The following is a 51,033-nucleotide window of genomic DNA, read 5'->3' as shown; positions in this document are numbered from 1 at the left end:
CGCCCCCCCCCCGCGCCCCCCCCCCCCCCCCGACCCTCCCCACAAGGGGGAGGGTAAAGAAGCCCGCATCGCGGTCGATGAAGTCCGCGCCACGCTTGACGTGCCGCTAGGTCCCGAGATCGGCCAGTGCTGCGGCGGGCGCGTCGAAGTCTTGATCCGTATCGTCGATGCCGCGCTTGCTGCCGAGCTGATCGCGGCCGCAGAAGCCGAGGAAGCCCACCTGCCGCATGTCTATATCTTCGGCGGCGGCCATGTCGGCCAGGCGCTGGCCTCGACCGTTGCACTTCTTCCCGTGCGTGGTGTCGTCATCGAGACGCGGGCCGAAGCGCTGGAAGGCATGTCGGAAACCGTCGAGACGCTGCTGACGCCGATGCCCGAGGCCGAGGTGCGAAACGCCCCCGCCGGCACCGCCTTCGCCATCCTCACCCACGACCATGCGCTGGATTTCCTCATCGTCGCCGAGGCGCTGAAGCGCGACGACGCGGCCTATGTCGGCATGATCGGCTCGAAAACCAAGAGAGCGACGTTCAGGAACTGGTTCCTGAAATCGGCGGATGGCACGGAGGCTGAGTTGGCCCGCCTCGTCTCCCCGATCGGCGGCGACGCCGTCAGGGACAAGCGCCCGCCGGTGATCGCGGCGCTCGCGGCAGCCGAGATCATGACGGCACTGGTCGTTCACAACACCGCGCCGAATGCCGACCATCAAGTCCAGCATAAGATGATGGCCGGCTAAGCTTCGGCGCGGCTAAGCAGGCCGCTTCAGGCCGAGATGATCTCGCAAGGTGCTGCCTTCGTATTCCCGACGGAACAGTCCGCGCCGCTGCAGTTCCGGCACCACCAGCGTGGCAAAGGCATCGAGCTCGCCGGGGAAGTATGACGGCATGACGTTGAAGCCGTCCGCGCCGCCGCCCTCGAACCGCGCCTGCAATTCGTCAGCGATCTGCGCCGGCGTGCCGACGATACGCCAATGGCCACGTGCGCCGGCGAAATGGCGCGCAAGCTGGCGGATCGACAGGCCGTCGCGGCGCGATTGTTCGATGACCAGCGCCTGGCGGCTTTTCATTCCCTCGGTCTCCGGCAGCTCGGGCATCGGTCCGTCGATCGGATAGCTCCCGAGATCGGAGATGCTGAGATAGCTGGACAGTAGCGCCACGCCGACATCGTCGGGGATCAGCGCCTGGAATTCCTCCTGTTTCTCCCGCGCTTCGGCCTCGGTGTCTGCCACCACCGGGGAGACGCCGGGCATGATCTTGATGTCGTCGGGTTCCCGCCCATAGGCAGCCATACGGCCCTTGAGGTTGTCGTAAAAGCCCTTGGCTTCCTCGAGGGTCTGCGCCGCCGTGAACACGACGTCGGCGGTGCGGGCGGCAAGGTCGCGGCCGACATCCGAGGCGCCGGCCTGCACCATCACCGGCGCGCCCTGCGGCGAGCGCGGCAGGTCGAGCGGGTCGCGCACCGAAAAGCTCTGGCCGTTGTGATCGTGAAAGCCACTGCCTTGCCAAAGTCCTGATACCACCTCGGCGAATTCGCGCGCCCGCTCGTAGCGGTCGGCATGCGGTTTCAGGCCCGTCGCGCCGAAATTGGCGGCTTCGATGGGGCTGGCCGACGTCACCAGGTTCCAGCCAGTCCGGCCACCACTCAGATGATCGAGCGACAGAAAGGTGCGCGCCAGGCCGTAGGGCTCGTTGTAGCTGGTCGACGCCGTCGAAACGAGGCCGATGCGGCTGGTCTGCACGGCGAGCGCGGACAGCAGGCTGATCGGCTCGAAGCCGATCGAGCGTGAGGTCTGGCTGGCGATGCCGACATTGGCTTCGCGCAGACCGGCGGCGTCCTCGCAGAACACCATGTCGAACTTCGCCGCTTCCGCCGTGCGCGCCAGCTGGATGTAATGATCGATGTCGATGCCTGCCGTGACATGCGCCTTGGGGTGACGCCAGGCGGCGATGTGGTGGCCCGTCGCCCACAGGAAGGCGCCAAGCTTCATCTGGCGGGTCATTGCGCTCCTCCGGCAAGTCTGAGATGAGAGCGCAAGGTGGTGCCGGGATAATCCGGGCGGACGAGGCCGCGGCGCTGCAATTCCGGCAGCACGCGGCCGATGAAACCGTCAATCGCCGCAGGCGGTATTGCGATGTTGAACCCGTCGCAGCTTTGCGAGCTGAACCATGTTTCGAGCGCGTTGGCAGCGACATCTGCGCCAACGTTCAGCAGCAGCTTGACCGCACCCGGATCGCGTCCGCAGGCCACAACGCGGCGCTTGAGATCGTCATGGCGCGCCTTGGGGTCCTTTGTGGGTCTGTCCAGCAGGACGACATCGGCAGTGCGGGCGGCCATATCCAGGTCGGCCTCGGACAGGCCGGACAGCACCAGCACCGGCGTATCCTGCGGCGAGCGCGCGACGTTCAGCGGCCCGCGCACGGAGAAAAATTCGCCCTTGTGGTCGAGCAGGTGCATTTTTTCGGGATCGTGGAAGCGGCCGCCGATCTTGTCGAACAGCAGCGCGTCGGCATCCCAGCCCTGCCACAGGCGCTGAACGATGCCGATGTATTCCTGCGTGCGGCGGCGGAACACATCGTCGGAAAATCCATCCGGCCGGCTGAAATTGGCGGCTTCCCGTGGCGCCTGCGCCATGGTCGCGTGCCAGCCGGCGCGGCCATGGCTGATGATGTCGAGCGAAGCAAGACGGCGCGCCAGATTGTACGGCTGGTGAGCCACCGTCGAGGCTGCAGCGACAAGGCCGATCCGACTTGTCACCGTCGCCAGCGCCGCCAGCAAGGTCGTCGCTTCGAAAGAACTCGACCCGGCGCTGTTCGGCGCGGAATCATCGAGGACAATCATGTCCAGCCCCGCCGCTTCCGCTTGCTTGGCAAAACCGGCCAGGTCGCTGAACCCGAGCGGCTGCCCGGAAGTAATGTTGAGCGAAACGGCAAGATGCATTGTGGCTTGCTGGTCAGTCGGCATGGGACCATCGATCATAGGGCGGCGTATGCGAACCTAAGGTCACCTGCTTGTAAGACAACCCTGGCGACTGGGCCAACAGCCCCTCACTTGCCGGCCAGCAAATCCTTGATCAGCCGCTGGCAACGCTCGGCCATGAAGTCGAGCAACAGCCGCACCTTTGGATCCTGCAGCTTCTTGTGCGGATAGACGGCGGCGAACTGCACCGGCGTTGGCGGCGTGCTGGCCAGGATGACCTGCAGCCGCCGGTCGCGGATGAAAGGTTCCACTTCGAAGCGCGGCTTGTTGATGATGCCGCGGCCCGACAGCGCCCAGCCGGTCAGCACATCGCCATCGTCGGTGTCGTAGGGGCCGTGCACCTCGAATTTCTGCGGGCCGGACGGCGTCTGCAGCGTCCAGACATATTCGCGCGCCCCGGAATAGCGCAGCATCAGGCAGTCGTGCTTCTTGCCGATCAGCTCCTGTGGCTCCACCGGCTCGCCGCGCGCTTCGAGATATTTCGGTGCCGCCACCAGCACGCGTTCACATTCCATGATGCCGCGCATCCGCAGGCTGGAATCCTCGATGATGCCGAGCTTGAAGGCGACGTCGATGCCTTCCTTCATGATGTCGATATTGTGGTCGGAGAGCCTCAGCCGCACCTCGATATCGGGGTATTTGTCGTGGAAATCCGGAATACCCGACGCCACCAGCCGCCGTCCAAGGCCGAGCGGGGCGGTCACCTTGATGGTGCCGCGCGGCTGGCCGGAAAGAGCCGAGACCGCGGCTTCCGCCTCGGTGATCGCCTCCAGCACCTGCTTGGCGCCGGAGTAGAACACCGTGCCATGCTCCGTCGGCATCAATTGCCGTGTGGTGCGGTTGAACAGCCGCACGCCGAGGTGTTTTTCCAGCTCCTTGATGCGGTTGGAGGCGACCGCCGGCGAAATGCGCATGTCGCGGCCCGCCGCCGAGAGATTACCAAGCTCGACGACGCGGACGAAGACGGCGATGTTGTCGAGATAGGCCATTCGTGGCTCTTTATGTGGCGGCGTACGTGGTCAGCCTAGTATTTTCCATCTTTTTTTGAAAGTCATCGTACACCTCGCCTCTTTTCGTTTGCGCCCCACACCGTAAAGTCAGCCGATCGGCAGGGACGATTTCACATGATGGATTTCGCGATTTTCTGGGACTGGCTGAGTTTCGCCGTGCGCTGGCTGCACGTCGTCACCGGCATCGCCTGGATCGGCTCGTCCTTCTATTTCGTCGCGCTCGACCTTGGCCTGCGCCAGCGCCCCGGCATGCCGGTCGGCGCATTCGGCGAGGAATGGCAGGTGCATGGCGGCGGCTTCTACCACGTCCAGAAATATCTGGTGGCGCCGGCCGAAATGCCGGAACACCTGACCTGGTTCAAGTGGGAATCCTACGCCACCTGGCTGTCCGGCTTCGCCATCCTGTGCGTGGTCTACTATGCCGGCGCCGACCTGTTCCTGATCGACCCCAATGTGCTGTCCATGTCGGTTCCCGTGGGCATCCTGCTGTCGATGGCGACGATCGGCGTCGGCTGGGTTGTCTACGATCTGCTCTGCCGGTCGCGGCTCGGCAAAAGTGACACCGGACTGATGCTGGTGCTCTATGGCGTGCTGGTGTTCATCGCCTGGGGGCTGACGCATCTGTTCACCGGCCGCGCCGCTTTCCTGCATCTCGGCGCCATCACCGCCACTATCATGTCGGCCAATGTCTTCATGGTGATTATTCCAAACCAGAAGATCGTCGTCGCCGACCTGATTGCCGGCCGCAAGCCCGACCCGAAATACGGCAAGATCGCCAAGCAGCGCTCGCTGCACAACAACTACCTGACGCTGCCCGTGCTGTTCCTGATGCTGTCGAACCACTATCCGCTGGCGTTTGCGACCGAGTTCAACTGGGTCATCGCCTCGCTGGTGTTCATCATCGGCGTCTTGATCCGGCACTATTTCAACACCGTGCATAAGCGTGCCGGCAACCCCCACTGGACCTGGATGGCGGCTGCGGTGCTGTTCGTCATCATCATGTGGCTGTCGACAGCGCCGAAAATACTGACCGGCGAGCCCAAGGCATCCGCCGCGGCCGAAGTCTATATCGCCTCGTCGCATTTCCCGGCGGTGCGCGACACTGTGCTTGGCCGCTGCTCGATGTGCCATACGGCCGAGCCGGTCTATGAAGGCATCTACCATGCGCCGAAGGGCGTGATGCTCGACACCGACGCCGGCATTGCCGAGCATGCGCGTGAAATCTATTTGCAGGCCGGGCGCAGCCACGCCATGCCGCCCGCCAACGTCACCCAGATCAGCGACAAGGAACGGGCGCTGCTGGTCGCCTGGTTCGAAGGCGCAGGGAAATAGGGATGACCTCCACACTTCTGCGCGGCCGCACCCTAAGTTTTTTGCGCTGGCCCGAAGCCATCGACGACCATGCCGCCTGGCGCTATGAGGAGGATGGCGGCCTGCTGATCCGCGACGGCCGGATCGTTTCCGTAGGCAGCTACACGGAAGTCGAAAAGCAAGCGGGCGACGGTGCGAAAAAGATCGATCATCAGCCGCATCTGCTGCTGCCCGGCTTCATCGATGCGCATGCGCATTTTCCGCAGATGCAGGTCATTGCCTCCTACGGCGCCGAACTGCTCGACTGGCTGAACACCTACACCTTTCCCGAAGAGACCAAATTCGCCAACGCTCAGCATGGCCGCCGCATCGCCCGGCTGTTCCTGGACGAGATGGTGCGCCACGGCACGACGACGGTCGCCGCCTACTGCTCGGTGCACAAGGCGTCTGCCGAAGCGTTCTTTGCCGAATCGCATGCGCGCGGCATGCTCAACATTGCCGGCAAGGTGATGATGGACCGCAATGCGCCGGCAGGCGTGCTCGACACGCCGCAATCCGGCTATGACGATACGAAGGCGCTGATTGCGGAATGGCACGGCAAGGGCCGCCAGCTTTATGCGATCACGCCGCGCTTCGCCATCACCTCCTCGCCCGAGCAGCTGGAGATGGCCGGCACGCTCTGCCGCGAAAACCCCGACCTGCACATGCAGACGCATCTGTCGGAAAACCACGCCGAAATCGCCTTCACGCAAAAACTCTATCCGCAGGCGCGCGACTACACCGATGTCTACGAGCAGTATGGCCTGCTGGGGCCAAAGAGCCTGTTCGGCCACTGCATCCATCTCTCGGAACGCGAGGCCGATGCGCTGTCGGACAGCGGCTCGGTGGCGGTGTTCTGCCCGACCTCGAACCTGTTCCTCGGCTCCGGCCTGTTCGATTACCAGCGCTTTCGGCGCCGCGACAAGCCGCTCAGGATCGCTGCCGCCACCGATGTCGGCGGCGGCACCAACTATTCGATGCTGCGCACCATGGACGAGGGCTACAAGGTGATTGCGCTGAATGGCGAAAAGCTGAACCCGTTCCAGTCCTTCTGGCAGATAACGCGTGGCAATGCCGAGGCGCTGTCTGTGGCGGACAAGGTCGGCACGCTGGATGAAGGCACCGACGCGGATATCACCGTGCTCGACGCCCGCGCCACACCGGCGATGCGGCTGAGGATGGAGACTGTGGAGACGCTGGCGGAGGAGCTGTTCCTGCTGCAGACGCTGGGCGACGACCGCGCGGTGCGCGAGGTCTATGTCGCGGGGCGGCCGGCCAAGAGTGATATGATCGCCGGTTAGGACCCATCATCCGCGCGGGACAAGATGATGATTGCGCCTGGTTGCCAAGTGGTTCCCCCACTCCGTCGCCGCTTCGCGGCGCCACCTATCCCCCTCCGAGGGTGAGGAAGGGAGCCTTTGCTTCGGAGGACGGGCGCCGGTTCGGACAGCTTGGCGCCCTTCCTCTACCCCGTCGATCGGGGTCGATCGGGGGAGAGGTGTCGAGAGAAGCTCGACGGAGTGGGGGGCGACCCTGGCGGGGCAAGACCACCACCGCGACGAGACCTTGACCGGGCGGAGCTTGTCGTACACACGATTTGTAACGATTTCGGAGAACAAAAATGGCCGCCGCGGACGACATCGCTCTGATCCAGAAACAGGAAGAGATGCTGGTCTTCCCGGCCTTCGACGAGGCTGTCGCTTTCAAGGTTGGCTGGGCGATCCGCGAGCGGGCGCTGGCCGAAAAGCTGCCCATCATCATCGACATCAGGCTGTGGGATCGCCCGCTGTTCTATGCCGCGCTGCCGGGTTCGAACGCCTCCAACCCCGACTGGGCTCGACGCAAGATCAATGTGGTGAAGCGCTATCTCAAAAGCACTTATCGCCTGGTGCTTGAGCAGCAGCGTCCGGACCGCACCTTCAAGGTCGGCGAGGGGCTGGATATTGCTGATTACGTACTAGCCGGCGGCGGGTTTCCGGTGACTGTAAAGGGCGTCGGCGTCATCGGCGTCATCGCCGTCTCCGGCCTGCCGGAACGCCAGGATCATGGCGTCGTCGTCGATGCACTGTGCGATCATCTCGGCGTCGATCGGACACAATTGGCGCTGCCGCCGGAAGATAAATCGTGACGCTACCGCTGCCCCTCATCCGCCTGCCGGCACCCTCTCCCCGTATAGTGACGGGGAGAAGAGAAGCACCCCAACGCCGGCGAACCCCTCTCCCCGTCTCTATACGGGGAGAGGGTAAGGGTGAGGGGCGGCGCCGGCTTTTCGGAAGCTCGCAAACCGCGGATGGCGGCCAATTATGACCGTGCTCGACCCAAAATCCTTTCTCATCTCGATCTTCGATGCCGCCGTTGCCGCTGCCGATCCTGAACGGACCATCCGGGATCATCTGCCGGCCAGGCCGAAGGGGCGGACCATTGTCATTGGCGCCGGCAAGGGATCGGCGCAGATGGCGGCGGCATTCGAGAAGGTGTGGGATGGCCCGATCGAAGGGCTGGTCGTCACCCGCTACGGCTATGGCGCCAGATGCGAGCGCATCGAAATCATCGAGGCGGCACATCCGGTACCGGACGCTGCCGGTCTTGAGGCGTCGCGGCGCCTGCTCGAAAAGGTGCAAGGGCTGACTGCGGACGACTTGGTAGTGGCGCTGATATCGGGCGGAGGATCGGCGCTGCTGCCGTCGCCTGCCCCCGGCCTGACGCTCGCCTACGAAATCGCCGTCAACGAGGCGCTGCTTGCCTCCGGCGCGCCGATTGCGGCGATGAACACAATCCGCAAGCATCTCTCGACCATCAAGGGCGGCCGGCTGGCAGCTGCCGCCTGGCCGGCCAAACTGGTATCACTGGTTGTCTCTGACATTCCCGGCGACAACCCGGCCCTGGTGGCCTCCGGCCCGACCGTGCCCGACTCCGGCAACCGCGCCGATGCGCTGGCCTCGATAGCGGCCTACGGCATGAAACTGCCCGACGCCGTCATGGCGCACATCAACTCGCCAGAGGCCGATGCGCCAGATCCGGATGACCAGCGCTTTTCACGCAATGAAGTGCACCTGATCGCCTCGGCTGGCGTGTCGCTGGAAGCGGCAGCCGCTGAGGCAAAACGGCAGGGCATCGAAGCCGTCATCCTCTCCGATTCCATCGAGGGCGAGGCGCGCGAGGTCGGTGGCGTGCATGCAGCCATTGCGCGCGAAGTGGCGACGCGCAACCGGCCGTTCAAAAAGCCGGTGCTGATCCTGTCCGGCGGCGAGACGACCGTGACCTTGCGGGCCCCTGTTGACGGAAAAAGGGGCAAGGGCGGCCGCAACTCCGAATTCCTGCTCGCCTTTGCCATCGGTATCAGCGGCGCGGAAGGTATTCATGCATTGGCCGCCGATACCGACGGCATCGATGGCTCTGAAGACAATGCCGGCGCCTTTGCCGATGGCTCAACTGTCTCGCGCATGCGTGCCGCCGGCATCGACGCCAAGGCGATGCTGGCCGGCAACAATGCCTGGACGGCGTTCAACGCGATCGGCGATCTGTTCGTGCCAGGGCCGACGGGTACGAATGTGAATGATCTGAGGGCAATCCTAATCAGTTAATTCGGCCGTGGCGGCCGAAGTTTCCAACGTTGGATTCACGACCGTAGGTGATTGGCTGAAGCCACTCAGCTTCGTCATCCCTGGGCGAAGCAGGAGCGAAGCTCCGTCGCGAAGCCCCGGGTCCATTCCGTGATGTTAGCCGTCGAGCGCAGCGGAGCAGAATTCTGCACCGTAGCAGCGTCCAAACGTCGCGGCATGAATCCTCGGGTCTGCGCTGCGTCGCTTCACTCCTTGCTCCGCCCGCGGATGACGATGTCGCTGAGGCTTTCGCTCATCTCACGACCCCATCAGCCGCTTCACCTCTCTCATATCCCTGAGAAACCGCTCGCGCTCTGCCTCCTTGTCCGCGGGCTCATGAATACGCAGAATAAAGGAGGGGTGGATGGTGATGAACACGCGCAAGCCATCCTCGCGTTCGATCAACTGGCCGCGCATTTTCGTCACGGCAATGGCCTTGCCCAGCAGCGACAACGCCGCCGTTGCCCCAAGCGCCACGGCGAGGTCCGGCTTGATCAGCTCAAGCTCCCGGCCGATCCACCAGCGGCAGGCCTGGACTTCGCCGGTATTTGGCTTCGAGTGGATGCGGCGCTTGCCGCGCGGCTCGAACTTGAAGTGCTTGACGGCGTTGGTGACGTAGACTTTTTGCCGGTCGACGCCTGCGTCATCGAGAATCGCATCGAACACTTTGCCCGCTGGCCCGACAAAAGGTTTGCCGGCGAGATCTTCCTGATCGCCAGGTTGTTCGCCGACGAAGACCACTTTGGCGTCATCCGGCCCCTCGCCGAACACGGTCTGTGTCGCGTCGCGCCAGAGCGGGCAGCGACGACAACCCTTTGCAGCCTCGCGCAAATCGGAAATCGTCTTGGCATCGTCTTCATCCGGCGCCTCGGCCGGCCCGGGCTTCGGCCAATGTCTTGCCTGCAGCTTGGCGTGGTGCGGCGCCGGCGTTGTCGGCAGTCTGGCAATCATATCCCTGGCGGCCTCGTCCGCTCCTGCGATCAGATCTGGAATGAGCGAGGCCTCGGGAAGGTTCCGCCAATATTTCTTCGGCATCTCCTTCTGCATCGCCGTCACCTTGAGCCGCGCCGGGTTGAAGATGTTTTCGAAATAGGTCAGCCACAACGCCTCGGTGTCGTCCTGATCGGGTGCATCGCCCTTGGCCGCACCCGGCCCGATCGCCAGCCTTTCGCCGTTCCAGTCGGCGGAGGCATAGGGCGTCAGGATGGTCCAGCGCATGCCGGTGAACCGCCGGACGAAGAAATCCGCGTTGCGCTCGACAATGAAATGCTCCGGCTCGAACCAGGCGACGTAGCGCTCGTTCTCGCCGTCGCCGATCTTCCGGAAGCGTACGAAGGCATGCATCTTATGGCTGTCGCGCCGCACCGCCTTTTCCATGGCTTCGAGCCGCCTGGTGTCGGGATCGGATGCGATCGCCAGCAGTTTCGGCTCGGTGCGCAGGCGCCAAAGCATCCGGTAGAGAAAGGCAAACCGGCCGGGTCGGAGTGGCAGAAGGCGGTTTCTGCATGGGCGATGAACTCGCGCGGGACGGTAAGCTGCGCGCCCTCTGGCACCGCCGGCAAGGCATCTTGAGGATCATTGGCGTCGGACCCGACACCCCAACTAATATCCTCAGGCCGGACCTCATTCAGCGCCAGACGCCGTGCCGCATCGCGCCAACCGGCGAAATCGGTCTGGCTCGCTAGCCGGACGGTGTATCGGGCAAGGTCGAGCTGGGCCGGCTGCATGGTCAAAACAGCGACAGTTGTTCGCAGGACTTTACGATCGTATCGCGCAGGCCTGTCTTGTCGGTGAGTCCGCCCGGCGACCAGCCTTCGGCGATGATGAAGGGCCTCAGCTTGGCGATCGAATGGCAGATCCGTCCGACATCTTCCAGCCGCATACGTCGGTGGCGGCGGGTTTCAAGGATCTTCGCGACCACCTTGGTGCCGACCCGGAACCCGCAGCAGCGCTTCCCGATCGGCGCGGTTGATGTCGACGGGAAACCTCGCCCGATTGCGCAAAGCCCAGGCGAGCTTGGGGTCAATGGCGAGATCGAGCATGCCGTCGCTGCTGCCGGCGAGGATTTCCGGCTGCGAAAAGCCGTAGAAACGCATCAGCCAGTCGGCCTGATAGAGCCGGTGCTCGCGCATCAGCGGCGGTTTTTGCAGCGGCAGCGACGATGACGAATCCGGGATTGGGCTGAAGGCGGAATAATAGACGCGCCGCAGGTGATAGCTGCCATAGAGCCGCGCGCTGGTGTGCAAAATGCCGTCGTCGGATGTTTTGTCGGCGCCGACAATCATCTGCGTCGACTGACCTCCGGGCGCAAAGCGTTCGCGCTTCTTGGTCCTCAGCGTCGGCTCGGCTTTTTCCTCCATCTTCCGGCGCAGGTTCGCCATGGAAAGCCGGATCGTTTCCGGCTTCTTCTCCGGCGCCAGTTTCTTGACGCCCTCATCGGTCGGCAGTTCGACGTTGATAGACAGCCGATCGGCGTAGAGCCCGGCCTGCTCGACCAGTTCGGCCGAGCTTTCCGGAATGGTCTTCAGATGAATATAGCCGGAGAATTTTTCGTCCAGCCGCAGCCGCCGCGCCACTTCCACCATTTCGGCCATGGTCTCGTCGGGCGAACGGATGACGCCGGAGGACAGGAACAGGCCTTCGATGTAGTTGCGCCGATAAAAGTCCATGGTCAGCTTCACCACCTCGTCGATGCTAAAGCGGGCGCGGCGCACATTCGATGACGAGCGGTTGATGCAGTAGCTGCAATCGTAAATGCAGAAATTGGTGAGCAGGATTTTCAGGAGCGAAATGCAGCGGCCATCCGGCGCGTAGGAATGGCAGATGCCCATGCCTTCTGTGGAGCCGATACCGCCGGATTGGAGCGAATCCTTCTTCGCCGAGCCGGACGAAGCACAGTCATATTTGGCGGCGTCAGACAGGATTGCCAGCTTTTCACGGACGGTGGGCGCGCTCATCCGTTCATGATATGTTCTTGAAGGCTGCAGCGCCACCTCATTTGATGCAGGCGGCGAAAAAGTGATCGCCGCCCGCCGTCAGGACAATCAGAGACCGTTTCGAAATTCGCTCTGGCGAGTCATATGGTGGTGGTTTCGAGAACCGAAGCGCAGCGGACATTTGGTCCGTGAGCATCGGAAGCGCAGAAACCACCATCGATGGCCGCCGGAGTAGAATTTCGAAACGGTCTCTCAGACCTCGTGCAGGTAGAGGTGGTAGTCCAGCTCGCTCACCGTACGGGCGACGCGCAGATACTCCGACTGCTTGATCGCCACGAAGGTGCGATGCAGATCCTCGCCAAGCGCCTCTTTCAGGAAGCTCGATGCCCGCGCCGCCTCGATCGCAGCGCGCCAGTCGACCGGCATGGTCGTGCGCGTGATGGCGGCTTCATAGCCATTCCCAGTGGTTTCGGGGCCGGGGTCGAGGCCTTCGTCCAGACCCTTGATGATGCCGGCCAGAACGGTCGCTGCGATCAGGTAGGGATTGGCGTCGACGCCCGACGGCCGGTGCTCGATGCGCCGGTTCTTGGCGTCGCCCGCCGGGATGCGCAGCGCAACCGAACGATTGTTGACGCCCCAGGTCGGCGCCACCGGCGCATAGGACTGCGAGACGAAGCGCCGCCAGGAATTGGCGTGCGGCGCAAACACCAGCATCGATTCGGCCATGGTCTGGATCAGCCCGCCGAGCCCCTGCAGCAGCGGCAGCGACCAGCTTTCGCCGCCAGCCTCGGCAAAAACGTTGCGGCCGTTCTTGTCCTGCAACGAAACATGGAAATGCATGCCGGAGCCGGCGTATTTTTCGATCGGCTTGGCCATGAAGCAGGCGGTGACACCATGGCGGCGCGCCTGCGCCCGCACCAGCCGCTTCAACATGACGAGGTCGTCGGCCGCCCGCATGACATCCTTGCGGTAATTCAGCGTCAGCTCGTACTGGCCGGGCGCGTATTCGGAAATCACCGTTTCGGCCGGAATGCCTTGCGCCTTGGCCGCGGCATAGATGTCGGAAAACAGCGGCTCCATGCCGTGCAGATGGTCGACGGAATAGACTTCCGTCTTGGCCGAGCGGCGGCCGTCGAGCACGGCGTCCGCCGGTTTCACCTTGCCATCGGCATCGCGCTCATTGGCCAGCAGGAAAAATTCGAGTTCGAAGGCGCCGGCGGGATAGAGACCCTTGGCGGCCAATATGTCGACCTGCCTGGCCAGCGCCAAGCGCGGGTCCGACGACATTGGCTGTCCCTCGAGATGGTACATCGCCATCAGCAGCTGGCCGCGCGGCGGGTTGGTGCCGTAAAGCGGCACCAGGGTGCCGGGGATGGGCCAGGCCCTGAGGTCGCCATCGCCTGTCGTCCAGATCAGCCCGGTTTCGTGAACATCCTCGCCGGTGATGTCGAGGCCGAGGATAGAGATCGGCATGTGGCGGCCGCCCTCGAAAATGCTTTTCAGCTCATGCCGGCGCACGATCTTGCCGCGGCCGACCCCGTTGGCGTCGGTCAAGACGATATCGAAGGCTTCGATTTCCGGATGAGCATCGAGAAAGGCTTGCGCCTCGGCGGGCGTCGAGCCCGAAGGTGAAGTCATGATTACTCTACTCAAGGTTGGCTTTGGCGCCTGTTTGTTGATCGACCGCTTGTTGGCTGCTTGTCTCATGCCGTCAGCCTTGCCGCAACCGTGGCGAAGGCGGTGATCAGCCGGTTGACCTGGGCGCCGGTGGTGGCCGGCGAGATCAGCATCATGTTGTGGAAAGGCGCGATCAGCACGCCTTGGTTGACCAGCGCGACATGGATAGCCGCCTCAAGCTCCGGCGCATGCGCAGTCTCGGCTTCGGCGCCGTTCCTGAGCGGGCCGGGTGCGCAGATGAACTCGACGCGGGCGCCGACGCGGGCGACATGCCAGGGCAGATTGTAGCGATCGATGACGCCGGTCAGCCCTGCATCGAGCCGCAGGGCCAGGCGATCCGCCCGGGCATAATTCTCCTGCGTCATCACCTCTTCGAGCGTTGCGCGCATGGCTGCGAACTGCAGCGGGTTCGCCGACAGCGTCGTGCCCATGCCGGAATAGCCCGGCTCCTTGGTTCGATTGTAGTCGGCATAGCGCGAGGCGACCTCGTCGCTCATGCCCCACACGCTTGCCGGCACGCCGCCGGCGATCGGCTTGCCCAGCACGAACAGGTCGGGCTGCAGTCCGAATTTCCTGGTGTAGCCGCCGGGTCCAGTCGAAATGGTGTGCGTCTCGTCGATCAGAAGCAGCGTTCCTGCCGCGCGCGTCAGTTTGCGCAACGCGTCGTGAAAACCCGGATCGGGCAGCACCATGCAGGAATTTGTCAGCACCGGCTCAGCAATGACGCAGGCGACATCCGTGTCCTTGAGCGCTGCTTGCAGCGCGGCGACATCGTTGAACTCGATGACCTTCGCCATCTTGGTCAGGTCGCGAAACTCACCCGCCAGCCCCGGCCGATTCACGGGATTGCCGTCGACCATCCGGACCATCGTCTCGTCGACCGAGCCGTGATAGCAGCCGTTGAAGACCAGGATCTTTTCGCGGCCGGTGACGGCGCGGGCGACGCGCAGCGCGAAGCGGTTGGCGTCGGTGGCGGTGGTGGCGATCTGCCAGAACGGCAGACCGAAACGCTCTTGCAGCAGCGGCCCGATGGCCAGAGCATCTTCCGAAGGCAGCATATAGGTCAGGCCGCGCCGGGCCTGGCGGCGGATGGCGCGCGCCACCGGCGGCGGCGAATGGCCGAACATCGAGCCGGTGTCACCGAGGCAGAAATCGTCGAGCCGGTTGCCGTCGATATCCGTGATGGTGGCGCCCTTGGCGCTGTCGACCAGGATCGGGAATGGCGTCGGCCAGTCGTTCATCCAGTGCATCGGCACGCCGCCGAAGAAGCCTGGCAGGCCGTTACCGACCTTGGCCTGCGATTTCGGCCGCGCCTTGCGGAAGGTGTTCGCCTCGCTATCGCGCAATGCAGCGATGCGGTCACGGCTGATACCGCCGATGGACGCCTTTGAACTGTTCGTGCTGTGCATGAAATCCCTCTCGGCCGGCACACTACCCAATTGGCGACGGCAACCGCAATTGGCCGTGTTGGTGCGCTGCATTGGGTCAGCAGCAAGTTCGGCAGACTTGACCTTCCGGCGCAGTCGGGCGCCAATGCGATCGGGTCTGTGGTTTGGGGAGAAAAATGCGGACGATCATCTGCGCTATTGCGCTACTCTTGTCGGCCGCTGCGGCTTCCGCATCGGGCGGCGTCTGGTGTTCCGTCGATGACAAAGCGGTGCAATTCGAGGTCGGCGCCGGGGTCACCAGAGGTATGGGCGGCCCGACCTTCAATTTTCGCGGCGATCTCGAGATACTTGGCCGGCCGGAAGGCGACAGTCTGCGCAAGACCGTCTTCGAGGATTCCGACCTCACCCAGTACTGGCTGGACGACAAGGAGTTGCGGCTGAACGTCTACCACGAGCATCAGCTCGGAGATAAATTCAACTCTGTCGAACTGACGATCCTGACCAAGACCAGTGACGAGGGCGTCTATGACGGCCGGTACACGCTTGCCGTCTACGACAACGCCGCCGACACGGAACAGGACGGCAAGCCGAAAGAATTGACCGGCAAGGTGTCGTGCGGAGCCGAATAGGTCACGCCGAGATATCGATGACGCCGCAGTCGCCGGCGGCACTGCCGAAGGCGACCCGGCGCTCTTCCTTATCCCACATCATCGCGGTGATGGCGCCCTTGCCCGGGCGGCGCAACAGCACCTCTTTGGCATCGGTAAAGCGCACCGCCATGACCATGCCGTCATCATAGCCGACGGCGACGACATCCTGGCTCGGATGGCAGGCAACCGATGTCACCATGGCGTTGCCGCGCGTGCCGAGCTCCAGCGGCGCCTTGCCCATCGGGCCGTCCTTGCCCGAAAACGGCCAGACGATCGCCGCCGGCGCGCCGGAACTCGCCAGCCATTTGCCCTTCACGCTCCACGACAGGCTCTTGACCTTGCCGGGATAGCCGGTCATGCGCATGTGCTTGCCGTCGGCGAGCTTCCAGCCATGCAGCGCGTTTTCCTGCATGGTGGTGACGAGGAAGGCGCCATCCGGCGAGAAGGTGACGCCGGTATGGGCACCGGCCCATTCCAGCTCCACCGGCTTGCCCTCGGCGGCCGGGAAATGCAGCGTCGCGCCATTGTAGCGGGCGACGCCGAAGCGTATGCCCTTGGGGGAGAAGGCCAGCCCCTCGACCGAACGCGGATGGGCAAACTCTTTGGTCTTGCCGTCGGCAAAGCGCACGAACGCAGTCTTGCCTGTGGCATAGGCGATAGCGCCTTGCGGCCCGGCGGCGACGCTGGTGATCCACTTCTTGCCGGCGCTGGCGAGTTCGCTGACATTGCCGCCGGCGGCAACGGCAAAAATCTTGCCGTCCTCGCCGCCGGTGATCAGGCGGTCGTTGGCGGCGTCATGGAACGTGGAGAGCAGGCCGTCATTGGCCTGAATTGTCTTGTGGCCGTTGTCGAGCCTATGAACTGTCCCATCGGCCAGCGCAAAATGCGGCACGTTGTCGAGGAAGACGGCGGCAAGGCAGTGACCTTCCAGGTCGAGGGGAGCAACTGTGGGCATCAGGACCATTCCAATGAAGCTGTCACCACTCCCGGGAAGCCATTGAGGCGGCCAGGCCTGGCGTCAACCTTCCCCTTTGTGGGAGAAGGTGGATCGGCGCGCAGCGCCGAGACGGATGAGGGGTGTTGGACGGATCGCCGTCGGTGCCGAGCTGGAGCACCCCTCATCCGACCTCGCTTCGCGAGGCCACCTACTCCCACAAGGGGAGAAGGAAGAGCGGGCAGCGCTAGCGCCATAGAGTCCGGAAATCAAGCCGCCTGGCAGGCGTCAAAGCTCTTCTTCAGCCGTTCGGCGTCAAGCTCGCGGCCGATGAACACCAGCCGGCTCTCATGCTTTTCGCCGTCTTTCCAGGCGCGCTGGTGGTCGCCTTCGATGATCATGTGCACGCCCTGGATGACATAGCGCTCGTCGTCGCCCTCGAGCGCGATGATGCCTTTCAGCCGCAGGATGTTGGGACCTTCCATCTGAGTGATCTTCTCGATCCACGGGAAGAATTTCTTCGGGTCCATCTCGCCGCCGCGCAGCGACACCGACTGCACGGTCACGTCATGGATGTCGGAGGGATGCGCGTGATCGTGATGATGATGGTCGTTATCATGGTCGTGGTGATCGTGGTCGTGATCATGGTGGTCGTGATCATGATCGTGCGCCTCGAGAAAATGCGGATCGTTTTCCAATGCGCGCGACAGGTCGAAGGCGCCGCGGTCGAGCACTTCCGACAGCGCCACGCCGGCGCGCGTGGTGCGGTGGATCCTGGCCGCCGGGTTGATGGCGCGGATGGTGGCTTCGACCTTGGCCAGCTCTTCGGGCGTCACCAGATCGGTCTTGTTCAGCACGACAACATCGGCGAAGGCGATCTGGTCCTCGGCTTCCTTGGAATCCTTCAACCTGAGCGGCAGGTGCTTGGCGTCGACCAGGGCCACGACAGCGTCGAGTTTGGTCTTGGAGCGCACGTCGTCGTCCATGAAGAAGGTCTGCGCCACCGGCACAGGATCGGCGAGGCCGGTGGTCTCGACGACGATGGCGTCGAAGCGGCCGGGACGGCGCATCAGGCCTTCGACGACGCGGATCAGGTCGCCGCGCACCGTGCAGCAGACGCAGCCATTGTTCATTTCGTAGATTTCCTCGTCGGATTCCACGATCAAATCATTGTCGATGCCGATCTCGCCGAATTCATTGACGATGACGGCATAACGCTTGCCATGGTTTTCCGACAGGATGCGGTTGAGCAGCGTCGTCTTGCCGGCGCCGAGATAGCCGGTGAGAACGGTCACGGGGATTTGCGTCTGTGCTTCGCTCATATCTTGCCTCGAAATGGCTGGGCCACGGAATTGCGGGCCGCAAGAAGGGATTGTTGGCCTGATATAGGATGTGTGCCGGCCTTTTGCACGAGGCAAACCGCCTGGGTGTTTGACCCAGGATTGACGAAGCGGATGGGTAGACCCGAGAGGCCGAGTGCGAGGGATGCCGACCATCAACGTGTCGCCGGAAACGCCTCTTCGTTGACCTGTGCTGAGCCGCGCCGCGTCAAACCGTTGCAATCGCCTTGGCGGAAACTCGTTTGTCATCTAACTGAAATAAACATCTGGCATCACCATTTCGAGCACCACAAATGCTTGCCGGCAAAGCTGTTTCGAAAGCCGGAATCTTTTGGATCGTCGATTGCCAACCGGCCGGCTGCGTCTATGCTGCACGCACCGGTACGGCCGAAGAGGGATCACCATGGCCAAGGCGGACAAGACTGCAACGATGAGCCGGCTGCATTCGGCGGCAAGGCTGGCAAGGACCGCGCTGGCGGCGCGGCTTCTGGCGCACGGCTTCTATGCCGGCCAGGACCAGATCATGCTGACGCTCGACCGCGAGGACGGCCAGACGCCCGGCAATCTCGCCGGCCGCCTCGGCGTGCGCCCGCCGACCATCACCAAGACCATCAACCGGCTGCAGGCCCAGGGCTTTTTGGAAAAGCGCGCCTCTTCCGCGGATGCACGCCAGGCGCATATCTTTCTCACCGACACCGGCCGCGAGATCATCCACGCCATCGAGAAGTCGGTGAAGAAGACCGAAAAGCAGGCCTTGAAGGGCCTCGACAAGAAAGAACAGAAGACGCTGTTCAAGCTGCTCGCCCGCATCGAGGCCAATTTGTCGAACGAGGAGCTGGTGCTCGTCGACGACGACGCCGACATCGACGACTGACCGGCACGGCGGCCGCGTGTCTTGAGCTAGGCCGCCACCGAAGGGCCGCGCACCAGCGCCGACCAGCGGCCGGGCGTCAGGCCGAATGCTTTCTTGAAATGCCTGTTGAAATGACTCTGGTCGCTGAAGCCGGCGCCAACGGCAATCTCGGCCAGCGGCTCGCCCACCTCGATCATCCGTCTTGCCTTTTGCAGCCGGCGCATCAGCAGGAACCGATGCGGGCTGGTGGAATAGGTCGCGCGAAAATGGCGTGACAGCGCATAGCGGTCGAGCCCGGTGACGGCTTCCAGCTCATCGGAACGAACGGACCGCTCGGCATTCTCCTCGAGATAGCCGCGCGCCAGCGCTGCCGCACGCGAGGCCGACTTCCCCATCGGCTTTGCTTTCTGTCCCGCATGACGCCCCAGATGCTGCGCCAGCTCCGCAACGAAATCGGCGACGAACAGCTCGTCCAGTTCCTCATAGAGCGGCGACAGGGCCGAAAGCAGCGTGCCACGCAAGGCAGGATCGCTGACCACAGCATCCCTGACGAAAGGCAGCGGCGCGCCGTCGAGGCAGTCGAGCAGCAGTGAGGGTTCCAGATAGAGGATCCGGTAGCGCAGACCATCCTCGGTCCCGGCGCCGCCATCGTGCACTTCGTCGGGATGCAGCACGATAACCTGGCCGGGCAGGCTGTGGTTGACAGTGCCCCTGTAGTGGAAGCGCTGCACACCGGAAAGCGTCACGCCGACGGCAAGCGTATCATGACGGTGCAGGTCGAAGGCTTTGCCATGGAAATGCGCCTCGATGCGCTCGATGCCGGTCCTGCCTGGCGCCGAGACGATCCGGTCTTCATCCGCGCACGAACGTCCAAGACCCTGTGTCGCCTCACCGTCTAGATCGTGCGTCATCACCTATCCCTGCCCTTCATGGGCGTGCTCCGGAGTCCTCATTTTGGTGTTCGATACGAAATTTGCAATCGTGCTGCGGGACGATCTCGCCGTCTGGCAAAAGCTCAACGTCACGGCCTTCCTGAGCAGCGGCGTCGTCGCGCAATTCCCCGACATTATCGGCGAACCCTACCGCGACCGCGCCGGCAACCTTTACAATCCTCTGTCGATCCAGCCGGTCATCGTGCTTTCGGCCGATGGGCCGACGCTCAACTCCATCCACCGGAAGGCGCTGGAGCGGGGCGTGACGGCGTCAGCCTATGTCGAGGAGATGTTTGCCACCGGCTTCGATGCGGCCAACCGCGCCGTCTTCGCCGAGTTCGGCCCTGAGGACGCCAAGATCGTCGGCATCGCGCTGCGTGCCGACAAGAAACTCGTCGACAAGATCACCAAGGGCGCCCGCATGCACGCCTAATTCAGCAGGAAGCGTGTAACGGCGCTCATGAATTCAGTCGGCCGCTCGACGTTCAGCATATGGACGCCCGGAAGCAGTGTAAGCGTGGCGCCGGGGATGCTGGCTGCGATCGCCTCGCTGTGGCTTGCCAGCGTTACCTTGTCGTCTTCTCCACCGATCACCAGAGTGGGGGCGGTAATGAGGGAGACAGTCCGGCGCAGATCGCAATCGCGTACGGCGGCGAAGCATCCCGCGAGACCTTGGGGCGGCGTCGCCAGGACCATCGCGCGGAACGCGTCGACGGTTTCGTTTGGGCCGGCAAGCATCGAGGCGGGAAACCAGTTGTGCATGAACATGTCCGCGGCGGCCGACATGTTGCTCGCAGCAAGGACAGTACGGATCTGCTCGTCAAAGTAAGAAGCCGGCCCGAGATGTGGCGAGGTGTTGGAAAGGATGAGACGCTCGATGCGGTCCGGGGCATGGATACCCAGCCACTGCCCTACGAAGCCGCCCAGCGACAGCCCGCAGAAATGCACGCGGGCGATCTGAAGCGCATCCAGCAACTCAAGGACGTCGCGGCCCAGCCGATCGAGCGAATAGGCTCCGGCCGGAGCATCGGAACTGCCGTGGCCGCGCAGATCATAGCGCAGCACCCGGAAAGATCCGGCAAATTCCGCAAGCTGCCGGTCCCACATATGCAGGTTCGTCGCAATGGAATTCGAGAGCACAAGCACAGGGCCGGCCCCCGCCAGCTGATAGGCGATCCGGCAGCCGTCGCCCGTCGTAAAATAAAGCGTGTCAGTCATCTGGTCCTCATCTCACCCTGGCGAAAGGAGTTCGATGCTCCCGCCGCCCTTTGAATGAGCCACCCTAGGCCTCGTAATTATCCAGGAAAATTACTATGATTGGACAATCTCAGTAGGTTTTGGCGATAATGAATGGTCTGAAACTCCACGACCTACGGTGCTTTGACGCCGTGGCAAGCGAGGGCAGCTTCCAGGCGGCCGCCCTTGCCTTGAACCGATCGCATCCATCCGTCTTCGCCGCTGTCGCACGCCTCGAGCAGTTGCTCGGGCTCACACTTCTCGACCGCAGCGGATATCGGGTGGAGCTGACGGAGGCGGGCCGCGAGTTTCACGCGCGAGCGCAGCTGACATTGCGCGAGCTCGACCATCTGCGAACCTATGCGGGCCAGTTGGCGAGTGGCGAGGAGACGGTCCTGCGTGTCGTCATGGGTGATCTCTGCCCGCGACCGCAAATCCTGCGTATGCTCAGCGGCTTCTTTGCCGAACGCACCGGGACACGCCTGCACCTGGAGTACGAGGCGGTCGGCGGTCCGCTCGAACGGTTGATGGAAGGCTCGGCTGACCTCATCTTCCATCGCGCGGATCCTTCCGATCCGCATCTCGAGCGGATCGATCTCTGCGCGGTGCCCCTCGTGCCGGTGGTGGCGCCTGGGTTCCTTCCGTTCGCGCCTGGCCGCGAGATTGCGCCGGAGCAGATGCGGCCCTTCACCCAGTGCGTGATCCGCGACACGGCGCGGCGGCCAGCGCCGGAGAGCTATTTCCTCATCGACGGCGCGCATCAGTGCTCGGCGCCGGATCATCTGATGAAGAAGGAACTGATCCTTCACGGACTGGCCTGGGGCCATCTGCCGGCATGGCTGATCGAGGACGAACTGCGGGATAGGAGGCTGATCTCGATCGCTGGTGCACATCTGCCCGGCCGGACGGAGATCCTGGCGGCGGTGCGCCGGCGCGACCGACCGCATGGACCCGTCGCCGAGGCGTTGTGGCTTCATCTCCAGGCGCAAGTGGCATCCGACGGCAAAGCACCGGATGTCAGAACGTCGCAGCGGAACGCAAAGCGCCTTAGCTGGCATCGGATCGGCCTGCGCTGAACCTGTCTCAGACGCCTGTTGTGCCAGTCGCTTTTGGCTTGCCGGGCGCAGGCGATTGCCGCAAAGGTTAAGCGTTGATCCTCCCTGCCCGGCCTGACATTTGAACGTCCCCGCAAAATCAGACGAAAGCGCAACGCCGCCCGCGGCGATGCTGTTCATGCTTTCGACCTATGTCTTTTTCACCTTTCTCGACACCTCGAGCAAATATCTGGTGCTGGCCGGCGTCTCGGGGCTGATCGTCGCCTGGGCCCGCTTCACCGTCCATGTCCTGCTTGTCGGCGTCTTCCTGCGCGGCTGGCGCGAGCCGTCGCGCTTCCGCGCCAACAATTTGCCGGCCCACATCCTGCGCGGCGGTCTGCTGTTCGGCTCGACCATGTGCAACGTCATGGCGCTCAAAACGCTTCAACTGGCCGAGACCACCTCGATCTACTTCTTCGGGCCGATGGTGATCACCGCCCTTGCCGGACCGCTGCTTGGTGAATGGGCCGGCTGGCGGCGCTGGCTGGCAATCCTGTCGGGCTTTGTCGGCGTGCTCGTCATTACAAGGCCGGGCATCGGCGTGTTCGGCATCGGCCATCTTTTCGCGCTCGGCTCGATGCTGTCGAACAGTTTTTACGTCATCATGACGCGGCGGATGTCAGCCAGCGAAACCTCGGAAAGCCTGATCCTGTTTTCGGCGCTGGCGCCGGCCGTGCTGCTTCTGCCGATGCTGCCGTTCTCGCATGGGCTGCCGCAGGATGGCTGGCACTGGTTCATACTGGTGATGCTGGGCGTGTTCGGCGCCGGCGGCCACTGGCTGCTGGTGCAGGCCTACCGCCTGGCGACCACCACGGCGCTGGCGCCGTACCCCTATTCGCAGATGGTCTGGATGATCCTGTCCGGCTGGATCATCTTCCACCAGTTCCCCGACCGCTGGACGCTGGTGGGTGCTGCCATCATCGTCGCCAGCGGCCTTTACATCATCCATCGCGAGCACCGTTTGCGGCTGCGCAATCGCACGACCGTCGATGCCGAGGCGGAGGCGCTGGCGAAAAAACTTTGATTTGCTCCGAATCCGATGGCATAACGCCGCATTTAAAAAATTTTAAAAAAACTCGGGGAGCGAAGGGCTGGCACAAAAGATCAAGCTTTCGACGATCGCGGATGCGCTTGGCGTGTCCACGGCCACGGTCTCCCTCGCCTTGCGCGACAGCCCGCTGGTCGCCGGCGCCACGCGTGACCGCATCAAGGAACATGCGCGGGCCATCGGGTATATCTACAACCGCCGCGCCGCCTCACTGCGCACCTCGCGCTCGGGCATTGTCGGTGTCGTCGTGCACGACATCATGAACCCGTTCTTCGCCGAGATCCTGCGCTCGATCGAAAGCGAACTCGATCGCAGCCGGCAGACCTTCATCCTGTCCAACCATTATGACCAGTTGGAAAAGCAACGCACCTTCATCGATACGCTGCTGCAGCTTGGCGCCGACGGCGTCATCATGTCGCCGGCCATCGGCACGCCGGCTTCCGACATCGTCATGGCCGAGGAAAACGGCCTGCCGGCGGTGCTGATCGCACGCAGCGTGGAAGGCGCCGACGTGCCGGTGTTTCGTGGTGACGATGCCTATGGCACGGCACTTGCCACCAATCATCTGATCTCGCTCGGGCACAAGCGCATCGCCATGATCGGCGGCACCGACCAGACCTCGACAGGGCGCGACCGCTACCAGGGCTATCTCAACGCCATGGAGGCCGCCGGGCTTGAGGTCAGGCCGTCCTGGCGCATCGCCGGGCCGCGCACCAAGCAGGGCGGATTCGAGGCGGCTGGACAGTTTTTGGCACTTAAAGACAAGCCAACCGCCGCTTGCTGCTGGAATGATCTGGTCGCCATCGGCCTGATGAACGGCATTGCCCGCGCCGGCCTGGTGCCGGGCGCCGACATCTCGGTCACCGGCTATGACGATCTCGAGGAGGCGGCAATCGCGACACCGGCGCTCACCACAGTCTGGAATGGCCAGCGAGAGGTCGGCCGCCGTGCCGCCAGCGCGCTGCTCGACAAGCTGAACGGACAGGCGGTACGGCCGTCACAGGAACTGATCAAGCCGGAACTGCATGTGCGCCAGTCGACCGGCAAGCCGGTGGAGCGTGAATGACCAAGACTGATGCGTTGCAGACCGTCGCCGTTCTGGTGCCGGGACATTTCAACGACCATGCGGTCGAGCGCATCGACCGCACCTTCAAGCGGGTCAAGATAGAGCGAGCCGATCCCGCCCTGGTCACCGAGGAGATGCGCCATGACGTGCGCGCCATTGCGTCCTTTGCCGGCGTCAATGCGGCATTGATGGATGCATTGCCCAACCTCGAACTCATCGCCTCCTTCGGCGTCGGCTATGATTCGGTCGATGCCGGCCATGCGGCCAAGAAAAACATCATGGTCACCAACACCCCCGATGTTTTGACCGAGGAGGTCGCCGACACCACGATCGGCCTTTTGCTCAACACCGTGCGTGAACTTTACAACGCCGAGAAATGGCTGCGCGACGGCAGTTGGGTGAAGAAGGGCAACTATCCCCTGAGCCGGCTGACCTTGCGCGGTCGGCATGTCGGCATTTTCGGCATGGGCCGCATCGGCCTTGCCATTGCGCGCCGGCTGGAAGCGTTCGGGCTGCCGGTGGCCTACCACAACAGGCGCAAGGTCGAAGGTCTGGCTTATGAATACCACCCGACGCTGAAGGGCCTTGCCGAAGCGGTCGATACGCTGATTTCCGTAGTGCCGGGCGGCGCTTCCACGGAGAAGGCGGTCAATGCCGAAATCCTGGCGGCGCTTGGCGCCAACGGCGTTTTCGTCAACATCGGCCGTGGCAGCACGGTCGACGAGGCAGACCTCGCCGCAGCGCTTGCCAACGGCACCATCGCCGCGGCCGGGCTCGATGTTTTCGCCGATGAACCGAATGTGCCCAAGGCTTTGCTGGAGGCGCCCAACACCTCGCTTTTGCCCCATGTCGGTTCGGCCTCGCACCACACGCGCCGCGCCATGGCGGATCTGTGCGTCGACAATCTGGTATCCTGGTTCAGCGAGCGCCGGCCACTGACCCCGGTGCCGGAGACGGCGCAAGTCAAGCCACGAAGCTGAGCGGCTGTCTGCCACACTCGTTAACGTCGGCTTAACGCTTTGGAATCATTCTGCATCTGCGCCGGGGGGCGCGGAGTGCAAGATGACGAAACTTCCGGCATTGATTGCGGCAGCGGCACTTTTCGCCGGCTTTCAGCTGTTTCACGGCGGCAGCAGTGAAAGTTCGGCCAATGAAGCAAGGCCGGCAACCACCTTCAGGCTGGTCGCCAATGGCGACGAAGGCGACTGCGCGGTTAGCCGCGGCGCCGCGATTGACGATGGCCTGTCGCTGTTGACCGTGGCGCCGAACTGCCGCGGGCTGCTGCCGGGGATCGAGCGGGCAAAATTCTGGCGAGAGGGCGAGGACGGCACGATCGCGTTCAGCGCCGACGGCACCGACCCGATCGTCACCTTCTCGGTTGCGGATGGCGACGGCTACGAATCCTACGCTCCGGCCACGCCGCTGCTTTCGCTGGCGACAACCGGCGAACGGGATCAATCCGCCGGCAATTGATCGTCGGGATTTATTCCGCCGCCGCCCGCGCGCCGGCCTTCGCCGCCGCATGCAGGCGCACCGCATCGCCGAAGGCGCGGAAGATCTTGGCCGAGTTGCCGTCCGACTTGACCCAGTATTCGGGGTGCCATTGCACGCCGACGGCGAAGGCGCGGGCGTCCTTCACCGAAACTGCCTCCACCGTGCCGTCGCCGGCAACCGCCTCGACCTGCAGCTTCGAGCCGAGCCGGTCGATGCCTTGGCGGTGCAGCGAGTTGACCTTGATGTCGCCGGCGCCAAACACGCCGGCCAGGCAGCTGCCCGGCTTGATCGAAATGGTCTGGTGAATGGCGAAGCGTTCGTCCTGGTTGTCGCTCACCGGCGCGCGATGGTCGAGCGAGCCTTCGCGCTCCTGGATCTCGGTGCCAAGCGTGCCGCCCAGCGCAACGTTCAACTCCTGGATGCCGCGGCAGATGGCAAGCAGCGGCACGCCGCGCTCGATCGCCTTGCGGATTAGCGGCAGCGTGGTGGAATCGCGCGCCGGGTCGTAGGGGCCGTTGGCTTCGCTGGCGTCGCCGCCATAGAGCGATGGATGCACGTTGGACTTCGAGCCAGTGACGATGACACCGTCGACCGAAGACAACAGCTCGTCGAAGTCGAGCCGGTCACCGAATGACGGCACCAAAAGCGGGAACACGCCGGCGCCGGAAAGTGCTGCCTCGATATATTGCTGCGGGACGGCATGCCAGGTGTAGTTGTCGAACTGACGGACGTCGGTTGATATGGCGACGAGCGGCTGGTGCATTTTGGGTCCGGATTCCATTTGGCGCGAAGCGAATAGCTATTGTGCCTGCAAAATAGGCGATCCGAAGGCGCTTTTCCATGGCAAGTTTCGCCATCTCGCATGGGCCACGCGGCGAACGTTAGACTATAGTTGCAGGCTGGCCGGCCGGCCCGCGGATTTGTCGCCAGCGCCGCCGTCAAATCCCGCCACCATGCTGGACTCGACCTTTTGCCCGTGTATTGTTTCGGGCAAATCGATACCGGACGTGAGGAGATGTCCCTGATATCGGTTGTTGGTCCAATAGGGAGGAACTGCATGGATCGTCGTTCATTCATCCGCAAGGCCGGGGTCACCGGCGTGGGCGCAGCGGCGGCTGCCGCTACGCTAGCCGCACCGGCAATCGCCCAGTCCAATCCGAAAGTGACGTGGCGGTTGGCGTCATCCTTCCCCAAGTCACTCGATACGATCTATGGCGGCGCGGAAGTCTTCTCCAAGATGCTGTCTGAGGCGACGGACGGCAATTTCCAGGTCCAGGTCTTCGCCTCCGGCGAACTCGTGCCCGGCCTGCAGGCGGCCGACGCCACCACGGCCGGCACCGTCGAGGCCTGCCACACGGTGTCATACTATTACTGGGGCAAGGACCCGACATGGGCGCTGGGTGCGGCAGTGCCGTTCTCGCTCAACGCGCGCGGCATGAATGCCTGGCACTATCATGGCGGCGGCATCGACCTGTTCAACGAGTTTCTTGCCACGCAGGGTCTTTTCGGCCTGCCCGGCGGCAACACCGGCGTGCAGATGGGCGGCTGGTTCCGCAAGGAGATCAACACCGTCGCCGACCTGTCCGGCCTCAAGATGCGCATAGGCGGCTTTGCCGGCAAAGTGGTCTCGAAGCTCGGTGTCGTGCCGCAGCAGATCGCCGGTGGCGACATCTATCCGGCGCTGGAAAAGGGCACCATCGACGCCGCCGAATGGGTCGGCCCCTATGATGACGAGAAGCTCGGCTTCTACAAGGTCGCGCCCTACTACTACTATCCCGGCTGGTGGGAAGGCGGTCCGACCGTCCATCTCCTGTTCAACAAGGCGAAGTACGAAGAGCTTTCGCCGGCCTACAAGTCGCTGGTGCACACGGCCGCGCACGCGGCAGACGCCAACATGCTGCAGAAATACGACTATCTCAATCCTGCAGCGGTGAAGCGGCTGGTGGCCGGCGGCGCGAAATTGCGCCCGTTCAGCCAGGACATCATGGCCGCCTGTTTCGAGAAGGCCAATGAGGTCTACACCGAAATGGAAGCCACCAACGCGCCGTTTAAGAAGATCTGGGACTCGATCAAGGGCTTCCGCAAGGAGCACTATCTGTGGGCCCAGGTGGCCGAGTACAATTACGATACCTTCATGATGGTCCAGCAGCGCAACGGCAAGCTGTAGGAACATTAGCCCCTTCTCCCCGTCACTATACGGGGAGAAGGTCCCGGCAGGGGGATGAGGGGCGGCGCAAACTTCGGCGATCGCCTTGGGCCTGGTAGGCGCCTTGAGCCCGAAATTATACCTTATCCATCCAAGCGTTGACGCTGCCCCTTACCTGCCTGCCGGCATCCTCTCCCCGTATAGTGACAGGGAGAGGGACGCGGTCATCGTCGTTTCGCCAATCGCCAACGTCGCAGGATTGAGGCTGCCCTTCATTCCCTGCCCGGCACCACCAACACCTTGACCTCGCCGAGGGCGGCCGGGTTGGAGATAACCGAGGGGGCTCCGTCCAGGCCGACCTGTCTGGAGATGAGCTTGTCGATCTCGATTGCGCCGGACGCGACAAGGTCCGCCGCCCGCCTGTGGGTGAAGGGATTGATGAACGAGCCGAGAACCTTCAGCTCGCGAAACAGGATGTCGAACGGTTCGAAGGGCACTTTCACGCCTTGCGGCATCACGCCGACGATCACCACCGAGCCGCCGGACTTCGCCAGCCGCATCGATTGTTCGACGGTATCGGGGACACCGGCGCATTCGAGCACCACGTCGGCCCCGCCGGGCACAAGGCCGGCTGGGCCGGCGATCGCCTCGATCGGGTCGACCGCACTTGGGTCGACCGTCGCCGTTGCACCGAGTTCTTCGGCGAGCGCCCGGCGGGAGGCCTGCCGCGTCGACAGGATGATTGTCGCCGCTCCTGCGAGCCTCGCCAATTGCACGGTAAGCAGGCCGATGACGCCGCCACCAAGCACCACCACGGCAGCGCCGGGTCTGATTCCGGCGAGGTCGACAGCGTGCAGGCAGCAGGCCAGCGGCTCGCAGAAGGCGCCATGCGTTGGCTTGAGGTTCGCAGGCAGAAGAAAGGCCTGGCTCTGCGGCATCACGACGTAGTCGGCGAAGCCGCCGTCGCGATGGATGCCGATGGCCCTGAGATTGCTGCACAGATTGACGCGGCCGGCTCGGCAATGACTGCAGCGTCCGCAGAAGATGTTGGGATCGCCGGTAACACGGTCACCGATGGCGATGCCGGAAACCGCGTCGCCGACAGCCTCGACGATGCCGCAGAATTCGTGACCAAGCGTCACCGGCGGGCTCGAAGGGAATTCGCCGTGGAGGAGGTGACGGTCGGTGCCGCAAACGCCGCAGGCTTCGACGCGCACCAGAACGTCCTGCGGTCCCGCAACAGGCTTGTCGACCTCCCGTAGCGCAATGCTGCCCACGGCTTCCAGGCGCACGGCTCTCATAACATCCTCACTCAGGTTCTCAGTGTTCACACATCAGTTGAAGTTCGGCGGCTGCGACAGGTCGGTCGCCGGCGCCGCCGGCTTGGCGGGCGGCGTCTCGCCGAAATTCGGCGGCTGCGAGAGATTGTTCGACGGTGGCGCCGCGGGTGATGGGCCACCGTTGGCTGGTGGTGGTGTGCCGAGAGGCGCAAGGCTTGGCATATCAGGCAAGTTGATCTCGATCGTTCCCGGATCGACGGCCGCACCCTTGTAGCGCATGACCATTTGCGGGAAGGCGATGGTCAGCCCGATCATGATCACCTGGATGCAGACGAAGGGCACGGCGCCCCAATAGATCTGGCCGGTGGTCACCGGCGCGATCTGCTTGCCGGTGAGGCGATCGAGATAGGGCACGCGCGCGGCGACAGAGCGCAGGTAGAACAGCGCAAAGCCGAAAGGCGGGTGCATGAAGCTTGTCTGCATGTTGACGCCGAGCAGCACGCCGAACCAGATCAGGTCGATGCCGAGCTTATCGGCAGCCGGCGCCAAGAGCGGTACGATGATGAAGGCGAGCTCGAAGAAGTCGAGGAAGAAGGCGAGCACGAAGACCAGGATGTTGACGCCGATCAGGAAGCCGACTTCGCCGCCCGGCAGCGACGTCAACAAATGCTCGACCCAGACGTGGCCGTTGACGCCGTAGAAGGTCAGCGAGAACACCCGCGCGCCGATCAGGATGAACAGCACGAAGGAGGAAAGCCTGGTGGTCGACGCGAGCGCCTGTTTGATGACATCCAGCGACAACCGCCCCTTCATTGCCGCCATCGCCAGGGCGCCAACCGCGCCCATGGCGCCGCCCTCCGTCGGGGTGGCGATGCCGAGGAAGATGGTGCCCAGCACCAGGAAGATCAGCGCCAGAGGCGGGATCAAAACGATGATCACCTGCTGCGCCAACCTGGACATCATGTTGATGTTCAGGCCCTTGTCGGCGATCGCCACGATATAGATCAGGATCACCCCGATGCTGGCGCCAAGGATATCGGCATTGTCGCCATGCGCCGGCGCAAGGTAGCGATATGCCGCATAGGAAGCCGCGACTGCCACCAGCAGTGCCGCGAGCAGCGACAGCACGCCGTGGCCAAGCGTGCGGGCCGCCAGCGGCAACGCCGGCATCGAGTTCGGCCGGACGATCGACATGATCAGGATGTAGAGCGTGTACAGGCCGGTCAGCACCAGGCCGGGGATCAGCGCGCCGGCATACATGTCGCCGACCGAGCGGCCGAGCTGGTCGGCCAGAACGATCAGCACCAGCGACGGCGGGATGATCTGCGCCAGCGTGCCGGATGCAGCAATCACGCCCGATGCCAGCCGGCGGTCATAGCCGTAGCGCAGCATGATCGGCAGCGAGATCAGGCCCATGGCGATGACCGAAGCCGCGACCACGCCCGTGGTCGCGGCAAGCAGCGCGCCGACGAAAATCACCGCATAGGCAAGGCCGCCGCGAACCGGGCCGAACAGCTGGCCGATCGTGTCGAGCAGGTCCTCGGCCATGCCCGATCGTTCCAGCACGATGCCCATGAAGGTGAAGAACGGGATTGCCAAGAGCGTGTCGTTCGACATCACCCGGCTGCCGTAGAAATTGTCGGGCAGCGCATGCAGCAGCGGCCACGCCAGGTTGATCGAGCCGCCCGAATAGGGCGACAGCACGACGCCGATGAAGAAGAACATCAGGCCGTTTGCGGCGAGTGAAAAAGCGACGGGATAGCCGATCAGCAGGAAGATGATCAGCGAAGCGAACATGATCGGCGCCATGTTCTGGGCGATGAACTCGATCATGGGCGCGCCTCCTGGGCGAGCGCCTTGGCCTCTTCAGCAAGGGCTTTAGCCTCGAGCTCGGCCTGTTCGTGCACCGAGATGAACGGATTGGGATCGTCCATGTCGCCGCGCATGATGGCGATCTTCTTGATGATCTCGGAGATGCCTTGCAGCGCCAGCAGGAAGAAGCCGACGAGCAGGATTGCCTTGGCCGGCCAGATGATCAGGCCGCCGGAATTGTTCGACATTTCGCCGCTGCGGAACGACAGCGACACGTAGGGGACAAAATAGATCACCATCAGCGTCACGAACGGCATCAGGAAGAAGACATGACCGAGCAGGTCGATCCAGTGCTGCACGCGGCGCGACCACATGCCGTAGACGATGTCGATGCGGATATGGTCGTTCTGTTTCAGCGTGTAGGCGGCGGCCAGCATGAAGGCGGCGCCGAACAGGTACCACTGCAGTTCCAGCCAGGCATTCGACGAGACGTCGAAGACCTTGCGGATGATGGCATTGGCGGCGCTGACCAGGATTGCCAGCAGGATCAGCCACGATATCCACCGGCCGATGAACTCGTTCATACGGTCGATCGTTCTGGATAGAGCGAGCAGCCCTGCCATGCATTTCCTCCCTGAGGTCGAAGGCGCGCCGGCTCCCCTATTTTCCGTCGCGCCGCTGTGGCCCAACGGTATGCCGTGCGTGGTTCGGCGGGTCAACATGGCATGGGCGCGATCAACGCCGTCGTGACGGGAGGCAGGGGATAAGTGCCGACCGGCTGCTGCGTCATGCAACCAAAGTCTGACAGCAGATGCGGCGATCAGGCGATCTTCTGCTGGTCGCGGCCGGGACCGATCAGCACAAGTGCCGCGACCAGGAACAGATACATCCAGCCATCGCGCCATTCGATCGGGAAATAGCCGGCCCATAGCGACTCCGTCATGCCGAAGGCGGCCGCACCGAGCGCGGCCCGAGGCGGAGAGAGATAGCCGCCCACCGCCGTCACGAACAGGATTTTCAGCCCGTAGACGAGGCCGGAGCCGAAGCTGACATTGCCGTAGTAAAGGGCGGCCATGATTCCGGCCAGCGCGGCGCAGAAACCGCCGAACAGCACCGCATGCCGGAACACTGCGCGCACGTCCACGCCGCACATGGCAGCCGCTTTGGGATCGTCGGAGACGGCGCGCCAACGGCGACCGAAGCCCGAGCGGGCAAACGCCCATGCAGCGAGCATGATGGCCGCCAGAACCACCGCGCAATCGATGAGCTGGATCAGCGTCAGCGTCGCCTGGAAGCCGGCATCCTGAGCGAAGACAATGGGTTGCGCCAGCATCGGCGGCAGCCACCAATCATGCGTGTCGGCGGCGATACGGCTTGCTTCCGACAGCACCAGCAGGATGCCGAGCGTCGTCACCACAATGGCATTGGGCGTGCGGTCAGCCAGCGGTTCGAAGACGCTGCGCGCCAGCACGTGGCCGATCAGCGCGGCATAAAGGAAAGCCGTGACGACGCCGAGCACCACTGCCGCCAGCAAGGTCAGCCACAATACCTGATAGCCGAAGGCCACGGTCAGGATCATCGTCTGGCCGCAAAAGGCGAACAGCGCGCCATAGGCGAGATTGGTCCGGTGCAGGATGCCGTTGGTCAGCACGTAGCCGAAGGCAAGCAGCGCATAGAGCGCGCCGGAATGCAGCCCGTTCAGCACCTGCTGGAAGAAATAGAGCATAGACAGCTTTCCGGGCGCCGGAGCCCGCGCCAAGGTTTGCATCGTAGAATCTAACTTGTCAAATGCGTTTTATGGGTTAGATTTCTGATATGACAGTATCTTGGACCCCACATCGCTTCACCGGCGGCATTCTTGCGCTCGATACGGCCAACACCGTGGTGTTGCGCAACGATCCGGAAAAGACCTTCGACCGTTTTGACGATCCGGCCGAGATCGCGCGCTTCGCCGATGCCGCAAGCGGCTTTCGCGGTGCCGAGCTTGGCGGCAGACCGCTGGAGGCGACCTCGCCGGACAGGATCGCCCCGGTGGTGCTGGCGATCCGCGAGACGACCGACTGCCTGTTTCGCGGCGCGGTGTCGAAAGGTGCGCTTGCCGCCGGCGACCTCGCCGCTTTTCTCAAGGCCTGCGCCAACGGCCTCGACCGGAGCCTGGCCGAAATCGGCGCACCGGGTAGACCGTTCGGCGACCCATCGACGCCGATCGCGTTCGAGGCGGCGCTGGCGGTTTCGGCCTTGTCGCTGCTGCGCGACGACACGGTCGCCAGGCTCAGGATCTGTCCCAATTGCAGCTGGCTGTTCGTCGACAGGAGCCGCAATTCCAGCCGCCTTTGGTGCGATATGGCTGTGTGCGGCAACCGCCAGAAAGCAAGCCGTCACTATCGCCGCCGCCGCACGGCGCCCCATGAGGTCAACAATGCCTAGGGTTGTTTTTCGTTCGATCCTTGTCGGTGCAGCGCTCATTGCAGCCGTTGCGCTTGGCGCCTGCCGCGACACCGGCGGCGACGGCAAGCTGTTCGAGGTTTCCGGCAAGGTCGTCGTCTTCAACTACCGTCTCGCCCGGGCGACCTATGTCGTGACGCTGCGGCCCCTGCAGCCGATGGGCGAAGGCCAGGTTGCGGTCGCCAGTTTCCAGAATCCGGCCGGCGGCCCTCCCCTGGTAGTCGAGCAGAAGGTCTGGCCGAAGCTCGACAAGGTCAGCCTGGAGAGCCCGGCGCTCACCTGCATCGTCAAGGACAAGCCCTATGCGATCTCCATCAGCATCAGGGGTCCTGACGGCACGTTCCTGCAGAAGATCGACACGACGCTGATGTCGAGCGAGGACCAGTCGATCCTTCCCGACCGGCCGCTGGTGGTTGACCAGCTCTATACGGCCAATCCCGATCTTGCCGGCCATCCCGACGGCAAGCTGCCGGGTGAGCCGAAGCCGGATTGCTCGAAAGGCTGACGCGTCTTTGCCGGGCGCGACTGCGTGGAAATTTTCGGTCGCCGGACAACCGCCGCGGACCGATTTCGTGCCGGATACGCGACGGCAGCGGATCGTTCGTTGCGCTTTGCCTGGCACTTTCGATTTCGTTTGACCTGCCTTGCAAGCGGAGAAAGACTGCGCCATCTCACTCCTACGTTGGCTGCGCGCCCCCGGTGCTGCCTCCGCAGAGGAAATGCCTGATGACGCTGCACGACGTCGCGCTCGACGACAAGTTCGATCTTTGTAAGGAGCGCATCTTCCTGTCCGGCGCACAGGCGGTCATCCGCATGCTTTTGATGCAGCGCGAGCGCGACCGACGGGCCGGCCTCAACACGGCCGGCTTCGTGTCCGGTTATCGCGGCTCGCCGCTCGGCGGCCTCGACATGCAGCTGTGGCGGGCGAAAAAGCAGCTGGCGCAGGCCGACATCGTTTTCCAGCCCGGCCTCAACGAGGAGCTTGCCGCCACCGCCTGCTGGGGCTCTCAGCAGGCGGGATTGCTGGGTGAAGGCACGCATGACGGCGTGTTTTCGGTCTGGTACGGCAAGGGGCCGGGAGTCGACCGCTCCGGCGACGTTTTCCGCCACGCCAACCTCGCGGGATCGTCGAAGCATGGCGGCGTGCTTGCGCTGATGGGCGACGACCATATGGCCGAATCATCGACCAATGCGCACGCCACCGAATTCCTGTTCGTCGACACCATGGTGCCGATCCTCAACCCGGCCGGCGTTCAGGAGATCATCGACTACGGCCTCTACGGCTTTGCCATGTCGCGCTTCGCCGGCACCTGGGCGGCTATCAAATGCGTCAAGGACAACATCGAATCCACGGCCTCCGTCGATGCCGCGCTCGAGCGCCTGAACATCGTCGTGCCGGAGTTCGATATGCCGCCCGGCGGCCTCAACATCCGCGATGAGATCGACATGCTCGGCCAGGAGGAGCGGCTGCATGAATACAAGCGCGCCGCTGCATCCGCCTTCATCCATGCCAACGGCCTGAACCGCATCGTCTATTCGGGCGGCCGCGCGCCGAAGCTCGGTATCATCACGCTCGGCAAGAGCTATCTCGATGTCCGCCAGGCGCTGGAAGACATCGGCATCGACGAGGCCGCCGCCGGCCGCATCGGCATCCGCCTGTTCAAGGTCGGTTGCCCATGGCCGCTCGACCTGCAGCATATCGCCGAATTCGCCCGCGGCCTCGACACCATCGTCGTCGTCGAGGAGAAGCGCTCGCTGATCGAGGTGCAACTGCGCGAAAACCTCTACGGCACCGCCACCCAGCCGATGATCGTCGGCAAGAAGGACGAGCGCGGCGACTGGCTGTTCCCGGCCAAGGGCGCGCTCGACCCCAACGAGATCGCCATTGCGCTGGGCGAGCGCATCCTGCGCACAATCGGCCCTTCGGAAGAGATCACTGCCAAGGTGGCAAAGCTGCGCCAGTTCCAGGCGATGCTTGCCGACACCAGCGATATCGGTTCGCGCACGCCGTTCTTCTGCTCCGGCTGCCCGCACAATTCCTCGACCAAGGTGCCGGTCGGCTCGATCGCCGCCGCCGGTATCGGCTGCCATTTCATGGCGCTGTGGATGGACCGCAACACGGTCGGCTTCACCGCCATGGGCGGCGAGGGCGCACAATGGGTCGGCCAGGCGCCATTCTCCAAGCGCGGCCACATTTTCCAGAATCTCGGCGACGGGACCTACAATCACTCCGGCACGCTGGCGATCCGCTTCGCGCTGTCGACCGATGCCAACATCACCTACAAGATCCTCTACAACGACGCCGTCGCCATGACCGGCGGCCAGCCGCATGAGGGCGGCCTGACTGTCGACATGATCGCCAGGCAGGTGCGCGCCGAAGGCGTCGAGCGCATCGCCATCGTCACCGACGAGCCGGACAAATATGCGGGGAAGGCCGAATTCCCCTCCGGCGCCACCATCCACCACCGCGACGACCTCGACCTCGTCCAGCGCGAGCTGCGCGACGTCGAGGGCGTCTCGGTGCTGCTCTACGACCAGACCTGCGCCGCCGAAAAGCGCCGCCGCCGCAAGCGCGGCACCTTCCCGGATCCCGACAAGCGGGTCTTCATCAACGAACTGGTCTGCGAGGGCTGCGGCGATTGCGGGGTGCAATCGAACTGCGTCTCGATCCAGCCGGTCGAAACCGAGTTCGGCCGCAAGCGCAGAATAGACCAGTCGAGCTGCAACAAGGACTTCTCCTGCGTCAACGGCTTCTGCCCGTCCTTCGTCACCGTGCACGGCGCCAAGATCAGGAAGGCCGAAGGCATTGCCGGGCGCTCCGACCCGCTTGACGGCGTGCCGGTGCCAGCCGAATTCCCGCTCGGTAGCGAGGGTTGGGCGGCGATCATCGACGGCGTCGGCGGCACCGGCGTCGTCACCATAGGTGCTGTGCTCGGTATGGCCGCCCATCTCGAGGACAAGGGCTGCGGCATGATCGACATGGCCGGCCTCGCCCAGAAGGGCGGTTCGGTGTTCACCCATGTCCGCATCGCCCGCACGCCGGACGACATCCACGCGATCCGCGTTTCGGCCGGCAAGGCCGACCTGGTACTCGGCTGCGACCTCGTCGTCTCGGGCGCCAAGAAGGTGCTTGGCGCGGTGCGCGAAGGCCATACCATCTTCCTTGCCAACACTGCCGAGATCATGCCTGGCGAATTCGCCCGCTCGGCCGATTTCTCGCTGCCCATCGAGCGCCTGAAGAAGGCGATCCGTGCTGCTGCAGGCGAAGACAAGACGCATTTCTTCGACGCCACGCGCACCGCCACCCAATTGTTCGGCAATTCGCTCGGCGCCAACATGTTCATGCTCGGCTTCGCTTTCCAGCATGGCGGGCTGCCGCTGTCCGCGCAAGCCGTTGAAAGAGCGATTGAATTGAATGGCGAGGCGGTGGCGATGAACATCGCCGCCTTCCGCTGGGGCCGGCGCGCCGCGCATCAGCCGGAGTTTGTGCGCGGCCTCATCGCGCAACCGAGCAAGGCCACTGAGATCGCCGAGACGCTGGACGATATCATCGCCCGCCGCGTCGCTTTCCTCTCTGCCTATCAGAATGCCGCCTATGGCAGGCGCTATGTCGAGCGGCTGGCGGTCCTGCGTGCCGCCGAGGCAAAGGCCGTGCCCGGCTCGACCGCGGTGACCGAGGCAGCCGCCAAAAATCTGTTCAAGCTGATGGCGATCAAGGACGAATACGAGGTGGCGCGGCTCTACACTGACGGCTCCTTCGCTATGGAGCTGTCAAAACAGTTCCAGAGCTACGAAAAGCTCGAATTTCATCTGGCGCCGCCGATCATGGGCAGGCGCGGCAATGACGGCAAGCCGAGGAAATCGAGCTTCGGCCCGTGGATGATGAAGGGATTTCGCCTGCTGGCCGCGCTGAAAGGCCTGCGCGGCACGGCCTTCGACGTGTTCGGCTACAGCACCGAGCGGCGCATGGAGCGGCAGCTTCTGGCCCGCTATGAGGCCGATCTGGAGCTTGTCGCCAAGGCACTTGCGCCAGGCAGGATCGAGGCCGCCATCGCCCTTGCCTCAGTGCCGGCGCTCATTCGCGGCTACGGCCATGTCAGGCAAGCCAGCGCCGAAAAGGCCGAGGGCGAGCGCACAAGGCTTGTCGAGCGGCTGGCCAACACGCCGGCGCGGCCTGAACTTCAGGCCGCCGAGTGATCGATACGCCTTGTTTACCTGAACACGAATTTTCGCGGTTTACGCCGGTGGAGCCGACTTGACGCCAAGCGTCGAAACGGCATCTCTAAACCTTTCTTAAGGCGAATGTGACATGACTGCGGTTCGTGCGACACCGCAGGCCATGCAAGAAAACAAAGCCGCAGAGATAGGTGAGGACGTCTATGCTGGGTTCGTGCGATCGTTGTTCAACGATCCCGGGATCCTGCTGATTGGCGCATTTTGCCATGGCCTCATCGGCATTCTGGTTTATTTTACCTCGGGGCATCCGGCCTATCTTGCATTGGCCGCGCTTATGCTTGGGGCGGGGCTTTACCGTTACTACGGCATCCGCAAAGGCCTGCGCATAGGCAGTTTCGAAACTTATGAACAAGCCAAGAAGTGGGAACGCTACTACCTGGTTGGCGGCACCATCCAGGCTTTCTTCATGGGGCTTTTCTGCTTCACCTCAATCTATCTCATTCCCGATGTCTTCGGGGAAAGCGCCGCCATCGCCGTTATAATGGGCTCGACGGTGACCATTGTCGGCCGCAATTACGGCTCCAAGACCATGGTTGCGGTGCAGGCCTTCACGGTGGTGCTGCCGATCGCGGTCGGGCTGATGCTCAAGGGACATCTCGGCGATTTCATCCTCGGCCTCTACATCGTGCCGTTCATCTTCATCATCACCCGGATGGCCAGCCACGTCCGCACCGTGCTGTTCAACGCCATTTCGGAGCGCAAGACGGCCGCCAGGCTCGCCGAGCGCTTCAACCGCGCGCTCAACACCATGTCGCATGGCCTGGTCATGCTCGGCCCCGACGGCAAGGTCGTGGTCGGCAATGCCGAAGCCGCGCATCTGATGTCGCTGCGCTCGCCCGACCAACTGCTCGGGCGGTCGATCCATTCGCTGCTCCTGCGCGGCGTCGCCGGAGGCATGCTGGCGCCGAAAGACTGTCGTTATGTCGAAGCGCAGCTGACGCGCGCCTTGCGCGAGGGCCGCGACCGCAAGGTGCTGGTCTCCTTCTCCAATGGCCAGCACTACGAGTTCTCGGCCCGCGAAGGCAATCAGGATCTCGGTGTCATCACCTTCGAGGACGTCACCGCCCGCGTCGAGGCTGAGGAAAAAATCCGCTTCATGGCGCGCTATGACAGCCTTACCGGCCTGCCGAACCGCGCGTATTTCCATGAGCTGGTCGGCGAGGCCATGGCGTCGGGCAGCCGCGACCGCCTGTGCGCCCTGGCGGTGCTCGATCTCGACGATTTCAAGAGCGTCAACGACACCCTCGGCCATCCGGTCGGCGACGGACTTATCTATGCCGTTGCCGAGCGGCTGGCGACCGTCGCCGGGCAAGGCGTCAATGTCAGCCGTTTCGGCGGCGACGAGTTCATGATCTTCTTCGACCGCGTCGAGGATGAAAGCCATCTGACGGGCCTGCTCGACCAGATCTTTGCCGATCTGCAGGGCGAGGTCGACGTCGCAGGCCACGGTCTGCGCATCCAGGCAAGCGCGGGCGCCGTGCTGTCCAGGGTCGACGACACCGATGTCGACGCCATGATCGTCAAGGCCGATCTGGCGCTCTACAAGGCCAAGGAACTCGGCAAGAACAACTGGCGGCTGTTCGAGGCAGCGATGGATGCGGCGTTCCGCAACCGCCAGCTGATGAAGGCCGATCTGCGCACGGCGGTCGAAGGCAAGGCGCTGCGGGTGGTCTATCAGCCGATCGTGGCGATGAACACCATGCGCATCGCCAGTTGCGAGGCGCTGTGCCGCTGGGATCATCCCGATCTCGGGCCGGTTTCGCCCAGCATCTTCATTCCGCTGGCCGAAGAAATGGGCATCATTTCCGAGATCAGCACTTTTGTGCTCGCGGCTGCCTGCGCCGAATGCGCAAAATGGCCGGGCCAGACCAGCGTCTCGGTCAACCTTTCGGCCAAGGATTTCCGCAACCGCGACGTCGTCCAGAAGGTTCGCGACGCGCTTGCCACTTCGGGGCTCGCCGCCGGCCGCCTCGAGATCGAAGTCACCGAAACCGCGCTGCTCGACGACAAATCGCTAACGCGCCAGTATATCGAGGAACTGAAGCAGCTTGGCGTGCGCATTGCGCTCGACGATTTCGGCACCGGCTATTCAAGCCTGAGCTACCTCCACAAGCTGCCGCTCGACAAGATCAAGATCGACCGTTCGTTCCTGATGGACGTGACCCAGAACAAGCGTTCGCTCGACTTGTTGAAGGGCATCGTCGACCTGACTCGCGTGCTCGGGCTGACCGTCACCATCGAAGGCGTGGAAACCTTCGAACAGCTGAAGATCCTGGTGCATTCGGTCAAGCCGGACCTCGTCCAGGGCTTCCTGTTTGGCGCAGCACTCAGTGCCTCGGGCATAGAGACCATGTCCAACGTGACCTGGCCTTTCGCCGCCGAGCTGCGGCCGGCGGCAAAACTCGCCACGCCCTGACCCGTCATTAAATTGCGCTTGAAAAGCCCGTCTAAAAAGCGTTGTATTGTCTAGGCGTTAACTGATTGTTAAGGTTAATGATCGGTAAACATAGACGATTAGAGTTTCATCTTCTTGTTCCTTCGGTCGTCCGGTATTGTTCTCCTGCGGCGGTACGAGGGGAAGTAATGGACACGCATCAGTCAGGTGTGCTTTCGGGTGCGGCAGTCAAATCCGGCCCGCCTTCCTTGTTCGCCCGCAACGTCCTCGACGTTCTCGAGCGTGTCGAATACCGGCGCTGCGAAAGCGGCGAGGATCTCGAAGCGGTCTACCGGCTGCGCTACAAGGCCTTTCATACACACGGCCTGCTTGACACCATTACCGAACAGAAGCTCGTCGATCACCTTGACGAAGTGCGCAATTGCTACTGTTTCGGCGTCTTCATGGATGGCGAGCTGGTCAGCACCGTCAGGCTTCACCATCTGACCCGTGAGACCCCCGAAGCGCCGATCATGACCGTTTTCGGCGATCGGCTGCTGCTGCGGCTGGCGCGCGGTGAGACCTTCATCGACCCGAGCCGGTTGGCGATCGATCCGCAAATGTCGTCGGCCAACCGCGCCCTGCCTTATGTCACGCTGCGGCTCGCGGTTATCGCCAACACCTTCTTCAACGCCACCAGCTGCATTTCGATGATCCGCGAGGAGCACACGGCCTTCTACCATCGCATCTTCGGATCGGTGCAGGTCGGCGAGCCGCGCCTCTACCCGCCCTTCACCATGCCGATCTTCTTCTATGAATCGATCTGCGAGCAGAACATGGCCCCGACGCTGGAGCGCTTTCCCTTCTTCCAGTCGACGGCGCTGGAGCGGCGTATGCTGTTTGCCAAGGCGCCGGCCGGCGAGCTCGCGCCGCTGACCATCCTGCCCACCGCCAAATATTTTCGCGAAGCAGCGTAATGTCGGCAAAACCGGCGCACTTTAGCGCCCGGTGCGAGGAGCTTTCCGGCCGCTTCCGCGTTCTGGACGTCACGACCCCGATGCGGCCATAGAAAGGAACCGACATGCATATTCCCGAGCTAGCACTGACCCCGCTGATCTCGCTGATTGCCGGCGTGCTGATCCTGGTGATGCCGCGGCTGCTCAACTACATCGTCGCGCTCTATCTGATCGTCATTGGGCTGCTCGGGCTGTTTCCGCATCTAGCCGGTTGAAACGCAAAACCCTCAACGTTCGACGTTAGGCCGGCGACAAGCCCTGCCGCCGGCTTTCAACATTCCTTTGAGGCTGTTGTCACTGGTCGTGCGGCAATAGCGCCATTGCTCTTGGCCCGGCTTTTCGCTATGTGCCTCAAAGATGTCTTCGAAGGGGTATTCCTATGGCTGATCACACGCCGACCGGTCCTGTCGAACTGGGCGCGAAGATGGACTATGCCGAACATGACCGCACCTATCATGGCTTTCTGGCGCTGGCCAAATACGGCTCGCTGTTCTGCGGCGCCCTGCTCCTGGCCATGGCTTTCGGCTTCTTCGCAGGCGGCTTCTTCTCCGCGACCATCCTGTTCGTGCTGATCCTCGCCCTCGGCGCCTTCATTCTCCGATAGTCTCTTCAGACCCTTGCCAGGGGGTGTAGCCGGACATCCGGCCGCACTCTTTCGCAAAGCCGCACTCTTGCGCAAACAGGTTCCAGCCGAAAGGATCATGCGGTGGGACAGACGGTTTTCATCCCTCGCGAGCCCGATGCCAGCGAGCCTCGTGTGGCGGCCTCGCCCGATACCGTGAAGCGGCTGGCGGCGCTGGGCTTCGACGTCACCGTCGAGACAGGCGCCGGCACCAGGTCGCGCATTCCAGATGAGGAGTTCGCCAAGGCGGGCGCCGCGATCGGCAAGGCTTCGGATGCGAGCCGGGCGGATGTGGTGCTGAAGGTGCGCCGGCCGACCGACGCCGAGCTGAAGGGCTACAAATCGGGTGCGGCGGTCATCGCCATCATGGATCCCTACGGCAATGACGCGGCGGTCGCGGCGCTTGCCGAGGCTGGGGTCACCGCCTTCTCGATGGAATTCATGCCGCGCATCACCCGCGCCCAGTCGATGGACGTGCTGTCGTCGCAGGCCAATCTCGCCGGCTACCAGGCCGTGATCGACGGCGCATCGGAGTATGACCGCGCGCTGCCGATGATGATGACGGCGGCCGGCACCGTGCCGGCGGCGAAGATCTTCATTATGGGCGTCGGCGTTGCCGGCCTGCAGGCGATCGCCACGGCGCGCCGTCTCGGCGCCGTCGTCACCGCCACCGACGTTCGTCCCGCCGCCAAGGAACAGGTGGCGTCGCTCGGCGCAAAGTTCCTCGCCGTCGAGGACGAGGAGTTCAAGGCGGCCGAGACCGCCGGCGGCTACGCCAAGGAAATGTCGAAGGAGTACCAGGCCAAGCAGGCAGCGCTCACCGCTGAGCACATCGCCAAGCAGGACATCGTCATCACCACGGCGCTGATCCCCGGCCGTCCGGCGCCGAAGCTGGTGTCGGCGGCGATGGTCGCCTCGATGAAGCCGGGCTCGGTGATCGTCGACCTCGCCGTCGAGCGCGGCGGCAATGTCGAAGGCGCAGTTGCAGGCCAGGTGGTGACCACGGCCAATGGCGTGAAAATCGTCGGCCACCTCAACGTGCCCGGCCGCGTCGCCGCATCGGCCTCGCTGCTCTACGCCAGGAACCTGTTCGCCTTCCTCGAGACGCTGGTCGACAAGACCAGCAAGACGCTCGCCATCAACCGCGAAGACGATCTGGTCAAGGCGACGATGCTGACCGACGCTGGCCGCGTGGTGCATCCAGCCTTCGCCAAGGCGGCGGAACAGCCCCATGTCGAACCGGCGGCCATTCCGGCCGAGACCATGGTGGCTGATGCCACGCCGAAGAAGGCTGCACCGAAAAAGGCGTCCGACAAAGCCACTGCCGGCAAGTCCGCCGCCAAGCCGAAGGGGATCGCGTGATGGATCAGACCTTGCAGAAAGCCCTCGATCAGCTCGACCAGGCAAGTGCCGCCGTCCGGCTGGCTGTGCAGAACCTGGCCAACGCGCCCGGTGGCGCCGATGCGGCGGGCGATGCCGCGCACGCACTGTCCGGCGGCGCCATCGATCCCTTCGTCTTCCGCTTCGCCATCTTCGTACTTGCGATATTCGTCGGATACTACGTCGTCTGGTCGGTGACGCCGGCGCTGCACACGCCGCTGATGGCGGTCACCAACGCCATCTCCTCGGTCATCGTCGTCGGCGCGCTGCTGGCCGTCGGCATCTCGGCCTCCGGCATTGCCACCGGCTTCGGCTTCGTCGCGCTGATGCTGGTCTCGGTCAACATCTTTGGCGGCTTCCTGGTCACCCAGCGCATGCTGGCCATGTACAAGAAGAAGGACCGGTAGAGAGCCATGAACGCCAACTTCGCGTCCTTCCTCTACCTGGTCTCCGGCGTCCTGTTCATCATGGCGCTGCGCGGCCTGTCGCATCCGACCACCAGCCGCCAAGGCAATCTCTACGGCATGATCGGCATGGGCATTGCCATCGCCACCACGCTGGCGCTGGCGACTCCGTCCGCCGGGCGCTTTGGCCTGATCGTGCTTGGTCTGGCCATCGGCGGCGGCGTCGGCGCCGTTACAGCGCGCCGCATCGCCATGACGTCGATGCCGCAGCTGGTCGCCGCCTTCCACTCGCTGGTCGGCCTTGCCGCCGTCATGGTCGCGGCAGCCGCCATCTACGCGCCGGAAAGTTTCGGCATCGGCACCAATGGCGACATCCACGCCCAGGCGCTGATCGAGATGAGCCTTGGCGTTGCCATCGGCGCCATCACTTTCACCGGCTCCGTCATCGCCTTCCTCAAGCTCGATGGCCGCATGTCGGGCAAGCCGATCATGATCGGCGGCCGTCACATCATCAACGCGGTCCTCGGCATCGCGCTGATCGTGCTGATCGTGCTTCTGGTCACCACCGAGGCCAAGCTGGTGTTCTGGCTCATCGTCGCGGCGTCGCTGGCGCTCGGCGTCCTCTTGATCATCCCGATCGGCGGCGCCGACATGCCGGTCGTCGTCTCGATGCTGAATTCCTATTCCGGCTGGGCCGCCGCGGCACTCGGCTTCACGCTTGGCAATCTGGCGTTGATCATCACCGGCGCGCTGGTCGGCTCGTCCGGCGCCATCCTGTCCTACATCATGTGCAAGGGCATGAACCGGTCGTTCATCTCGGTCATCCTCGGCGGCTTCGGCGGCGAGACCGCGGCGGTTGCCGATGACGGCATCGAACGCACGGTCAAGCAGGGCTCGGCCGACGACGCTGCCTATCTGATGATGAACGCACAGAAGGTCATCATCGTGCCGGGCTACGGCATGGCGGTCGCCCAGGCCCAGCACGCGCTGCGCGAAATGGCCGACAAGCTCAAGGCCAATGGCGTGGATGTCAAATACGCCATCCACCCCGTGGCCGGCCGCATGCCCGGCCACATGAACGTGCTGCTCGCCGAAGCCAATGTTCCCTATGACGAAGTGTTCGAACTGGAAGATATCAACTCCGAGTTCGCGCAGGCCGATGTCGCCTATGTCATCGGCGCCAATGACGTCACCAATCCGTCCGCCCGCGACGACAAGTCGTCGCCGATCTACGGTATGCCGATCCTCGACGTCGACAAGGCCCGCACCTGCCTGTTCGTCAAGCGCTCGCTCGGCTCGGGCTACGCCGGCATCGACAACACGCTGTTCTACAAGGACGGCACCATGATGCTGCTCGGCGACGCCAAGAAGATGACCGAGGAAATCGTCAAGGCCATGGATCACTGACCCCGCCGCAACCTTCCACTGGAAGGTTGTCGGTCCATCATCGGAAACAAAAAAGCCCGGTTCGACCGGGCTTTTCGATGTTGAAGACCGGTTCAGCGGCTGGTCAGGAAAACCGCTTCCTCGTCGTCGCGCTGCCTGCCGCCCAGTGCTGCCGCAGCGCTGGCGATGAAGGCGCCGATAACCAGCGACAGGGCGCCAAGCAGGGCGAAGGTGGCGCTGCCTTTCCGTGCGGCGTCGGCGGCCTGCTTGGCCTTGACCTTGGCGTCCTCGACCCTGGCCACCAGGGCGTCGACACGCGCCTTGGCGTCAGCCTCGGAAAGCCCGGTGCGGGCGGCGACCAGCTGCGACAGATAGGTCTTGTCGTCAGCCGAAATTTCGCCTGCCGCCGCACTGGCGACGAGGATGCGCGAAGCCTGCCCGGCCGCAGCCGCATCGCTGTCCGGATTGGCCGCCGCGAGCCTGGCGGCATCAGCCGGACGGAACAGCGTATCCACAAGATAGGATGTCGCATTGTCGGCCGGTGCGCTGCCGGCATTGGCGGACGCGCCGGCCGAAGCACCCATGGCGGCGCCCGAGGCAACAGTAGAAGCCGCCTGCACGCCTGAACCAAGCACTGCCGACAGCGCCGACCCGAGAATGCCGACGACCAGCAATGTCGCCAGCGCCCAGGCGAGGAGGCCGTGCGCGGTGTCACGGAAATAGACCTCGTCGGTGTGGATGCCGACCCATTTGGTGCGCAGGCGTCCGGCAAGATAGCCACCGACCCCGGAGGACAGCCATTGCACGATGATGAGCCAGATGGCGCCGGACACCGCGAAGGTGGTCAGCGAGGCACTGGCGCCGGACCACGGCGAGACCATGGTCAGCCCCAGCCCCGAACCGAGCAGCATGAGGATGAAGGTCAGCGTCGAGGCCGCGAAGGCGCCGGCGATGATCGGACCCCAGCTGACGGCCGGGGCGGAGGATTCTGTTGAGGCGGATACGTCGACAGCCGACACGGTGGACTGCATCGACGCCTCCTACCGTACGAACAGCATGATGAGAATGATGATCGGGATCGGAATACCGAGCAACCAGAGCAAAATACCGCGTCCCATAAAGAGCCTCCCTGCGAGAAATTAATCGATGTCGTCACAATGTTCCTGAGCGATTTCCGTTCCGAAGGGCAATGAAATGATTTGCTTGCCGGGAACGGAACTATTTTCCGCGCGGCCCGAGGCACGACTGCGAAACTGTGGATTGGTTCACGGAGTTCCACATGGGCTGCCGTGTATTGTTGGCTCGGTGAGCCGGGGGTAGCATGAGCGACTCCCGCCGTCGGATGTCGTCAACGGAGACGCTGATGCCCAAGACTGTCGCATCGCTGGCTTACAAAAAGGCGCAGCCCGGCCAGGCGGTGGTGATCGTGCACGGCATGGGCGAGCAGCGGCCGATGGGTACGCTGAGGGGATTCGTCCAGGCGGTCTGGAGCAGCGATCCCACCCGTGCTCCACCCTACGCCCAGATTCCCGATCCGGCCGTTTCCGGCGCCACGATCAACCAGAGCTGGATCACGCCCGACAGCCGGACCAAGTCACACGAGCTGCGCCGCATCACCACGCCCTACGACGTCGATGGCCGCCGTACCGATTTCTACGAGCTTTATTGGGCCGACATCACGCAAGGCACGACGCGCGGCCGGCTGGCCGCCTGGGTGACGAACCTGTTGTGGCGCAAGCCCGCCGACATTCCGCCCGACGTCCGCAAGCTTTACGTCGCCACACTTCTGATCGTTATCGTCATTCTGGGCGCAGCACTCGTGCTGGCAACATCGGTCTGGCAACAGGCCGTTACCTTGACGACCGGCCTGATGATCACCACCCTCGCTTCTTTTGTCATCTGGGCGGTGGATCAGTTCGCCCTGCCCTATTTCGGTGACGTCGCCGCTTATGTGCGCGCCGAGGCGGCGACGATCGAGAAGCGTGCGCTGATCCGCGACAGAGGCCTGACGTTGCTCAAGACGCTGATGAAGGACGATGCTTACGACCGCATCGTGCTGGTCTCGCACAGCCTTGGGTCGATCATCGCCTATGATTTGCTGCAGATCCTGTGGGCCGAGTTCCGGCCGCGAAGGCTGGAAGCGGTCCGCGACAAGGCCAAACTGGCGGCGGTCGAGGCCATCGACAAGGCAACGCTCGGCTCTGATGGGTCAGCGTGGCCAAACAATCTTGAAGACCTCGCCGGGTTCCGGCGCGGCCAATGGGCGCTCTACCAGCAGCTTCGGACCAAGGACGCCGACCACCCGCTGCCCTGGAAGATCAGCGATTTCGTCACGCTTGGCAGTCCGCTCTCCCACAGCGAATTCCTGGTGACCTACAATCTCGCGGAATTCAGGCGTGGCCTTGCCGAGCGCCTGTTCTCGGCCTGCCCGCCGATTGCCGATGACGGGCGCGCCGGCGGCACCGTGCTTTACCAGGAAGGCACAGCCAAGCAGGCAAGGCGCAGCGCGCGGTGCATCATGGCGCGGTGTTTGCGGCAACGCGCTGGACGAACGTCTACGACCGCGGCAATGGCTGGGCGACAGGCGATCCGATTTCCGGTCCGATGACGGAAAATTTCGGCCCCGGTGTGGAGAACATCCAGGTCGAGCTTCGCAGCTCACTTGGCCGTATCTTCACCCACACGCTTTATTGGTCATCGACGGCAAACGGCGTCGAAATCGCCCTGCCGGCGGGCACCGCGCCGCGCTCGCATCTGCAAGTGCTGCGCGACGCGGTGGACCTTGGTCGGAAGCTGGACCCAAAGGCCTGACCCGGAGTGGAGCTCCGGCGGCAAGGCCCCCAGCCCTCAAATGTCCAGATTGGCAACTGACAGCGCGTTGTCCTGGATGAATTCGCGCCGCGGTTCGACCTCGTCGCCCATCAGCCGCGAAAACAGCGAATCCGCATCGGTAGCGTCATTGACCTTGACCTGCAGCAGCGAGCGCACATTCGGGTCGAGCGTGGTTTCCCACAGCTGCTCGGCATTCATCTCGCCGAGGCCCTTGTAGCGCTGCATGGTCAGGCCCTTGCGGCCGGTCGCAAACACCGCGTTGAGCAGCGCCAGCGGCCCCGAAATGGTTTCGGAGACATCCTTGCGGCGCAGCACCGGCGGCTCGCCATAGACTTCCATGAGGCGCGGGGCATAGCGGTCGAGCTGGCGTGCGTCGGCTGAATTTATCAGCCCGGCATCGAGCTGCGCGAATTCCTTGACGCTGCGCACCGTGCGCTCGAACACGTAGCCGCCGACGCCCTCATTGGAGGTCGACAGCCGGCCGGTCCAGCCGCGCTCGGTGTCCTCGGCGATGATGTCGAGGCGCTGGGCGACGCGTTCGGCCATGGCGTTGGCGCGGCCGAGATCGTTCAGCACATCGGCATTGAGCGCGCCGGCGATCGCCGCCTGTTCGACCACACCCCTGTTGTAGCGCGTATGCAGCCCGTTGATGAGCTGGCGTACTGCCAGTGCATCGTCGATCGAGCCGCGCAGATCCTGTCCGGCCCGCGCCTCGCCGGAGGCAAGCGTCAGCGACGCCTCTTCCAGCCCGGAGCCGATCAGGAATTCCTCGAAGGCGCTCTCGTCCTTGATGTATTGCGAGCTTTTTCCGCGCGTCACTTTGTAGAGCGGCGGCTGGGCGATGTAGAGATGGCCGCGCTCGATCAGCTCCGGCATCTGGCGGAAGAAGAAGGTGAGCAGCAAGGTCCTGATATGGGCGCCGTCGACGTCGGCGTCGGTCATCAGGATGATCTTGTGGTAGCGCAATTTGTCGGCGTTGAACTCGTCCTTGCCGATCGAGGTGCCGAGCGCGGTGATCAGCGTGCCGATCATCTCGGAGCCTAGCATGCGGTCGAAGCGGGCGCGCTCGACATTGAGGATCTTGCCGCGCAGCGGCAGGATCGCCTGGTTCTGGCGCGAACGGCCGCCCTTGGCGGAGCCGCCGGCCGAGTCACCCTCGACGATGAAGATTTCGGATTTCGCCGGGTCGCGTTCCTGGCAGTCGGCAAGCTTGCCGGGCAGAGAGGTGACGCCGAGCGAGCTTTTGCGGGTGATGTCGCGGGCCTTGCGCGCGGCTTCGCGCGCCGCGGCCGCCTGGATCACCTTGTCGATAACCACCTTGCCCTCGCTGGGGTGTTCTTCCAGCCAGGTGCCAAGCGCCTCGTTGACCAGGCCTTCGACCACCGGGCGGACTTCCGACGAGACCAGCTTGTCCTTGGTCTGGGAGGAGAATTTCGGGTCGGGAACCTTGACCGACAGCACCGCCGTCAGGCCTTCGCGGCAGTCGTCGCCGATCAGCGCCACCTTTTCCTTCTTGGTCAGGCCCGACGATTCGCCATAGCCGGTGATCTGGCGCGTCAGCGCGCCACGGAAGCCGGCCAGATGGGTGCCGCCATCGCGCTGCGGGATGTTGTTGGTGAAGGCCAGCACGTTCTCGTGGTAGCTGTCGTTCCACCACATCGCCACTTCGACGGTGATGCCGTCGCGCTCGGCCTTGATGGCGATCGGCTTGTCGATCAGCGGTTTCTTGACCCGGTCGAGGTATTTGACGAACTCTTCCAGGCCGCCATCATAGTGCAGTTCGTGACGCACGAGATCGGCATGGCGGGCATCGGTCAAAATGATGCGCACGCCGGAATTCAGGAAGGCGAGCTCGCGCAGCCGGTGCTCCAGCGTGCCGAAGTCGAACTCGACCATCGTGAAGGTTTCGGACGACGGAAAGAAGGTGATTTCGGAACCGCTGCGGCCCTCATAGGTGCCGGGCTGCTTGTTCTGCTCATAGCTGCCGGTGGCCTTGAGCGGCGCATCGGCATTGCCATGCGTGAAGCTCATCTCGAAAATCTGGCCGTTGCGGCGGATTTTCAGCTTCAGCCAAGCCGACAACGCATTGACCACCGAGACGCCGACGCCGTGCAGGCCGCCGGACACCTTGTAGGAATTCTGGTCGAATTTGCCGCCGGCATGCAGCTGGGTCATGATCACTTCGGCCGCCGAAATGCCTTCTCCGGTGTGGATATCGGTCGGAATCCCGCGGCCATTGTCGATAACGGTGACCGAACCGTCGGGATTGAGCGTCACCGTGACGAGGTCGGCATGGCCGGCCAGCGCCTCGTCGATGGCATTGTCGACCACCTCATAGACCATGTGATGCAGGCCCGAGCCGTCGTCGGTATCGCCGATATACATGCCCGGCCGCTTGCGGACAGCGTCCAATCCCTTCAAAACCTTGATGGAATCGGCGCCGTATTCGGCCTCAGCGCCGTTGGCGTTGTCGCTTTGATCGCTCATGAAAACCTGTCTGATTGATGCCGCATGCTCAGCGCGAAAAAATAGCTTCGAATCACGCCGCTTTGATGTCCTAGATATAGGCGCAAAAGGCGGTTTTTCCAAGGTTTGCGGGCATTTCAGGGCTGAACCCCGAGCTGGCAGCCGGCTATTTTTTCGCGGCTTTCAATTTGGCCAGAAGACCGCGCAGATATTTGATCGTGGGTTTGTCCCTCGGCGCCAGTTTGCCTGTTCGGTCAAGCTCCAGCGTCAGGTCTAGCGCCTGCGACAACACAGCCTTCGGATTCTTCGCCACATAGGCATAGTTGATGTAGGCCTGTACCAGATCGAATCGCCAGATCGCATTGTCCGGATCGGACAGGGCCAACCGCTGGCGGATGGCCAGGCTGGCTTCGAAGGCCTTCTTCGAGCCCTCATAGTGGCGCTGCTTGGTCTCCAGCAGGCCTATTTCCTCGAACGTGATCGACAGGTCGCGCTGCCAGTCGGAATTGCCCGGGTCGAGCTTTGCCAACCGGTTGGCAATGACGAGACTGTCCTGGTAGTTCTGCAAAGCACCGGCGATATCGCCCTGGGCATCAAACACGCCGGCAATTTTTTCCAGACAGACCGACAGGTCGCGCTGCCAATCGGTGTTGCCTGGGTCGCCGGCGGCAAGGTCTCGCGCCGTGGCCAGCGCCTGCTGGTAGGCGTCCAACGCGAGTGGCCAGTCCTTCTGGTCGCCGTAAGCATTGCCAATCTTGGCGTAACCGACCGACAGGTCGCGCTTCAAATCGGTGTCGTTTGAGTCGCGGCGCACCAGCGCTTCGGCGATTATTTGGCTCTTGTTGTAGGCGTCGAGCGCGCCCGCAGCGTCGCCACGCTCGCGCAGGACGTCGCCGATCCTGGTGTAGCTGACGGAGACGGCGCGCTGATGCCTGGGGTCGTCGGGGTTGTTCTGCGCCAGCGCCAGCCGAATTCTCAGGCTCTCTTCGAATGCAGTCTGGGCGCCATCCAGCTGGCCGGCGGTGCGGGCAAGACCGCCGATTTCGTCGTA

At 63.5% G+C, this 51,033-nt stretch carries 43 protein-coding genes and 2 pseudogenes (1 of these 45 cut by a window edge); 26 read left to right on the top strand and 19 right to left on the bottom strand.

Going from position 1 to position 51,033, the window contains the following annotated elements; genetic code table 11:
• Positions 1–733 (top strand): xanthine dehydrogenase accessory protein XdhC (gene xdhC, locus NKI88_RS13720; RefSeq protein ID WP_352655619.1); only part of this gene is annotated, 733 nt, incomplete at its 5' end.
• 12 nt (positions 734–745) lie between these two features.
• On the opposite strand, the gene NKI88_RS13715 is transcribed toward xdhC, so the two are convergent.
• The 3 genes from NKI88_RS13715 to NKI88_RS13705 all read right to left on the bottom strand — a co-directional run bounded on the left by NKI88_RS13715 (position 746) and on the right by NKI88_RS13705 (position 3,962).
• The gene (locus NKI88_RS13715) at positions 746–1,996 is read right to left on the bottom strand and encodes an LLM class flavin-dependent oxidoreductase (protein ID WP_023831268.1); all 1,251 of its coding nucleotides are present in this window, start codon (positions 1,994–1,996) and stop codon (positions 746–748) included.
• Complete coding sequence (locus NKI88_RS13710; RefSeq protein ID WP_023695955.1) at positions 1,993–2,934, bottom strand: LLM class flavin-dependent oxidoreductase; 942 nt, start codon at positions 2,932–2,934, stop codon at positions 1,993–1,995. The genes NKI88_RS13715 and NKI88_RS13710 overlap by 4 nt, the downstream gene beginning before the upstream one ends.
• A gap of 107 nt (positions 2,935–3,041) precedes the next feature.
• Positions 3,042–3,962, bottom strand: coding sequence for a LysR family transcriptional regulator (locus NKI88_RS13705; protein WP_023671373.1), 921 nt, complete (start codon positions 3,960–3,962; stop codon positions 3,042–3,044).
• Positions 3,963–4,097: 135 nt separating this feature from the next.
• Between NKI88_RS13705 and NKI88_RS13700 the strand changes: the two genes are divergently transcribed.
• The 4 genes from NKI88_RS13700 to NKI88_RS13685 all read left to right on the top strand — a co-directional run bounded on the left by NKI88_RS13700 (position 4,098) and on the right by NKI88_RS13685 (position 8,917).
• Entirely contained in the window at positions 4,098–5,315 is a 1,218-nt protein-coding gene (locus tag NKI88_RS13700; RefSeq protein WP_352655617.1) for a urate hydroxylase PuuD, read from the top strand.
• A gap of 2 nt (positions 5,316–5,317) precedes the next feature.
• Positions 5,318–6,634, top strand: a complete 1,317-nt coding sequence (gene guaD, locus NKI88_RS13695; protein ID WP_352655615.1) for a guanine deaminase — start codon at positions 5,318–5,320, stop codon at positions 6,632–6,634.
• Positions 6,635–6,954: 320 nt separating this feature from the next.
• Positions 6,955–7,461: a heme-degrading domain-containing protein gene (locus NKI88_RS13690; protein ID WP_352536349.1), complete on the top strand. Its 507-nt coding sequence runs from the start codon at positions 6,955–6,957 to the stop codon at positions 7,459–7,461.
• Positions 7,462–7,636: 175 nt separating this feature from the next.
• On the top strand, positions 7,637–8,917 hold the full coding sequence (locus tag NKI88_RS13685) for a glycerate kinase type-2 family protein (protein WP_352655613.1): 1,281 nt from the start codon (positions 7,637–7,639) through the stop codon (positions 8,915–8,917).
• Positions 8,918–9,193: 276 nt separating this feature from the next.
• On the opposite strand, the pseudogene NKI88_RS13680 reads toward NKI88_RS13685, so the two are convergent.
• From NKI88_RS13680 to NKI88_RS13665, 4 genes and pseudogenes are all read right to left on the bottom strand, one after another.
• Positions 9,194–10,662, bottom strand: a pseudogene (locus NKI88_RS13680) (UdgX family uracil-DNA binding protein).
• A gap of 2 nt (positions 10,663–10,664) precedes the next feature.
• Positions 10,665–11,892 (bottom strand): annotated as a pseudogene (locus NKI88_RS13675) (putative DNA modification/repair radical SAM protein).
• 231 nt (positions 11,893–12,123) lie between these two features.
• Positions 12,124–13,509, bottom strand: a complete 1,386-nt coding sequence (locus tag NKI88_RS13670) for a glutamine synthetase family protein (protein ID WP_023695949.1) — start codon at positions 13,507–13,509, stop codon at positions 12,124–12,126.
• Positions 13,510–13,574: 65 nt separating this feature from the next.
• Positions 13,575–14,957 (bottom strand): aspartate aminotransferase family protein, encoded by a 1,383-nt coding sequence (locus NKI88_RS13665; RefSeq protein ID WP_352655610.1) that lies wholly within the window; start codon positions 14,955–14,957, stop codon positions 13,575–13,577.
• A gap of 155 nt (positions 14,958–15,112) precedes the next feature.
• On the opposite strand from NKI88_RS13665, the gene NKI88_RS13660 reads away from it, so the two are divergent.
• On the top strand, positions 15,113–15,565 hold the full coding sequence (locus NKI88_RS13660) for a hypothetical protein (protein ID WP_023683507.1): 453 nt from the start codon (positions 15,113–15,115) through the stop codon (positions 15,563–15,565).
• A gap of 1 nt (position 15,566) precedes the next feature.
• Here the strand turns inward: NKI88_RS13660 and NKI88_RS13655 are convergent, their stop codons facing one another.
• Positions 15,567–16,541, bottom strand: a complete 975-nt coding sequence (locus NKI88_RS13655; RefSeq protein WP_023732625.1) for a WD40 repeat domain-containing protein — start codon at positions 16,539–16,541, stop codon at positions 15,567–15,569.
• A gap of 248 nt (positions 16,542–16,789) precedes the next feature.
• Positions 16,790–17,842, bottom strand: coding sequence for a CobW family GTP-binding protein (locus NKI88_RS13650; RefSeq protein WP_352655608.1), 1,053 nt, complete (start codon positions 17,840–17,842; stop codon positions 16,790–16,792).
• Between the two features lie 421 nt (positions 17,843–18,263).
• On the opposite strand from NKI88_RS13650, the gene NKI88_RS13645 reads away from it, so the two are divergent.
• A complete protein-coding gene (locus tag NKI88_RS13645) occupies positions 18,264–18,734 on the top strand; it encodes a MarR family winged helix-turn-helix transcriptional regulator (protein ID WP_023694717.1) in 471 nt (156 codons plus the stop codon).
• Between the two features lie 26 nt (positions 18,735–18,760).
• Here the strand turns inward: NKI88_RS13645 and NKI88_RS13640 are convergent, their stop codons facing one another.
• On the bottom strand, positions 18,761–19,624 hold the full coding sequence (locus tag NKI88_RS13640; protein WP_352655606.1) for an AraC family transcriptional regulator: 864 nt from the start codon (positions 19,622–19,624) through the stop codon (positions 18,761–18,763).
• Between the two features lie 46 nt (positions 19,625–19,670).
• Between NKI88_RS13640 and NKI88_RS13635 the strand changes: the two genes are divergently transcribed.
• On the top strand, positions 19,671–20,078 hold the full coding sequence (locus tag NKI88_RS13635) for a DUF2000 family protein (protein WP_023714565.1): 408 nt from the start codon (positions 19,671–19,673) through the stop codon (positions 20,076–20,078).
• Here NKI88_RS13635 and NKI88_RS13630 read toward each other — a convergent pair.
• Entirely contained in the window at positions 20,075–20,863 is a 789-nt protein-coding gene (locus tag NKI88_RS13630) for an alpha/beta fold hydrolase (protein ID WP_023689240.1), read from the bottom strand. The genes NKI88_RS13635 and NKI88_RS13630 overlap by 4 nt on opposite strands.
• Before the next feature lie 128 nt (positions 20,864–20,991).
• Here NKI88_RS13630 and NKI88_RS13625 point away from each other — a divergent pair, with 128 nt between their 5' ends.
• The 5 genes from NKI88_RS13625 (at position 20,992) to NKI88_RS13605 (ending at position 25,562) form a co-directional block, all read left to right on the top strand.
• On the top strand, positions 20,992–21,957 hold the full coding sequence (locus tag NKI88_RS13625) for a LysR family transcriptional regulator (RefSeq protein ID WP_352655604.1): 966 nt from the start codon (positions 20,992–20,994) through the stop codon (positions 21,955–21,957).
• A 157-nt stretch (positions 21,958–22,114) separates the two neighbouring features.
• Complete coding sequence (locus NKI88_RS13620; RefSeq protein ID WP_352655602.1) at positions 22,115–22,999, top strand: DMT family transporter; 885 nt, start codon at positions 22,115–22,117, stop codon at positions 22,997–22,999.
• A gap of 67 nt (positions 23,000–23,066) precedes the next feature.
• Positions 23,067–24,089: a LacI family DNA-binding transcriptional regulator gene (locus NKI88_RS13615; RefSeq protein ID WP_023752463.1), complete on the top strand. Its 1,023-nt coding sequence runs from the start codon at positions 23,067–23,069 to the stop codon at positions 24,087–24,089.
• Positions 24,086–25,069, top strand: a complete 984-nt coding sequence (locus NKI88_RS13610) for a 2-hydroxyacid dehydrogenase (protein WP_023671354.1) — start codon at positions 24,086–24,088, stop codon at positions 25,067–25,069. The genes NKI88_RS13615 and NKI88_RS13610 overlap by 4 nt, the downstream gene beginning before the upstream one ends.
• Positions 25,070–25,151: 82 nt before the next feature.
• Positions 25,152–25,562: a hypothetical protein gene (locus NKI88_RS13605; protein WP_023683514.1), complete on the top strand. Its 411-nt coding sequence runs from the start codon at positions 25,152–25,154 to the stop codon at positions 25,560–25,562.
• A gap of 10 nt (positions 25,563–25,572) precedes the next feature.
• Here the strand turns inward: NKI88_RS13605 and NKI88_RS13600 are convergent, their stop codons facing one another.
• Positions 25,573–26,346 (bottom strand): gamma-glutamyl-gamma-aminobutyrate hydrolase family protein, encoded by a 774-nt coding sequence (locus tag NKI88_RS13600; RefSeq protein ID WP_352655599.1) that lies wholly within the window; start codon positions 26,344–26,346, stop codon positions 25,573–25,575.
• Between the two features lie 294 nt (positions 26,347–26,640).
• Here NKI88_RS13600 and NKI88_RS13595 point away from each other — a divergent pair, with 294 nt between their 5' ends.
• Complete coding sequence (locus tag NKI88_RS13595; protein WP_023725935.1) at positions 26,641–27,750, top strand: TRAP transporter substrate-binding protein; 1,110 nt, start codon at positions 26,641–26,643, stop codon at positions 27,748–27,750.
• 251 nt (positions 27,751–28,001) lie between these two features.
• Here the strand turns inward: NKI88_RS13595 and NKI88_RS13590 are convergent, their stop codons facing one another.
• From NKI88_RS13590 to NKI88_RS13575, 4 genes are all read right to left on the bottom strand, one after another.
• Positions 28,002–29,030, bottom strand: coding sequence for a zinc-dependent alcohol dehydrogenase family protein (locus tag NKI88_RS13590; RefSeq protein ID WP_352655597.1), 1,029 nt, complete (start codon positions 29,028–29,030; stop codon positions 28,002–28,004).
• A 33-nt stretch (positions 29,031–29,063) separates the two neighbouring features.
• Complete coding sequence (locus NKI88_RS13585) at positions 29,064–30,842, bottom strand: TRAP transporter large permease (protein WP_352545144.1); 1,779 nt, start codon at positions 30,840–30,842, stop codon at positions 29,064–29,066.
• On the bottom strand, positions 30,839–31,444 hold the full coding sequence (locus NKI88_RS13580) for a TRAP transporter small permease subunit (RefSeq protein ID WP_023683517.1): 606 nt from the start codon (positions 31,442–31,444) through the stop codon (positions 30,839–30,841). The genes NKI88_RS13585 and NKI88_RS13580 overlap by 4 nt, the downstream gene beginning before the upstream one ends.
• A 197-nt stretch (positions 31,445–31,641) precedes the next feature.
• Positions 31,642–32,547: a branched-chain amino acid ABC transporter permease gene (locus NKI88_RS13575; RefSeq protein WP_352655595.1), complete on the bottom strand. Its 906-nt coding sequence runs from the start codon at positions 32,545–32,547 to the stop codon at positions 31,642–31,644.
• Positions 32,548–32,636: 89 nt separating this feature from the next.
• On the opposite strand from NKI88_RS13575, the gene NKI88_RS13570 reads away from it, so the two are divergent.
• The 10 genes from NKI88_RS13570 to NKI88_RS13525 all read left to right on the top strand — a co-directional run bounded on the left by NKI88_RS13570 (position 32,637) and on the right by NKI88_RS13525 (position 44,705).
• A complete protein-coding gene (locus tag NKI88_RS13570; RefSeq protein WP_023683519.1) occupies positions 32,637–33,248 on the top strand; it encodes a CGNR zinc finger domain-containing protein in 612 nt (203 codons plus the stop codon).
• Positions 33,241–33,771 carry a hypothetical protein gene (locus tag NKI88_RS13565; RefSeq protein ID WP_023729725.1) on the top strand — a complete coding sequence of 177 codons (531 nt, stop codon included), beginning with the start codon at positions 33,241–33,243 and terminating at the stop codon, positions 33,769–33,771. The genes NKI88_RS13570 and NKI88_RS13565 overlap by 8 nt, the downstream gene beginning before the upstream one ends.
• A 221-nt stretch (positions 33,772–33,992) precedes the next feature.
• Entirely contained in the window at positions 33,993–37,463 is a 3,471-nt protein-coding gene (locus NKI88_RS13560) for an indolepyruvate ferredoxin oxidoreductase family protein (RefSeq protein WP_352655593.1), read from the top strand.
• Positions 37,464–37,575: 112 nt separating this feature from the next.
• The gene (locus NKI88_RS13555; RefSeq protein WP_502909458.1) at positions 37,576–39,918 is read left to right on the top strand and encodes a putative bifunctional diguanylate cyclase/phosphodiesterase; all 2,343 of its coding nucleotides are present in this window, start codon (positions 37,576–37,578) and stop codon (positions 39,916–39,918) included.
• A 167-nt stretch (positions 39,919–40,085) separates the two neighbouring features.
• Positions 40,086–40,853, top strand: a complete 768-nt coding sequence (locus NKI88_RS13550) for an N-acyl amino acid synthase FeeM domain-containing protein (RefSeq protein WP_023671342.1) — start codon at positions 40,086–40,088, stop codon at positions 40,851–40,853.
• Positions 40,854–40,957: 104 nt separating this feature from the next.
• Positions 40,958–41,107 carry a DUF3096 domain-containing protein gene (locus NKI88_RS13545; RefSeq protein WP_023671341.1) on the top strand — a complete coding sequence of 50 codons (150 nt, stop codon included), beginning with the start codon at positions 40,958–40,960 and terminating at the stop codon, positions 41,105–41,107.
• A gap of 164 nt (positions 41,108–41,271) precedes the next feature.
• Positions 41,272–41,496, top strand: coding sequence for an aa3-type cytochrome c oxidase subunit IV (locus NKI88_RS13540; protein ID WP_023671340.1), 225 nt, complete (start codon positions 41,272–41,274; stop codon positions 41,494–41,496).
• Positions 41,497–41,598: 102 nt separating this feature from the next.
• Positions 41,599–42,876 (top strand): Re/Si-specific NAD(P)(+) transhydrogenase subunit alpha, encoded by a 1,278-nt coding sequence (locus NKI88_RS13535; RefSeq protein WP_352655591.1) that lies wholly within the window; start codon positions 41,599–41,601, stop codon positions 42,874–42,876.
• On the top strand, positions 42,876–43,301 hold the full coding sequence (locus tag NKI88_RS13530) for a proton-translocating transhydrogenase family protein (protein WP_032885960.1): 426 nt from the start codon (positions 42,876–42,878) through the stop codon (positions 43,299–43,301). Before NKI88_RS13535 ends, NKI88_RS13530 begins: the two co-directional genes overlap by 1 nt.
• Before the next feature lie 6 nt (positions 43,302–43,307).
• Positions 43,308–44,705 carry an NAD(P)(+) transhydrogenase (Re/Si-specific) subunit beta gene (locus tag NKI88_RS13525; RefSeq protein WP_023671337.1) on the top strand — a complete coding sequence of 466 codons (1,398 nt, stop codon included), beginning with the start codon at positions 43,308–43,310 and terminating at the stop codon, positions 44,703–44,705.
• Between the two features lie 92 nt (positions 44,706–44,797).
• Here NKI88_RS13525 and NKI88_RS13520 read toward each other — a convergent pair whose 3' ends face one another.
• Complete coding sequence (locus NKI88_RS13520) at positions 44,798–45,715, bottom strand: membrane protein (protein WP_023725943.1); 918 nt, start codon at positions 45,713–45,715, stop codon at positions 44,798–44,800.
• A 332-nt stretch (positions 45,716–46,047) separates the two neighbouring features.
• Here NKI88_RS13520 and NKI88_RS13515 point away from each other — a divergent pair, with 332 nt between their 5' ends.
• Positions 46,048–47,292 (top strand): hypothetical protein, encoded by a 1,245-nt coding sequence (locus NKI88_RS13515; protein ID WP_352655589.1) that lies wholly within the window; start codon positions 46,048–46,050, stop codon positions 47,290–47,292.
• Positions 47,289–47,495 carry a hypothetical protein gene (locus NKI88_RS13510; protein WP_352655587.1) on the top strand — a complete coding sequence of 69 codons (207 nt, stop codon included), beginning with the start codon at positions 47,289–47,291 and terminating at the stop codon, positions 47,493–47,495. Before NKI88_RS13515 ends, NKI88_RS13510 begins: the two co-directional genes overlap by 4 nt.
• 36 nt (positions 47,496–47,531) lie before the next feature.
• Here NKI88_RS13510 and gyrB read toward each other — a convergent pair whose 3' ends face one another.
• Together gyrB and NKI88_RS13500 are read right to left on the bottom strand one after the other, a co-directional pair.
• Positions 47,532–50,003, bottom strand: coding sequence for a DNA topoisomerase (ATP-hydrolyzing) subunit B (gene gyrB, locus NKI88_RS13505; protein WP_023725945.1), 2,472 nt, complete (start codon positions 50,001–50,003; stop codon positions 47,532–47,534).
• Positions 50,004–50,148: 145 nt separating this feature from the next.
• Positions 50,149–51,033, bottom strand: partial view of a caspase family protein gene (locus tag NKI88_RS13500; protein WP_352655585.1) — the final stretch only. The gene runs 1,746 nt beyond the window's last position; only the last 885 of its 2,631 coding nucleotides appear in the window; its start codon lies off the right edge, out of view; it ends in the stop codon at positions 50,149–50,151.

The sequence above is a fragment of the Mesorhizobium sp. M0317 genome (assembly GCF_040321555.1).
Classification (GTDB): Bacteria; Pseudomonadota; Alphaproteobacteria; order Rhizobiales; family Rhizobiaceae; genus Mesorhizobium.
Note: the sequence above shows the minus strand (reverse complement) of the source record. Positions and strands in the feature narration are given on the sequence as shown.

Coding starts and splice junctions, on each gene's coding strand:
- NKI88_RS13540 (WP_023671340.1), top strand. CDS start 41,272: ATGGCTGATCACACGCCGACCGGTCCTGTCGAACTGGGCGCGAAGATG.
- NKI88_RS13525 (WP_023671337.1), top strand. CDS start 43,308: ATGAACGCCAACTTCGCGTCCTTCCTCTACCTGGTCTCCGGCGTCCTG.
- NKI88_RS13645 (WP_023694717.1), top strand. CDS start 18,264: ATGGCCAAGGCGGACAAGACTGCAACGATGAGCCGGCTGCATTCGGCG.
- NKI88_RS13665 (WP_352655610.1), bottom strand. CDS start 14,957: ATGCACAGCACGAACAGTTCAAAGGCGTCCATCGGCGGTATCAGCCGT.
- NKI88_RS13515 (WP_352655589.1), top strand. CDS start 46,048: ATGCCCAAGACTGTCGCATCGCTGGCTTACAAAAAGGCGCAGCCCGGC.
- NKI88_RS13715 (WP_023831268.1), bottom strand. CDS start 1,996: ATGACCCGCCAGATGAAGCTTGGCGCCTTCCTGTGGGCGACGGGCCAC.
- NKI88_RS13605 (WP_023683514.1), top strand. CDS start 25,152: ATGACGAAACTTCCGGCATTGATTGCGGCAGCGGCACTTTTCGCCGGC.
- NKI88_RS13585 (WP_352545144.1), bottom strand. CDS start 30,842: ATGATCGAGTTCATCGCCCAGAACATGGCGCCGATCATGTTCGCTTCG.
- NKI88_RS13670 (WP_023695949.1), bottom strand. CDS start 13,509: ATGACTTCACCTTCGGGCTCGACGCCCGCCGAGGCGCAAGCCTTTCTC.
- NKI88_RS13610 (WP_023671354.1), top strand. CDS start 24,086: ATGACCAAGACTGATGCGTTGCAGACCGTCGCCGTTCTGGTGCCGGGA.
- NKI88_RS13595 (WP_023725935.1), top strand. CDS start 26,641: ATGGATCGTCGTTCATTCATCCGCAAGGCCGGGGTCACCGGCGTGGGC.
- NKI88_RS13600 (WP_352655599.1), bottom strand. CDS start 26,346: ATGCACCAGCCGCTCGTCGCCATATCAACCGACGTCCGTCAGTTCGAC.
- NKI88_RS13650 (WP_352655608.1), bottom strand. CDS start 17,842: ATGAGCGAAGCACAGACGCAAATCCCCGTGACCGTTCTCACCGGCTAT.
- NKI88_RS13710 (WP_023695955.1), bottom strand. CDS start 2,934: ATGCATCTTGCCGTTTCGCTCAACATTACTTCCGGGCAGCCGCTCGGG.
- NKI88_RS13620 (WP_352655602.1), top strand. CDS start 22,115: ATGCTTTCGACCTATGTCTTTTTCACCTTTCTCGACACCTCGAGCAAA.
- NKI88_RS13545 (WP_023671341.1), top strand. CDS start 40,958: ATGCATATTCCCGAGCTAGCACTGACCCCGCTGATCTCGCTGATTGCC.
- NKI88_RS13550 (WP_023671342.1), top strand. CDS start 40,086: ATGGACACGCATCAGTCAGGTGTGCTTTCGGGTGCGGCAGTCAAATCC.
- NKI88_RS13570 (WP_023683519.1), top strand. CDS start 32,637: ATGACAGTATCTTGGACCCCACATCGCTTCACCGGCGGCATTCTTGCG.
- NKI88_RS13655 (WP_023732625.1), bottom strand. CDS start 16,541: ATGCCCACAGTTGCTCCCCTCGACCTGGAAGGTCACTGCCTTGCCGCC.
- NKI88_RS13530 (WP_032885960.1), top strand. CDS start 42,876: ATGGATCAGACCTTGCAGAAAGCCCTCGATCAGCTCGACCAGGCAAGT.
- NKI88_RS13640 (WP_352655606.1), bottom strand. CDS start 19,624: ATGACGCACGATCTAGACGGTGAGGCGACACAGGGTCTTGGACGTTCG.
- NKI88_RS13560 (WP_352655593.1), top strand. CDS start 33,993: ATGACGCTGCACGACGTCGCGCTCGACGACAAGTTCGATCTTTGTAAG.
- NKI88_RS13685 (WP_352655613.1), top strand. CDS start 7,637: ATGACCGTGCTCGACCCAAAATCCTTTCTCATCTCGATCTTCGATGCC.
- NKI88_RS13590 (WP_352655597.1), bottom strand. CDS start 29,030: ATGAGAGCCGTGCGCCTGGAAGCCGTGGGCAGCATTGCGCTACGGGAG.
- NKI88_RS13580 (WP_023683517.1), bottom strand. CDS start 31,444: ATGGCAGGGCTGCTCGCTCTATCCAGAACGATCGACCGTATGAACGAG.
- NKI88_RS13565 (WP_023729725.1), top strand. CDS start 33,241: ATGCCTAGGGTTGTTTTTCGTTCGATCCTTGTCGGTGCAGCGCTCATT.
- NKI88_RS13510 (WP_352655587.1), top strand. CDS start 47,289: ATGACGGAAAATTTCGGCCCCGGTGTGGAGAACATCCAGGTCGAGCTT.
- guaD (WP_352655615.1), top strand. CDS start 5,318: ATGACCTCCACACTTCTGCGCGGCCGCACCCTAAGTTTTTTGCGCTGG.
- NKI88_RS13575 (WP_352655595.1), bottom strand. CDS start 32,547: ATGCTCTATTTCTTCCAGCAGGTGCTGAACGGGCTGCATTCCGGCGCG.
- NKI88_RS13700 (WP_352655617.1), top strand. CDS start 4,098: ATGATGGATTTCGCGATTTTCTGGGACTGGCTGAGTTTCGCCGTGCGC.
- NKI88_RS13625 (WP_352655604.1), top strand. CDS start 20,992: ATGAATGGTCTGAAACTCCACGACCTACGGTGCTTTGACGCCGTGGCA.
- NKI88_RS13705 (WP_023671373.1), bottom strand. CDS start 3,962: ATGGCCTATCTCGACAACATCGCCGTCTTCGTCCGCGTCGTCGAGCTT.
- NKI88_RS13555 (WP_502909458.1), top strand. CDS start 37,576: ATGACTGCGGTTCGTGCGACACCGCAGGCCATGCAAGAAAACAAAGCC.
- NKI88_RS13660 (WP_023683507.1), top strand. CDS start 15,113: ATGCGGACGATCATCTGCGCTATTGCGCTACTCTTGTCGGCCGCTGCG.
- NKI88_RS13690 (WP_352536349.1), top strand. CDS start 6,955: ATGGCCGCCGCGGACGACATCGCTCTGATCCAGAAACAGGAAGAGATG.
- NKI88_RS13520 (WP_023725943.1), bottom strand. CDS start 45,715: ATGCAGTCCACCGTGTCGGCTGTCGACGTATCCGCCTCAACAGAATCC.
- gyrB (WP_023725945.1), bottom strand. CDS start 50,003: ATGAGCGATCAAAGCGACAACGCCAACGGCGCTGAGGCCGAATACGGC.
- NKI88_RS13630 (WP_023689240.1), bottom strand. CDS start 20,863: ATGACTGACACGCTTTATTTTACGACGGGCGACGGCTGCCGGATCGCC.